The organism is Corynebacterium sp. KPL2838, from assembly GCF_040225455.1.
GTDB lineage: Bacteria > Actinomycetota > Actinomycetes > Mycobacteriales > Mycobacteriaceae > Corynebacterium > Corynebacterium rhinophilum.
This window is the reverse complement of the sequence record NZ_JBEHFT010000012.1, coordinates 1-57,671: the sequence shown is the minus strand read 5'-3', so window position 1 is coordinate 57,671 and position 57,671 is coordinate 1. Positions and strand designations below refer to the sequence as shown.

The following is a 57,671-nucleotide window of genomic DNA, read 5'->3' as shown; positions in this document are numbered from 1 at the left end:
AAATCGCGTCCGCATCCTTAATTGCATTGCGGAAATCGGTGTACGCTTCCGGCGTGGGTTTATCCGCCACGCCAGGATCGTCGTAGTCGAAATCATAGAGCGGGAGGTCACGCAGGTCGTAGCGCTGGCACTCAACGTGCTCGGGGACCAGTTCCATGGCATGGTTGGCGATCTTTTTCGCAATGCTTTCCCGCCGCAGGCTGCCGACGAGTACAAGAAGTTTCATGATATGTGTCCTTTCGTGTGGAGACTTAGTGGTTTTAGAAATCCCAGTCGGCATCGGAGGTCTCTACAGCTTTGCCGATGATATAAGAGGACCCCGAACCCGAAAAGAAATCGTGGTTTTCATCCGAACCTGGCGTGAGTGCCGCGAGGATTTTTGGGTTGACCTGACATTCCTCGTACGGGAAGAGGTTGGGATAGCCCAAATTCATCAAGGCTTTATTGGCGTTGTAGCGCACGAACGTCGCGACATCATCCATAAGCCCGTACGGTTCATAGAGCTCGCCGGAATAGCGCATCTCCAGGTCATAGAGCTCGCGCACCAAGTCAAAGGTAAATTCCCGCATGTCCTCGCGGCGAGCTTCCGTGGCGTGATCCAATCCCCGCTGGAACTTATATCCGGAGTAGTAGCCGTGGACCGCCTTATCCCGCAGGATGAGCCTGATCATGTCTGCCGTATTGGTCAGCTTTCCGTGCACGCTAAAGTGCAGCGGAAGATAGAAGCCGGCGTAAAGCAGCAAGGAGGACAAGAGGGTCGAGGCAACCTTGCGCTTTAGTGGGTCATCGCCATAGTAATGCACCATGACACTGGTCGCGCGCTGTTGCAGCACTGGGTTATCCACGGCCCACGCATAGGATTTCTCAATCTCTTCGGTGCTGGCCAGGGTAGAAAAGATTGAGGAATAGCTCCGCGCGTGTACCGCCTGCATGAAGGCGATATTGGTATAAACGGCCTCCTCATGCTCAGTCCGGGCATCTTGAATCTGGCTGATTTCTCCCACGGTGGCCTGCACGGTATCCAGTAGCGTCAGGCCGGTAAAAACGCGAATGGTGAGATCGCGTTCGGCTGGATCCATGCGCGACCAGTCATTGCGGTCATTGGAGAGCGGGACCTTTTCCGGCAACCAGAAATTCGAGGTCAGGCGGTTCCACACCTCCAGGTCCTTGTCATCCCAGATGCGATTCCAATTCACCGGGCGTAACGGGGTGGAAGCATCGTGGCGAAAATGCGGCGGGGTTTGGGATCGCTCAATGAGCTCTTGATATTTCATCGGTATTTTCTCTTTTCTTTGTCTTGGCGGCCCTAGCCGTCAGGCAATGGACGCGTGTGCGGCGGGGTAGAGGTGGTGCGCAAAGAAGTCCTGCAACCCCTCCCGTACGCGGGCAACATCACGGTCGGTGCCGAGCAGCTCAAAGCGGTAGAGCTCAGGCACGCCGCACTTTCGGGCTATCTGTGGCCCGGCGCAGCAATACGCCTCACCAAAATTGGTATTTCCAGAGGTGATGACGCCGCGCAGGAGTGCGCGGTTTTCCGGAACGTTGAGGAATTGGCGCACCTGCACCGGAATTGCCGCCTTGATATTGCCGCCACCGTAGGTCGGGACGATGAGCACAAAAGGCTCGGTGACATAGAGCATTCCTTCACGCTTCGGACGCAGAGGGATGCGTGCCGCTGGAAAGCCCAGCTTGTGGACGAATCGGTGGGTATTTTCACTGACCGAGGAAAAATACACAAGATTAGCGGCGGTTTTATTGCCGCAGGGTGGCGTCGAGGCTGTAGTCATCTCGCTCCTTAGTGGCTGCGCCGAGGCGCACTTTCTGCTTCAACTACAGATCTAACGTACTTTTAACTACGCCGCAACTAACCACCGTTGACATGCGCAAATACTCCCCTTCTTTCAGAAAAGAAGGGGAGAGGGGGAGGAGAGTTACATGCGCACCCACACGGCGCGGGCCGCATGGGAGCTCAAAGAAAACGCCGCGGAATGCTCATCTTGGGCATTCTCGTTCTGGTTGCCCTCTACGCGCACTGCCATCCCGCCGGAATAAGGTTGGCTATCCCGCACGCTCACGACAGCGCCGATGGTCAGGTTATTCTCGCTGAAAAAGCGCAGCAGATCGGCGTCTGCATCACTTATGCGATCGACTATGCCGGCCTCACCCGGTTCCAGATCGCTGAGTTTGCGCAGATCCCCTGGCTCGGACGCGGGGCTCGCGGCATAGTCCGCGGGATAGTCACCCGTGGCGCTGGGGATGGGGTCTCCATGCGGATCGCGGCTCGGAAAACCCAGTTCAGCGTCTATGCGCTCCAGAAAGAAATCGGAGACGCAGTGCTCCAATTGCTCAGCCTCCGCGTGGACCTGGTCCCAGCGGTAGTGCAGGGATTCCACCAGGAAAGTTTCAATAAGGCGGTGCCGCCGCACCATGGCGAGGGCAAAGGCACGCCCCTCGGTGCTCAGCCCGATGGCACCATAAGGCGTATGGGTGACGAGACCCTTTTTCTCTAGCCGCCGCACCGCATCCGACGCGCTGGAGAGCCGAACGCCTATGTGCTGGGCTAGCCTCTTTACCGTTACGGGATCGTCGTGCCATTCGCCCAGCTTAAACAGGGCCTTGAGGTAGTCCTGATTGGATGGCGAAAGGCCCGAGACGTCCACGCTCATTGGTTATTTAACCACCAGGTTCACCATCCGGCCGGGAACGTAGATCTTCTTCACCACGTTATTGCCGGAGATGAGGTCAGCTACCTTGGCATCAGCAAAAGCGGCCGCAAATACGGTGTCTTGGTCAGCATCGGCAGCAACGTTGATGCGGGACTTGACCTTGCCGTTGATCTGCACTGGCACCTGGATCTCATCATCTACCAGGTATTTCTCCTCAAAAGAGGGGAGTGGCTCGTAGGTGATGGTCTCATCGTGGCCAAAGCGCTGCCACAGTTCCTCCGCAATGTGCGGGGCGATGGGGGAGACCAGCTGGGCGATGGGCTCCACCGCCGCGCGCGGTGCCTCGGTGCGGTAGGTCTTGGTCAGGTAGTTGACGTACTCGATGAGCTTAGCCACGACCGTGTTCAGGCGCAGGTTCTCATAATCATCGCGCACGCCCGCGATGGTGCGGTGCAGCTGCTTCAGGTCATCCTGGGTGAGCTCGGCATCGGTAGTTGTCACTTCACCGGTGTCCTCATTGATGGCCAGGCGCCACAGGCGCTGCAGGAAGCGCTGCGAACCGACGACGTCCTTGGTCGCCCACGGGCGGGAGGTATCCAGCGGGCCCATGGACATCTCGTACACGCGCAGGGTATCGGCGCCGAAGTCGCGGCAGATATCGTCCGGGGCCACGGCGTTTTTCAGGGACTTGCCCATCTTGCCGTATTCCTGGTTGACCTCTTCGCCGTTGTAGTAGAACTTGCCGTCCTTTTCCTCTACCTCTGCGGCAGGGACATAAACGCCGCGGGAATCGGTATAGGCGTAGGCCTGAATATAGCCCTGGTTGTACAGGCGGCGATACGGCTCCTGCGAGCTGACAAAGCCCAGGTCAAAGAGCACCTTGTGCCAGAAGCGGGCGTAGAGCAGGTGCAGCACGGCGTGCTCGACGCCGCCGACGTACAGATCCACACCACCCGGATCGTTTTCACCGTGCTCATCCGGGCGCGGGCCGGTCCAGTAGCGCTCATTTTCAATATCGCAGAAGGCCTCGCTATTGCGGGGATCGATATAGCGTAGCTGGTACCAGGAGGAACCTGCCCACTGGGGCATAACGTTGGTATCGCGGTAATAGGTCTGCGGGCCATCGCCCAAATCCAGCTCTACCTCTACCCAATCGCGGACCTTGGCCAGCGGCGGCTGCGGCTCCGAGTCCTTATCGTCAGGATCGAAGGAGGCCGGTTTGTAGTCTTCCACCTCGGGCAGCTCCACCGGCAGCATCGACTCTGGCAGCGGGTGGGCCATGCCGTCCTTGTCGTAGACGATGGGGAAGGGCTCGCCCCAGTAGCGCTGGCGGGCGAAGAGCCAGTCGCGCAGCTTGTACTGAATCTTGCCGCGGCCAGAGCCATCCTTTTCCAGCCATTCGATGGCCTGGGAGATGGCCTCCGCCTTATTCAGGCCATTGAGGTCCAGGCCCTTATCGTTGGCGGAGTTTACCAACGCGCCGTCCTCGGTCCAGGCTTCTTCCTCGATATTGCCGCCGGAGACGACCTCCGTAATCGGCAGGCCAAAGGCTTGGGCAAACTCATAGTCGCGCGTATCGTGCGCGGGAACGGCCATGATGGCGCCGGTACCGTAACCGGTCAGTACGTAGTCCGCGATGAAGATCGGGATGCGCTTGCCGGAGACCGGGTTGGTGGCATAGGTGCCCAAGAATACGCCGGTCTTTTCCTTGTTTTCCTGGCGCTCCAGGTCCGACTTCGCTGCGATATCCGCGCGGTAGGACTCGACGGCTTCCTTCGGGTCATCGTTGCTGTAGGTCCAGCGCTCGTCCACGTCATCGTCGTAAGGAATGGGGGACAAGAGGGCATCGACAAGCTCATGCTCCGGTGCCAAGACCACGTATTCCGCGCCAAAGAGCGTGTCTGGCCGCGTGGTAAACACGTCGATGCCATAGCCTTCCGCGGGGAAAGTTACCTCCGCGCCGCGAGAGCGACCAATCCAGTTGCGCTGCATGGACTTGACCTTCTCCGGCCAATCCAGCAGCTCCAAATCATCGAGCAAGCGATCCGAATACGCGGTAATGCGCATCATCCACTGGGACAGGTTCTTGCGAAAGACCGGGAAGTTGCCGCGCTCGGACTTGCCTTCCGCGGTGACCTCCTCGTTGGCCAAGACGGTACCCAGGCCCGGGCACCAGTTCACCGTGGAGTTGGACAGGTAGACCAGGCGGAACTCATCGACGGCCTGGGCCTTCTCCTGCGGGGACAAATCCTCGTAGTAGCGCCCGTCCTTGGTGGTGCGCTTATTGGCCTCCAATTCCTTGATGAGCTCAGCAATGGGGCGAGCCTTTTGCTGCTCTTCATCGAACCAGGAGTTATAAATCTGCAGGAAGATCCACTGGGTCCACTTAAAGAACTCAGGATCCGTGGATTCCACCGAGCGGCGCGGATCGTGACCCAAGCCCAGCATGCCCAGCTGGCGGCGCATGTTGTCGATATTGGCCATCGTGGTGGTCCGCGGGTGCGTACCGGTCTGAATGGCGTACTGCTCGGCCGGCAAGCCGAAGGCATCATAGCCCATGGTGTGCAGCACATTCTTGCCCAGCATGCGGTTATAGCGGGCATAGGTATCGGTGGCGATATAACCAAACGGGTGCCCCACGTGCAGGCCCGCACCGGAAGGGTAGGGGAACATGTCCTGCACGTTGAGCTTTTCCTTGGGCAGCTCGCCCGCACCCGTAGCTAGCGAACCGACTGGGTTCGGCGCGTTAAAGGTCTCGTGGTCCTTCCAATACTGCTGCCAAGTCTTTTCGATCTGGTTCGCCAGCTCAGGGGTGTAGCGGTACGACGTGGAATCGCTCGGTTTAGTCATAAACACACAGTGTAATAGCCCCAATCCGGCGCAGGGTAGGCAGAGGTGGGTTTTGCTTCACTAATTCGGCGCCGTACCGGTAGCCAGGCGAAATTCCTTGACACGACTCCTGCGGTGAGTGCGGGAGAGTGGGGCAAAGAGTAAGGCGCGCTACGGGATGTTCCGGCAGTGTTTAGGAACTATTAACGCGCAGTTCCTTTCGTGGTTGAATCGCGCCTTTATCTTCAACTCAAGGCTTTGCACCCAGCCATGTCTGGGTGATTTCTCTCTTGTTTGCAGGGCCACCATCTCTTCGTCTCTCACCTCCATAAAGGACAATTCATGCGCACTTCTCTCCGCATTGGCGCCGCTGCCGTAGCCGCGACCGTAGCTACTGCTGGCGCAATTGCTCCAGCCACCGCCACCGAATCCCAGGGCCCAAAGAACATCATCTACATGATTGGTGATGGCATGGGCTACGGCCACGTGGCCTTCAACAACCTCTACGAAACCGGCCAGTCCAAGTACCTGGTCGATGGCGCATTTAGCGCCGAAGGACCAGAAGAACTCGATGGCGAATCCGTGCAGCGCTTCGAAGACTTCAACCGCCTGTCCATGACCACCTATCCCAATAACTCTTCCTACGACCCACAACAGGCGTGGGCTAGCCACGAGTACGTGGATAAGGGATACACCGATTCTTCTGCTGCCGGTACCGCCATGTCCACCGGTGTGAAGACCGATAACGGCAAGCTGGGCGTTAATGATTACGGCCACGAGCAGGAAAACACCTCCGAGCGCGCCAAGAAGGCCGGAAAGTCCGCCGGTGTGGTCTCCTCCGTGCCGTTTAGTCACGCCACTCCAGCTGCCTGGGCCGCGCACAATATCTCCCGCAATAACTACATTGAGATTGCGGATGAGATGTTCAACTCTGATCTCGATGTCATCATGGGTGCCGGCCACCCGTTCTACGACGATGACAATAAGAAGAAGGATGAGGCCAAGTACAAGTACCTGTCTGAAGAGGTCTACAACAAGCTATCGTCCGGCGAGTCCGACTGGAACTACGCCGAAACCAAGGAGCAATTTGAGGCGTTGGCCCAAGGCGATGTCGCGGCGGGGGAGAAGTACTTCGGCCTGGCCCCTGTGGCCTCTACCTTGCAGCAGGCACGCTCCGGCGAGTCCGCGGAACCTTTTGACATTCCCTTCAACGAAGTCGTGGATCTTCCCACCATGACCACCGGCGCCCTCAACGCACTGGGCCAAAATGACGAGGGCTTCCACGTCATGATTGAAGGCGGTGCCATCGACTGGAGCGGCCACGGCAACGAATCCGCCCGCGATATCGAAGAGGTACAGGACTTCAATAAGTCCGTCGATGCCGCCATCGACTGGGTAGAAGAAAACTCCTCCTGGGACGAGACCCTGTTGGTCGTTACCGCTGACCACGAAACTGGATACCTCTCCGGTGCCAACGAGCGCTCTGAGGGTAAGTTCAACTCCATGAATGGTGGCGGTGGCAACACCCTGCCCTCTGGCCACCAGTGGTACTCCACGCAGCACACCAACCAGGTCGTCCCATTCTTCTTCAAGGGTGCTGGCTCTGAGGCCCTTCGCGCGAAGGCCACCCACACCGACCCCGTGCGCGGTGACTACATCGATAACACCACCTTGGCCAAGCTCACCTTGAATGAATGGTGGATAAAGCATGATGACCAGGGCGGAAACGAGCAGGCAGACGATTCTGCATCCGATCAGCCCGGTAATAACGCCGGTACCGATGACGGCTCTTCCAAGAGCGGGCTGCTCGCTGGCATCGCGGGTGCCGGTATCGCCTCTCTAGCCATCGGGGCCATTGCCTTCTTGGCGCAGCAGCTGGGCATCATCACCATCAACCCGAATGCGTGGCGGAACTTCTTCCACTAACCCGCGCTATTAGTCGCGCGCAAAGGCTTTCATCACTCTCAGTGGTGAAAGCCTTCTTTTTGCCCTCTGCCTGCAGAATCCACATCTTTTCAAAAATGATCTAGGCTGGTGTAAATGAGCCAGGAGAAGTTTCGTAGCCAGCTATCATCTTTTCTAGACGCGGCGGTTTTTCAAGGGGTCCCGCATCTTCGCCTCTCGCCGGATACCGATACTTTAGAGCTTTACCTGCCAGCCGTAAGCGCGGCCTATGAACCGGAAGACCCCCAATGGACCGTGACCACGCAGTTGCTGGATGGCACGGAGGTCACCCGCAAGTTTTATTACGTCGCCGGTGAGGAACCTGGCCTGTGGGTTTCCATGCCGCAGCCCTTTACCCACCTTGCCGTAACGTTTGCGGAGCAAACGCTGGAGTTTGCGGGTATTGCCAATGGCGGCCTGCTGCTCGATTCCGCGCACCGGCCCGTCGATAGCACGCAGCCCATCCCGCAGGGCGCGTATATCTTCATCGCACCGACCGGTACGCAGTTAACTCCTGTCCCGGATAGTCAGCCGCGCCCGCACGGCGCGTGGGAAGGCTGGTCCATCTTTGAGGTAGCGACAGAAGATTCCTTCTCCATTGCTGTGCCGCGCCAGGACAAGACCACCAGCACCGTCGCGGAGAGCGCGGATTTTTCCTGGGATATGGCGGTCAAGTCCTTGCCCAACGCGCGCGGGCTGGACGGCGAGCTGGTGTACACGAAATCCCCACGCCTCTTGGTCAATACCCCACTGCACCTACAACTGACCTATGTCCCCATCGGTGGGGAAGAGGAAGAAATCTTAGAAGATGAGCTGCCGGAGGGAATCCATGAGGTTCTACCCGGTGACGTCTTCGAAGACCCCTGGGTGGGCCGGTACCGCTTTAGCCTGTACAAGGGCGAGGAGCTTGTCGATGTCCACTATCTCAACTTTGCCGAAACCCTCCACATGCGCTCCAAGAATGAGGGACCCCGCGGCACCAACTTCCGCTTCATTGATGCGCTGGGGAACCTCTCACCGTTTAGCTATGCGCTTGCCTCGTCTCCCGATAAGCCCATTCAGATGGAAAAGGGCCAGCGCGTATTTGGCGAAGACGAATCGGTGCGCGAGGAAACCATCAGCAGTGAGGCCGGCTACGAGCTGACCTTTGAGGTCATCCCGGCCACCATCCGCACGCGCGTAAAGCGCACCGCGGCCGAGCCCGTGGATTATATGGATAAGCAGGTCATCCTGGCGGATCAGCTGGATGCGGATGCACTCTTTACGGTGCACTCGCCGGAGCCACTGCCGCTGGCGAAATTCGTGGTCATTGATAAGAATCAGAAGATCCGGGATCTCGTTATCGCCAATGGTTCGACGGAGGCGACGACCACGCTCTCCGTCCCGAATCGCGCCCTCAAGGCCGCGCTGACCAAGAAGTCCTCGCTGGAGCTCTACCTCCTGTGGTCCACGCTGTCTTATGAGGAGTACCTAGAGGGCCTGCCGGATAAGGAGCGCGCGGCGCACCTCAAGCGCAGCATGGATCGCCGCGTGATGGAGTACGAGGCAACCGCGGCAAGCGATTTGATTTATGCCGCCATCGCCACGGTGCGCAAGGCACCGCTGGTGGCCCGCGCCACCATCGAAGACGGTATCTTGGTGCCCGAGCAAACCTACGAGGAAGAAGTGGAGCTTTTGGCGTGGGCGTGGCCGCTCGGCAATCCCGCCAGCGAGCCGCTGCCCTTGGAGCCGGTAGAGGAGGGCTTCGAACTACCGGAGGAATTGCACGAGGCTGGCGATCTCATCGTGGACTTCCGCGAGGATGAGCCTGCAAGCGATCTCGCCGCCCCGCAGTACCCACCGGCAAGCTCTCTTATCATCTTCCACGACGGCGAGAGTGAGAATACCGCCGGCACGTGGGAAAACTATGCCGCCCTGCGGCGCCTCGCCCCCAAGGCCAAGGAAACCTTCGCGGGTGTTATCCAGGACATTGAGGCCGATCCGCGCGCCAGCCTCGATGCGCTTATGCAGGTGGACTTCGAGCGTGGCCAGCGCATGCGCGCATTGGTGCGCACGGGCCTGATTACCCGTTCCTTTAACCGCGATGGGGCAGAGGCTGCGGATCCTTCTTCCGTGCTTGCTGCGCTTGCCGATGCCAACCAGGCCCACGTGGAACAGTCCGGCTCGCCCTCGCTCTGGCGGACTGCCACCACGGGAGTAGACGATGTCACCCGCCCCATGCTGCTCATGAGCGCCACCGGCGAGGCCCCAACGCCCGCCACGGACAGTGCGCAGCTATGCGATGACGCCCACCGTATCGCCGCGCTGCGGGAATGCTTTGCCAATGACTTGGCGCTGACCCGCCTAGGAACCATGTCCAACCTGCGCACTACCGCCCTGCAATTGCGGGTGACGCTACAGCAGTTGGACGTTGATAAGTCGGTATTGCACACGCTGCTCGCCCTGGATGCCTTTGGGGATGGAAACACGGATCTCGGTAGCTCCGCTTGGATGCCATTTATTTCCTATGTTTTTGCCATTGCCGCACGTGGGGTGGCCAATGGGAAGCTGACGGATGCGGCCGTGGCCTCCGCGCTGGATAACGCCCTCCCGCAGCTCGCGGAGGCGGTTTCGCTGGCCCCAGAGCTGTTTTACCGGGATATTCTCACTGCGGAGGCTCTTACCCGCGACTACAGTGACTGATATGCAGGTTATTTCCACCAACGTCGCCGTACGCAGGCCGGATCCGAGCGGGAGGCATGAGTTTTCGGGCATCGACAAGCGCCCGCAAGACTTTATCGATGTTTCCGCACCTGGCCCCAATTACGGCGATGGCTCTGGCGTGCGCGGCGATTCTATCGGCGATAGCGAGCACCACGGTGGAAGTGACAAAGCGGTCTATGCCTATGCCCGCGAGGAGCTAGATTATTGGGAGGATTCGCTGGGCCGCACGCTGAATTCAGGGGCCTTTGGGGAAAACCTCACTACGCGCGGCATTGATCTCTCCGCGCTGCTTATCAACCAACGCCTCCACATCGGCACGACTACGCTCGAGGTCTCCGTACCCCGCCAGCCATGCGCAACCTTTTCCGGCTGGGTGCAGGAGAAGGGCTGGCTCAAGCGGTGGACCGCGCGCGGCGATTGCGGCGTGTACTTCCGCGTCATTTCGCCCGGGCGCATTTCTACTGGGGATGCCATCACCTGCGGCCCCGCTCCCGCGCACGATATCACCATGCGCATGGCGTTTGCGGCCAAGATGGGGGACCGGGCGATGGCCCGGCGCGTGGTCGATGCCGAGTGCTTGCCGCCCCAGCACGCAAAAAAGCTCCGGGTATAAACCCGGAGCCAAATACCTGTGCCGCTTTAGGCCGTCTGCGTGCCCTCTGCGGCGCTGATAACGGGCGCCTTCGCCTTGGGGTAGCGGCCGTGCACCATGTAGTAGTACACCGCCGCGACGACGATGAGGCCGGCGAGGATGAGGTACATCGTATCGAAGCCAGTGGCACTCACGATGGGGCCAAGCCCGAAGGGGGCGAGGCCGATGCCGAAGTCCATCAAGAGGAACATCGTGGAGATGCCCGCGCCTATTTGGGCAGCCGATACAGAGCGCACCGAGATGGCCTGGCAGGCGGGGCTTAGCGTGCCGTATCCCATGCCCGTAAATGCACCCGCGACCACGAGCATGACGTCATTGCTGGGAAAGCCCATGATGATAAGGGCGATGGCGAAGGACACCAGGCCCAGGTACATAACCGAATTGTCGCCTTTGTGGTCCTGGATGCGCCCCAAGAAGAAGCGCATGATGAGCATGACTACGGCGTAGCCGATGAAAAAGAGGCCGGCGCCGGTGGCCAGGTCCTCTTCGCGCGCATAGGCGTTGAGATAGGTGACCACGCCGGAGTAGGCGATGCCCACCAGGAGCATGAAAATACCAATGGGCACCACGTTGGGGTGCACGGCATTGCGCAGCTTGAAAGCGGGCTTTTCTTCATCGAGCTCCGCCGGGTAGCGCAATACGAGCGCCAGCACGAGGGAGACGATATTGGAACCCAGGGCGACCGCGAAGAGGGTGTTGTAGCCAATATTATTGGCCAAGAACAAGCCCACTGCCGGGCCAAAGGCGGTGGCAAGTGTAGTGCCGAGGGCGAAGTAGCCGGTGCCCTCCGCGCGGCGCTGTTGGGGGATGACGGACTGCGCAACGGCCATGAGCGCCGTAGAGGTCAACGCATAGCCTGCGCCGTGAAGCAGCCGCACGAGGATGAGGACGGCCACGTTATGGACCACGAAATAGCCCACCGTCACGATACTGACAAAAGCCAGCGAGGTCAGGGCGGCGCGCTTTTGCCCCACGCGGTCCACCAACCAGCCAGAGAAGATGCGCATGAACGTCGCACCCAAAACAAAGGCGCTAGAGGCAAAGCCGCTGACGGTATCGGAGGCCCCGAAGCTTTCGACGGCATACAGGGCCATGGTCGTTACCGTTAAGTAGAAGACAAGAAACTGGCCAAAATTAGCCACCCACGCCAACAGGAACGTGGGTGTAACCAATGGCGGCTGAGCCGCTGAATTCGTTGTTGACAAGACTCACTCCAATTAAAAATAAAAAATCCTCCCAACCGCGCACGGCCCCAAAAGGGCCGCGTGCGGGGAGAAGGAAAGCAATCACAATTATGCGGGGAGTGAGTATACGCCGCTGGCACTTAAATGTTTAATCAAACACGGTTATAAGCGCGCTCTAAACAGTGATTGCGTTGCCGATTGAAGGCCTAAGCGTTGGCATAAGGGTCGCGGATGCCCAGGTACTGCACGGAGGTGTATTCCTCGATACCTTCCGCGCCACCCTCGCGGCCCATTCCGGATTGCTTGACGCCACCGAAGGGGGCAGCGGCGTTAGAGATAACGCCGGCGTTGAAGCCCATCAGGCCGAACTCTAGGCCATCGGCGATGCGCCACAGGCGGTCGGAATTCTCGGTAAAGACGTAAGACGCCAAACCGTACTCGGTATCGTTGGCGATCTCGAGCGCCTCTTCCTCGGTGCTGAAGGTGATAATCGGGGCGACTGGGCCGAAGATCTCTTCCTGGGCGACGCGTGTTTCACGTGAAACATTGGTAATCACCGTTGGCTCGTAGAAGTAGCCGGCGCCATCCCCGCGCTTACCGCCGGTGGCGATGGTAGCGCCCTTTTCTGCAGCATCGTCCACCAGTGCCGCAATGCTCTCCAAAGCCTTGGACTCGACGAGCGGACCGCAGGTAACACCTTCGTCCATGCCATTGCCCAAATTGAGCTTCTCGAATTCCGCAACGAGCTTCTCGGAGAACTCCTCGGTAACAGACTCGTGGACCAAGAAGCGGTTAGCCGCGGTGCAGGCCTCGCCAATATTGCGCATCTTGGCGCCCATCGCACCCTGGACTGCTTGGTCAATATCTGCGTCCTCAAAGACAATGAATGGGGCATTGCCGCCCAGTTCCATGGAGGTACGCAGCACATTATCGGCCGCGCCCTTCAAAAGGGTCCGACCCACTGGGGTAGAACCAGTGAAGGAAAGCTTGCGCAAGCGGTCATCGGCAAGCAATGGCTCCGAAATTGCAGATGCAGACTTACCGGCAACGACGTTAAGCACGCCCTTTGGAAGCCCAGCATCGATCATGGTCTGCGCAAAGTACTGCGCAGTCAGGGGAGTCAGCTTGGCCGGCTTGAGCACCATCGTGCAGCCTGCTGCCACCGCGGGAGCCACCTTGCGGGTAGCCATGGCCAACGGGAAGTTCCACGGGGTGATCAAGAGGCAGGGGCCCACCGGCTTGCGGCGAGTGATCATCCGCAGCGTGCCTTCTGGAACGGTCGCGGCGCGACCGTAATCGCGCACCGTTTCCTCACTGAACCAACGCAGGAACTCGCCGCCATAAGTGACCTCACCCTTAGCTTCCGCGAAGGGCTTACCCATCTCTAGTGTCATCAGTGCTGCGAATTCATCCGCCCGCTCCTGTACTAGATCGAATGCTCGGCGCAGAATCTCCGCGCGCTCGCGCGGTGTGGTGCGTGCCCATTCATCCTGCACGGCACAGGCAGCGTCGAGGGCAGCAATCGCATCATCCGAGTTTGCGGAAGACAGCGTCGCCAGCGTCTCGCCCGTCGCTGGGTTTTCTACGTCAAAAGTCTCACCGGAGGTGGAATCGCGCCACTCACCACCGATAAGCAATTGGGTGGGAACCTTTGCAATTACCTCTTCGATATTAATACTCACTTATCGTCACCTTTCTTGAAGATATAGACCTGCACCACATTACCCTTAACGGACACGAAGACCACTTATTAGATACCGATTGAATATTTTTCACTTGTTTCTTCCGCGCTATAGAAATTTAGGCTAGGCTAGTGCCCATGAAGAAAATGACTACTCGTTGGTGGTGGCGCGCGTAACTCGCGGGCCTTTCTTCGCAACCCATTTTTAGGCTCGCATTCTGCGGGCCTTTCGGCGTTTTCAGTGCCTTTGCTCGCGGATACCTCGGGTCCCTCGCACTCTGTTCCTCAGTTACTCCTGAAAGGGCACTGCAATGACATACACCGCCACCCGCGATATTGCCTATTGCCGGGATGCCTCAGCGCTATTTCATAGCTTGGCGCGATCGAGCGATTCCTTATTATTGGAAAGCGCTGATATTGAAACCAAGAAGAGCCTCACGTGCTTGGCCGTGCTTGATGCCGCGGCAAAAGTCACCTGCACCGGCCAGCGGGTTCGCGTCCTGGCGCTCAGCCCAGCGGGGGAGCAGCTCATCACCATGCTGCAATCGCGCTTTACAGACCGGATTGTTTCACGTGAAACCACGGAAATTGTTTTTGAGTTCTCGCCCTCCAACGAGTCCGATGAACGGCAACGGCTCCTAGATGAATCGACGGCGGATATCCTCCGCGCGCTGCAGCGCGATGATTCCTATTCCTCGCCCCTATTGCCCTTCGTCGCCGGCGGGTTTGCCTATGACTATTTGGCCACTTTTGAAAACTTACCTGAGGTAGGCGAGGGGCCCAATAAGTTTCCCGATTATGAATTCCTCGTCGCCCAAACCGTCCTCGCGGTGGATCACCTCACGCAGACGGCGCACGTAGAGGGCTGGGATATCGACCGAGCCCGCTTGGAAGACACGCTCGATGCACTCACCGGCACAGCCGTAGCCGAGATAAAGAATCCAGAGCCCAGCCAGCCCGCGGGCACCTTGACGGCGACCGCGGATATTGATGATGCCGCGTTTTGCGAACAGGTAACGCGGCTCAAGGACAACATTGACTCAGGCGATATTTACCAGGTCGTCCCCGCCCGTACCTTCACGGTAGATTGTCCCGATGCTTTCGCGGCCTACCGCCAGCTCCGGGAGGCCAATCCTTCGCCGTATATGTTCTATCTCCGGGGAGAGGATTATGAGCTTTTCGGCGCATCGCCGGAGTCCAATTTGAAGTTTGATCCAAAGACGCGGCAGGTGGAGCTCTATCCCATTGCCGGAACCAGGCCCCGCGGGCTCAACCCGGACGGCACCATCAACGATGAATTAGATATCCGCAACGAACTCGAGATGCGCACGGATACCAAGGAGCTAGCTGAGCACACCATGCTGGTAGATCTCGCGCGCAATGATCTCGCCCGCGTAGCAGAATCCGGCACGCGGCGGGTAGCAGACTTGCTCCAAGTAGACCGCTACTCGCGGGTCATGCACTTGGTCTCCCGCGTGACCGCCACCTTGCACAAAGACTTCGATGCCCTCGATGCCTACCGCGCCTGCATGAACATGGGAACGTTGACCGGCGCGCCCAAGCTACGCGCCAGCGAGCTCATCCGCCAAGCCGAACACAAACGCCGTGGCTCCTACGGCGGCGCAGTGGGGTACCTGCGCGGCGACGGCGCCATGGATACCTGCATTGTCATTCGCTCCGCCTTCGTGCACCGCGGTACGGCTGCTGTTCAAGCCGGTGCCGGGGTGGTGCACGATTCCGTCCCGCAATCCGAAGCCGATGAAACCCTGCACAAGGCCTATGCCGTTCTCCACGCCATTGTCCTCGCGCACAACGCCACCCTGGAGGTACAGCGATGAATTCGCCGCATGTGGTTCTGCTCGATAACCACGATTCCTTTGTCTATAACCTCGTCGACGCCCTCGCCGGCTACCGCACCACCGTCTACCGCAACAGCGTGTCCGTCGCGGAGGTGCTCGCAGCCGAGCCCGAAATTATTGTGCTTTCCCCGGGCCCTGGGCATCCGCGCGATGCTGGCTGCATGATGGAGCTTATCGATGCCACCTTGGGCACCATCCCCATCCTCGGCGTCTGCCTAGGTTTCCAGGCGCTACTGGAATACCACGGGGGCGGGGTAGGGCCCTGCGGGCCGGTGCACGGTAAGTCCATGCCCATGACGCTTACCGATGCCGGCACCGCCCACCCAGTCTTCGCCGGCCTAGCCACCGATGCCGACCCCGCCCAGCCCGGCGTCCCCGGTACCCAGGTCCCGGTGGCGCGGTATCACTCCTTGGGGTGCACGCAGGTGCCGGCCGGCATGCGGGTGCTCGCGGAGACGAAGGCGGGTATCGGCACCATCGCGATGGCGGCCGAAACGGACGATGGCATGGCGCTGGGGATGCAATTCCACCCAGAGTCGATTCTTTCTCCTCGTGGCCCAGACATGCTGAACCGTTGCATTCACCGACTATCTACTCATCCCACCATGGAGCTGAAGCACTAATGACCAACCAAAGCCCATTGAAAACACTGCAAGCCTTCTTGGATAATCCCGCGCCCACCGTGGAGGAGGCCACCGAGGTCTTCACCCCAGTTGCCGTGGGCGATTACGACGATATTCAAATCTCCGCGCTGCTTACACATATCCGCACCCGCGGCGAGACCCTCGCGGATATTACGGGCGCCGCCAAGGCGTTCCTGAAAGTTGGCCACCCATTTCCCATTACCGGAAAGGGACTCATGGACTCCGCGGGGACGGGCGGCGATGGCGCGAATACCATCAATATCACGACAGCCGCCTCCTTAGTCGCCGCCGCTGGGGGAGTGAGGATGGTCAAGCACGGCAATCGATCCGTCTCCTCCAAGTCCGGTTCTGCCGACGTGCTTGAGGCACTGAATATTCCGCTGGACCTCGACGTGGATCGCGCCGTGCGGCAGTTCGAAGCCTCCAACTTCACCTTCCTCTTTGCTCCGGCCTACAACCCGGCCGTAGCCCACGTGCAACCGGTGCGCAAGGCGCTCGGGGTCTCCACCATTTTCAATACCTTGGGGCCCTTGCTCTCCCCGGGCCGCCCCGAGCTTCAGATCATGGGCATCGCCAACCCAGCACAAGGCCCCATGATCGCGGAAGTTTTCCGGGAGCTGGGGCGTACACGGGCGCTCGTCGTCCACGGTGCGGGTACCGATGAAATCGCTACCCACGGCACCACACAGGTCTGGGAACTAAAGGACGGCGAAATTTCGCACTATGAGCTAACGCCGGAGGCGCTGGGCATCGCCAAGCATGAGCTCAGTGAGCTCGCCGGCGGCGACGGACAAGATAATGCCGAGCACGTGCGCGCCATCTTTAATGGCTCGGGTAAGCCGGCGCACTATGATGCGGTCGCGGCATCGGCTGGAGCGATGTTTTATCTGGTTGGCACCGCGGCAACGATTGCGGAGGGCGTCGCGCACGCCAAGGGGCTCATCGATAGCGGGGACGTGGACCGCTGGCTGCGCACCCACGAGGAAGCCGAATACTAAAGAAACCACACTAGGGATAAGAAATGACAGAAGAGAAACTGCCGACGGTGCTCGAGGGGATTGTGGCTCAGCGCCGCACACACCTTGCCGGCATTCGCGAACGCATCGCGCACGTAGACGTAGACAGGCTTGAGCCGTCCCGTTGTTCGCTTTTTGCCGCGCTCAATGGCACTAACCGCTTCATCATGGAGTGCAAGTCTGCGTCGCCATCCCTCGGAATGATTCGCGAGGATTACCGCCCCGGCGATATCGCGCGCATCTATTCCCGCTATGCGGATGCAATTTCCGTACTGTGCGAGCCCGAGCGGTTCGGCGGGGATTACGATCACCTCCAGACCGTGGCCCAGTCCACGCACCTGCCGGTATTGTGCAAGGATTTCATCGTCGATCCGATTCAGGTTTATGCCGCGCGCTACTACGGCGCGGATGCAATTTTGCTCATGATGTCCATCGTGGATGATGAGACCTTTGCGCAGCTGAAGGCTTTGGCAGATAAGTTAGGTCTCGACGTTCTCACTGAAGCCATCACCAAGGAAGAGGTGGACCGCGCCCTGTCCTTCGGGGTGGAGATCATCGGTATTAATAACCGCAACCTCCATGACTTGAGCATCGATCTCTCCCGCACCGAGCAACTCGCCGGGTACGTGCCTGACAATAAAGTCGTCGTTTCCGAATCCGGCATTCGCGATAACCACACCGTCCGACGTTTAGGCGCCCACGCCAACGCCTTCCTCGTCGGCTCCCAACTGACCTCCCACAAGGACATCGACCGCGCCGCCCGGGATCTGCTCTTCGGTGCGAATAAGGTCTGCGGACTCACCGCCGCCTCCACCGCCCAAGCCGCCCGCGCCTCCGGTGCCCGCTACGGAGGGCTCATCTTCGCCCCAGATTCCCCGCGAAATGTTTCACGTGAAACCGCCGAGGAAATCATCGCCGCCGAACCCGACTTGGATTTCGTAGCAGTGAGCCGCAGCGACGACCCCGCCGAATTGCGAGAGATAGCGGCAACCCGTGGGCTGTCCGGAATTCAGTTGCACGCCCCATTCCAAGGCAGCGTGGATGGAGAGCTAGCTTTCATCGACCGTACCCGCGCGGCCCTCGCGGACACCGACGCAGAATTAGTCTGGCGGGCCATCGATATGACCAACCCCCAGTGGGTAGAAATGGCGTCGCAACTCGCCGGACGGGTTGACCGCCTTGTGCTCGACTCGGGTAGGGGAGGGACCGGACGCAGCTTTGATTGGTCAGAAATCCCGGACGACATCAAAGCCCACAGCTTGTTGGCCGGTGGCCTCAACCTCGACAACCTGGATGGCGCGCTCCAAGTGGGAACAGCGGGGCTCGACCTGAACTCGGGATTAGAAACACACCCCGGGGACAAAGACGCCGCCCTGATTTCTCAAGCCTTCCGCACCATCCGATTATTCAATGAACCTGACAAGAAAGATTAACCATGCCCGATTCACGTGAAACACTCCTTCCCGCATACTTCGGGGAATTCGGCGGACAATACGTTCCGGAATCCCTCATCCCCGCATTGGATCAATTGGAGCAGGCTTTTGTCGATGCCCAGAATGATCCCAGCTTCCGCGAAGAACTCGCCGGATTGCTGCGCGATTACCTAGGCCGTCCGACCCCCGTCACCGAGGTTAAGAAGCTCGGCGGCAATGCGCGGATTTTCTTGAAGCGCGAGGACCTCGTCCACGGCGGGGCCCATAAGACGAACCAGGTGCTTGGCCAAGCCCTTTTGGCTAAGCGCATGGGCAAGAAGCGAATCATCGCCGAGACCGGCGCGGGCCAGCACGGCACGGCGACCGCTTTGGCCTGTGCGCTGCTCGATCTCGAGTGTGTGGTCTACATGGGCGCCAAGGATGTCCAGCGCCAGCAACCCAACGTCTTCCGCATGGAACTCATGGGCGCAAAGGTCATCCCCGTCGATACCGGCTCCGGGACGTTGAAGGATGCCGTCAACGAGGCGCTGCGCGATTGGACCGCTACTTTCCATGAATCGCACTACCTACTCGGCACCGCCGCCGGCCCACACCCATTTCCCACGATTGTGCGTGAATTCCACCGCGTCATCTCCACCGAGGCCAAGGCGCAGCTCCTCGAGAAGACGGGCAGCCTGCCCGATCTCGTCGTCGCCTGTGTGGGCGGCGGTTCCAACGCAATCGGCATGTTCGCAGATTTCATCGACGAAGAAGAAGTGGAATTGGTAGGTGCTGAGCCAGGCGGCGCGGGCCTCGATTCCGGGGAACACGGTGCCACCATTAACAACGGCACCGTGGGCATCCTCCACGGCGCGCGCAGTTACCTCATGCGCAATTCTGACGGCCAGGTGGAAGAATCCTATTCCATTTCCGCCGGCTTGGATTACCCCGGCGTGGGCCCACAGCACGCGCACCTGCACGCCACCGGTCGCGCTAAATATGTGGGGATCACAGATGCAGAGGCTCTACAGGCCTTCCAACTGTTGTCCAAAAAGGAGGGCATCATTCCCGCCCTCGAATCCTCCCACGCCCTGGCCTATGCACTGAAGCGCAAGGACGAGGACATCACCATCCTCGTATCACTTTCCGGCAGGGGCGATAAGGACATCGACCATGTCCGCCACACCCTGGATTCCCAGCCCGAACTGCAACTCAAGGAGAACTAATCATGGGCAGCCGTTACGATAAACTTTTTGCCGCGTTGAGTGAGAAGAAGGAAGGCGCGTTTGTACCTTTCATCATGCTGGACGATCCAACTCCTGAGGCTAGCCTGGATATCATCCGCACCGCAGTCGTCGCCGGGGCGGACGCCCTGGAGCTCGGCGTCCCCTTCTCCGATCCAGTGGCGGATGGCCCAACCATCCAGGCCTCCCATATCCGCGCCCTCGATGGGGGAGCAACCCTTGATAGTGCTTTGGAACAGGTGCGGACGATTCGCACGGAGTTCCCTGATCTGCCCATCGGCATGTTGATCTATGGCAACGTTGCCTTCGCCCGCGGGGTGGAGCAATTCTATGCGGAGTTCGCGGAAGCTGGTGCCGATAGCATTTTGCTTCCCGATGTCCCCGTGCGCGAAGGCGCCCCTTTCATCGCCGCGGCAAAGGAAGCTGAAATCGACCCCATCTTCATCGCACCCGCGCGGGCCGCTGAACGCACGCTTGCCGGCGTCGCCAAGCATTCACAGGGATATATTTACGCGATCTCCCGCGATGGCGTGACGGGAACCGAGAAAGAATCTGAGACCACTGGCCTCGATGAGGTGGTTGCCAGCATTCAGCGCTTCGATGGTCCACCGGTGCTGCTCGGTTTCGGTATTTCGTCGCCACAGCACGTCGCCGATGCCATCGCTGCAAACGCTGCAGGCGCCATTACCGGCTCCGCCATTACCAAGATTATCGACCGCCATGTTTCACGTGAAACCAATGCCGCCGGGACGATCAATGATGCGAATGCCTTGCATGCGGAGCTGACCGAATTCATCGCCGGGATGAAGGAAGCGACCAAGAAATAGGGCGCGTCCGAACGGTGGCGCCCCAAAAAGCCCCCTGGCTTCCTCCCAAATTTGTTGGGTGGGGAAGCCAGGGGGCTCAATTGTTTCACGTGAAACTAGGCCGCAGTCTCTGCCTCTTCTTCATTGAGAGTATCGACCTTATCGCGGGCAAACTTATCAACGACCATCGCGATGGCTCCATCGCCGGTGACGTTCGCTGCGGTGCCGACGGAGTCAATCGCAATATAGGCCGCGATCATCAACGCCACCATTCCGTCATCAAAGCCCATCATGTCCGCCAGCAGACCAACGGCTACCATAACGGCACCACCCGGCACGCCTGGTGCGGCGATCATCATGATTCCCAACAGGAAGATAAAGCCTAGGCCGGTACCAGTGCTGATATCCATATTGGCCATAAAGACGATGGCGAATGCGTAAAGCGTCAGCTTCATCATAGAGCCGGACAGGTGGATCGTCGCGCACAGCGGGATCACGAAGCTCGCAACCGGCTTCGAAATGCCGTTGCGCAAGCTGGACTCCAGGGAGACCGGAATGGTTGCCGCAGAAGAAGACGTGCCCAATGCCGTGAAGTAAGCCGGAAGCATATTCCGCAGCGCCTTAAAAGGGTTCTTCCCTGCGATTGCACCGGCAACCACGTACTGGAGCACGAGGTACACCAACGTCATAACCACTGCCAGGATCAGTACCTTCGCAAAGGCAGAGAGGACATCTCCAATATTGCCATTCATACCCAGGCCAAGGAACATGCCGAAAATGTAGAACGGCAAAATAGGAATGACGAATCCCCAAATGACCTTAACCACCACATTTTCCAGTTCCTTGGTGACGGTATAGAGCGTATCGGACTTCACCGTCGTCATAGCGACACCAATGCAGAAGGAGAGCAATAGCGCCGTCATCACCTCAAACGGTGGTGCCATCTCCACCTCGAAATAAGGGGAGAGGGAGCCTTCGTCAACGTCCGACACGTTGGTTACTAGGGTTTGGCCCGCCAACATCGAGGGATAGAGCCACTGTGCCAAGCCATAGGCAATCAACCCCGCAAGAATGGTGGAGCCATAGGCGATGCCCGCTGTAACCCCCAACCATTTTCCAGCGCCCTTGCCTAGACCGGCGATTGCCGGAGCGACGAGGGCAAAAATCAAGACAGGAATGAAGAAATTGAGGAAGTTACCAAATAGCCCGTTAAACGTGGCAAAGGCTCGACCGAACCATTCGGGCGCAAAAAGGCTAACGACGATGCCAAGCACGATGGCGAGAACGATGCGGAAAAGGAGAGAGTCCGCTATTTTCTTGAGATTCATGCAATCACAATCAGGTTAGGTGTTCCCAGTCCGAGAACGCACGTGGGTGCGGTCCAGCGGAAGGAGAGACAACGTGGTGCAGGTGCAAAACCGAGCGAATATCTATCGATCGATCCAAATTGAATATTACCCGAGCCGCCTTATATTTAAGACACAAGCCCCGTAGCTTAATTTCCAATATGGCATTGCAGGATTAAACTAAGGATATGGTCGCAGTGGGAATCATATTTTTAGTCCTTGCCGTTTTCCTTATCGCGGTGGGCGCACTCGCCGCCACCAAGCGGTTGCCCGGCAATAAATACATCGGCTTGCGTTTACAAGAAATCCGAAAGTCGCGAGAAGCGTGGGATAATGCCCACGCGGTCGCCGGTCCCTTCTGGGCCCTAGGCGGAGTATCGCTACTTTTCGGTGGCGTCGTAGCTTTCCGCGCGGAGGGTTGGATGTGGCTCATTCCGGTGACCACTTTCGTCATCGCGATCCTCGCGCTTTCCGTCGGTTCGAACCTTGGATCGCGCGCGGCATTTCTTTATGAGCAAGCGCATGCGGATGACGATGGTTGTGGCGATAGCTGCAACTGCGGCTCCGGCGGCTGCGGTGGGGAGGAGGCCTCCACTGACTCCGTCACCCAACCGGAGGTTGATCTGGGCGCACTCCGCCAGGCCGCCCGGCATTCTGATAATTAAATAATTAGCTTTCGCGTTCCTTCTCTCCCTCCCTTTCCTGTCCGGCAATCGCCACACACAGAGACAGGGGAGGGAGATTGTTTATGACACAGTGACGTTATTACTCTAAGTGGAGGAATCATCACATTTTCGTCACAACTAAATTAAAAGGGTCATGCGGTGATGTACCTATATTGGTCTTTAGCTATAGTGGACCCACTCCACTAAATGCAATTCCTGTGGAAATTCATAGAACTCGCATAAAGGTTCCGCACAGTGCCACTCAGCCGCTACACCTAATACAGGCAAGGGTAGACAATGGGAGGCATGAAGAAAACTACAGCTCTCGCCGCAATCGCCGTCTCCACTTTTAGCATCGGTTCTTATGTCGCCGATTCCCACCGCCTCGATCCCGAGTCACAAGTCGCAGGAGGGGAGGGGCCACACCCCATCGTTAATGATTTGGGTTTAGATTCCGGCACCTATGAACTCACGCCCACCGAGTCTGGTTCCGTCGCCACCTGGAACGGTAACTTTTCCTAATTGTATGTTTCACGTGAAACCTGCACCTGATACTTCCTCGTTATGATTTCCGCACAAGTATTACTACCCGCCGACGAAATAATATTCCGACCTTAAACCATTCAGGATAGAGTAGGGGCTATGGCTATTTGTTCGCGTCGCATGTTTTTGCTCGGATCCGCTACAACTTTCGCAGGTGCGTACCTCGCGGCCTGCGGCTCAGAACCGTCCGCGGAGATCGCGGCTACGGACATTCCCGTAGGCTCCGGAATCATCGTCGATGGGGTTATCTTCACACAGCCGCAAGAGGGGGAGTTTAAGGCCTACTCCCAAACCTGCCCGCACCAACAAAACCCCATTACAGAAATCGACGGTATGACTGCCACCTGCACTGCGCATCATACGTCCTATAACCTGCAAGACGGTTCGGTCATCGAAGGGCCCGGCCGAGACCCACTCAAAGAGTTTGAGGTAAGCCAAGAGGGCGCAAAGGTCACTACCGCGTAAATACCCGCGGATGCCTCACCTTCTACCCGCATGGTTTCACGTGAAACTATGCGGCTTAAAGGGTACACGGGAGAAAATTATCTCCACAACCTTTCGTGGAACCACGCGCGACGGTTTACACTTTTGGTCATGCTGCACAGACTCAAAAAGCCGGATCCGCTCATCGTCCTCATTCTTATTGCCGTGGCAATCGCGATCATTGCACCGGCCCGCGGCACCTTCGCTGACGTCTTTGGCAGTCTGACGAATGTGGCGATCGCACTGTTATTTTTTCTCTATGGCGCGCGGTTATCCACCCAAGAAGCTTTAAATGGGCTCAAGCACTGGCGGCTCCACCTCACCATTCTCGCGTTCACCTTCGTTATTTATCCCCTCATTGGCTTGGCACTGCAGCCGCTCACTGGATTCATTACGGACGATATGTACATGGGGATCCTATTCCTCACGCTAGTCCCGTCCAGCGTGCAGTCCTCAGTGGCGTTTACCTCCATTGCCAAGGGAAACGTATCTGGGGCCATTGTCTCCGCCTCAACCTCCAACTTGGCCGGCGTCCTTATCACACCAGTCCTAGTCATGCTTCTCATGGGTACCGGTTCCGGGCTGCATATCGATACCTCCGTCTTTGGGGAAATCTCCCTCCTACTCCTCGCTCCATTCGTGCTGGGCCAATTAACCCGACGTTGGATAGCGGACCTCGCACAAAGCAAGGCTACAAAGGTGGTGGACCGCGGCTCCATTGCCATGGTGGTCTATTCGGCCTTTTCTAAGGGCGTGGTCGATGGAATTTGCTCCTCCATTTCTGTTTGGGAGATTGTCTTCCTCGTCGTATTCGCTGCGGCATTCGTCATTTTCATGTTGTGGCTGACGCGGTTTATCTCTGGAAAACTGGGGTTTTCTCGCGCCGATACCATAGCGATCCAGTTCTGCGGATCCAAGAAGTCCTTGGCCACTGGTCTTCCCATGGCCTCTGTCATCTTTGCCTCCGGATCGACATCGCTCGGGCTCTTGATTCTCCCACTCATGATTTACCACCAGGTGCAGCTGATGATCTGTTCATTGTTGGCATCCCGGTACGCCCAGCAGGACGAAGAACAACTACACTAGGTGGCCATGGCTAACTACCTTTATGTACGCACCGAACTCTCCGTCCCGGGAGTGGGCTCAGCGGTCCACCTCGCAGAATTAGAAGAACACGATGCCCAGCGCTGCCGCATGCACCGCATGATCGCTCTGGACCCCGCGGACTCCGTCGTCGGGGTAGCGACCCCAAATAGTTCCACGGGAAACGTGGACAAGCCGCAAGAAATGGTTCCGCACCCCGATACCTACGATGAGTTCCCGGATATTAGCGCCCGCTACATGGACCAAGAACAGTTTGAGGCGCTCTGGACGGAAGCTACCACCAAGTTTGGCCTTTAGCTAAGCGCGGGCTAAAGCACCACGTTCACCAGCAGCATGTAGAAAGCGGTACCGCCGAAGATGGATAATCCGGAATCCCGCTTCCACCTGTGCAGCCCGACGGTGACCAACACGCCCAGCAACACTGGCCATAAACCGCCGGTGTCGTCCGCCTGTCCGGCAACGGCATAGACCACCAAGATGGTCATAACGCCCACGGGCATCATCATGCCCAGCAGCGAAAAGAACTCGCTATCCTTCATCCATTTCTTTGCGGAGAAGGGAAGCTCCCGCAATAAAACGGTCACGATGCCTACGGGGATAAGGACTGCGGCAATCGCACCTAAGCTGACTCCAGCTGGCATTTAGTTCTCCTCCTTCGCGGTCGTGGAGGCAAGCGGCTGCAGCCGCCAGGTGAGCGCGTTATCAACGCGAGGCGATAGGTAGCGAATGATGAGCAATAAGAAAAAAGCGCTCAAGGAGACCATCAGCAACTGCCCCGGGGTAATGAAGGCAGCGAGAATGCCCAAGACCGCGGCTGATAGCGGGAGCGACAGATCCTGATTATTGCGGAAAGAGTCCATCGCTAGAACGACGAATAGGGCGACGAGGGCGAATTCCATTCCCTCAACGGAGGAGGGGATTACCTGGCCGGCGAGCGCACCAACGAGTCCGCCACCCACCCACAGAATTTGGCAAAAGATTTGAATACTCAAAATGCGGATGCCGGTAGGCCGCTCCTCGCGCGGCAGCGCCGAGACGATGGCATACGTTTCATCCGTGAGGGCATAGGTGGAATAGGCCTTGCCCACGGGGGAATTAATCCGCTTGCGGGGAAACGTTAGCCCGTAGAAGATATGGCGGAAATTCACCATAAACCCGGTAAGGAGCGAGGAGAGCGCGGAGACTCCGCCGGTAACCATGGAAATGGCGAGAAACTCCATAGAACCGGCGTAGATGACGATGGAAAATATGGGCGTCCACCACCAGCTAAAGCCGGATTGGACCATCAAGAGGCCAAAAGCCAAGCCCAATGGAATTAGCCCGAGAGCCGCCGCCCACGTGTCTTTAATGCCCTTGTGGATTTCCTCGCGCATACGGGTTAGTGTAACCGATCACTTCCTGGCCCCTAGGAATTAATTATCATCCACATTTACGGGATAGGTGGAATACAACGGCAGGGGCATAGGCTGGCGTTTCATGACATCGGCCCATAAATCGGCCTGGCCAGGGGCCACCACGTCCTGCGCTAGGGCCGGTGCCACGAACCATTCACCGGCCTCGATTTCTTCCTCCAGCTGCCCGGGGCCCCACTCGGCATAACCGGCAAACATGCGCATGCCGGTAACCAGCGGCTCGATATCTTCCGGGTTGGAGCGCAGATCCACGTGCGCTAGGCGCGGTGCAAGGCGGCTGAGTTGTTCCTCTTTATCTGGGTCCACGCCTTGCTTAGTCTGCGCCAAGCCCACGACGGATTGTTGGTTGAGCGGGCCACCGATATACAGCGCCTGCGGTTTAGCGACGACGGGCATCCATTCTGGGAGCACGTTAAAAATGGCCACCTCTGAGCGCTTAGTAAGGTCCACGCCGAAGGTCATCATGTCATTGTGCTCAACCAGCAGGATGACGGAGCGGGCAAATTCCGGGGACAGCATCCCCGGTGCGGACACGAGTAGTTGCCCTGGGGCGGGTTCGTTGCGCTCGAGGGCGTTAAATAATCTATCGGCAAACATCACTGTTTAGACTCCCACCACTGGCGCAACTTCGCAATAGCTTCTTCCCGCTCGAGGGGGCCGTACTCCAAGCGCATTTCCTTCAAATAGGACCAGGCCTGACCCACTTCGGGCCCAGGGGAGAGGCCCAAAATCTCCATGATCTCGTTGCCATCTAGATCCGGGCGCACCCGTGCGAGGTCTTCCTTGCGGCCGATCTCCGCAATTCGCTCCTCCAGCTGGTCATAGGTGCGCTGCAAGCGGCGCGCCTTTTTCGCATTGCGGGTAGTGCAATCGGCACGCACCAGCTTGTGCAGGAGGGGGAGAAGATCACCCGCGTCGTTAACATAGCGCCGCACGGCAGAATCGGTCCATTGATTTTCCCCAAAGCCGTGGAAGCGCATGTGCAGGTAGACCAACTGACCAATATCTTCCGTCGTGGCCTTGGGGTATTTCAGCTTCCGCAGCCGCTTCCGCGTGAGCTTGGCGCCCACCACTTCGTGGTGGTGGAAAGAAACCTTGCCGTCGGTGTTATCGAAGGTATCGGGCTTGCCGATGTCGTGCAGCAATGCCGCCCACCGCAATACTAGGTCGGGGCCGTTTTCTTCTTGATCCATCGCCTGGCGCAGTACCTTCAACGAATGCGCATATACGTCCTTGTGCTGTGCGTGCTCGTCCGTGGTCATGCGCAGGGCAGGGATCTCCGGGAAGATATAGTCCGCAATCCCGGTATTGACCAACAGGTCGATGCCATCCCACGGCGCTTTGCCGCACATGAGCTTATCCAGCTCCACTTGAACGCGCTCTACCGTAATGCGCTGGATCTCTGCCGCCATATCGCGCATGGCAGCAACCACGCGGTCTGCCACGTGAAACTCTAATTGGGACGCAAAACGCGCGGCACGCAGCATCCGCAGTGGATCATCGTGGAAGGAGATTTCTGGTTTATCCGGGGTGTCGAGCACCTTATTGGCCACATCGTGAAGGCCGCCGAGAGGATCGTGGAACTCAAAGGTGGCATCGGCAAGCAGCTCAATAGCCATGGCATTGACCTTGAAATCGCGCCGGACCAAATCGCCTTCCAGGCTATCGCCGTAGATGACCTCGGGGTTGCGGGACTGCCCATCATAGGAATCAGAGCGGAAGGTGGTGATTTCTATCTGTTGGCCCTTGTACACGGCGGATACGGTGCCATAGGCAATGCCGGTATCCCATACCGTTTCGGCCCACTCATCCAGGATTTCCTTGACCACCTCTGGGCGCGCTGGGGTGGTGAAGTCCAGATCATTGCCCAAGCGGCCGAGGAGGGCATCGCGCACCGAACCGCCCACAAGGTAGAGGGCATGTCCACGCGCGCTGAATTTCTCCACCAGCCCGCTCAATAAGCCACTGAGCGAGTTCACGGTAGACTCCGCGCGCGCAAGAACGCCGATTAACTGAGTGTCCTGAAAATTCACGGGTGAGAGTCTACTACGATTGGCAGGGATGACTAACCAAGAACAAGGCTCCGCGCAAGGCCCCTCCAAAGGAGGCGGCCGTAGCCGTAACCGGCGCCGGCGCCGGCGGCGGCCGGATAACCGCACGCGCCGCACTAACCAGCAGCGCAGGCAGCAACGCGGTGGCAATAATCACGGCACCTCCACCGTCATGGAGACCCGCGATGAGACATCTGCGGGCGGGCTCGTAATCTCTGGGCTCGCCGAGTGCGTCGATGGCAACGGTAAAGCGGACCTGTCCCGCGTCTACGTAGCGCTGATTGGGCGCTTAGACCGCCGCGGCCGTTTATTGTGGTCCATGCCCAAGGGGCACGTGGAAAATGACGAGGCCAAGGAGGTCACCGCAGAGCGAGAGGTATGGGAAGAAACCGGTATTTCCGGCGAGGTTTTCGCTGACCTCGGCGTGATCGATTATTGGTTCGTCTCTGATGGCGTCCGCATTCACAAGACGGTGCACCACCACCTGCTGCGCTTTGTGGACGGCATCATGAATGATGAGGATCCAGAGGTCACCGAGGTGTCCTGGATTCCCGTTTCTGAACTCATCGAGCACTTGGCGTACGCGGACGAACGCAAGCTCGCGCGCATCGCGCACGATCTCCTCCCAGATCTCGCACGAAAGGAAGCCGACGCAGGGAAAGCGACCCCACGCTAATGCACAAGCGCCTCAAATCACTTGCCGCGGCTGGCGGTTGCGCGGTACTTGCCGGTTGGGGATTGTTCTTACCAAGCGCGGCGGCCCAAATGGACTCTGTTCCGGACGAGCAGATGGATATCCAAGCCTGGTTGGGCGCGCGCGGGCCGGAGCGCGCCGATCTGGATCTTATCGATGCCCAGCCCTTTACCGTAGGCACTGACATGCGGCTGCGCTTCCGCGTGCATAACCCCACCGATCAGCCCTTGGAAGATCTGCAAGTAACGAGCCGCCGCGGCGATAGCGTTGCTGATGCAGCAGAAGCGCGTACGGAAATGGCCACCGGTGATTTTCCTTATTATGGCTCTGGCATGACCACCGCACCGCTGCAGCCAGGTGAAACACGGGAAATAAGCTTTACCGTGCCCAGTGGCTTAGATGCCGAGCGCACCTTGGCAATCAATGAACCGGGCGCCTATCCGCTGCTATTTACCTTGACCGGCACTCTCGAGGGCGATGCGGTGAGCCTAGCGGAAGAGCGATTTGTGGCCCAATTCTCCGGAGAAGGGCCGACTGGTGTCGCGGCGGCCGCGGCACCGGAAGAAGCGGCACCAGAAGAAGAACACGACGATGCCGAGGAGTCCCAACCGCACGATCTCACGGTGGTTTATCCCATCAGCGCGAACCTGGACATCCTCCCCGGCGGGCTTGGGGGAGAAGAGCTCATCTTGTCCTCCGATGAGTTAGGGCACGAACTGCGCGAAGGCGGCCGCCTCGATACGTTGGTTTCTACCTACGAGGATCATGACCTGCAGGGGGCCGGCTGTGTGGCCATCGACCCCGCGCTGCTCGATACCGTCAACCGCATGTCGCAAGGCTATACGGTCAATTCCACGCGCCCCGCGCAAGGCGATCGCCCCAAGCGCCTGCGCGATTCTTGGTCGCGGAGCAGTGACGATGACAAAGGAGAGCCAGGCGAAGCTAAAAATGATGCCGCGCGGTGGCTAGAGCGCCTGCGCGAGTTGGATTGTTTCATCGCCATGCCCTGGGCCAATGCGAATGCCTCTGCGGTGGCTAGGGCCAATAATCCTGCCCTTCTCTTTGAAGGTTTACAGCGCGGAAACCAGACCATCGAGCGCATCCTGGGCAAAGCGCCGGCCAGCAATATCCTGGCGGTAGGTTCCGGTTATATTGACCAAAAATTGCCGGTGCCATCCCTAGTTGCGGATAATTCGAACTGGTCCGGCGAGGCCGCGACTTTCGATGCCTCCCTTGGCGCCCTGCTATCCCAAACCGGCTCCAAGCCACAGACGGTTGGTTATTCCAACCCGGAGCTGCGCTATGACTACTCCAAAGATTCTGCTTTGTCTCGCGCCATCACGGGCGGGGCGGCCCTCAGCCTTGCGGGCGGGGAAGATACCGTGGCCAAGCTTCCCAACTACCTTGACCCAAGCGCGGCCGAGCATGCACTCGCCGCCGCGGAAGACCTGCTCAAGTCCGGCCACTCCCGCCCCCGCGGGATCAGCTCGGTGGAATTGCAACAAGGCGATCCCAACGCTCCTACCGGTAGTCCCTTTATCGATCCGGCGGTCTTTTCGGAGCCGGAATTGGCCCGCGTTGAGCAACAGGCGCGCTATACCGATGAGCTGATGAATATCGTGGTCGATGACCCTGATATCACCATGACGCGCTCTGAATTCGTGCTGCCGCTGCGCCGCGATCTCCTCAACTCGTTATCGCTTAATAATCGCGATAGCTTGGGCACCCACGCCGCGGCGCGCGAGTCCTTTTCCCGCACCATGGAGATGCACTCCAATACGCTGCGGGATCTGCGCGATTCTGTCTCCCTCATCCCCCCGGGAAATGTTTATACCCGCGTATCTGAGTCATCTCCGCTACTCATCGTGGCCGAAAATGGCCTGCCGTTGCCGGTGGAGGCAAAGCTGCAATACGATGCCCCCGATGGCGCGCGGCTCAACACACCCAAAAGCGTCCGTATTCCCGCTAAGGGCTCTATTACTGTATCCATGACCGCTGATATGCCGAAGGACGCGGATCGCACGGACATTGGGCTGTGGCTGGCCACTCCTAAAGATCAGACCATTTCGCAGCCCATCACTATCTCCGTGCAGACACGTGCCGGTATCGTAACCTTATACGCTGCCGGCATAGCCGGCGCTCTCGTGCTGGTTTTGGCTACGCTCTTTCGGCTTGGCCGTCACCGACGCAAAAATCACAAGGCTGAAAAGTAAAAGTTGAAGTTGTATCCTCTATGACCGAAAAAGATGGCCGCCAGGCCCACCACGCGGAGAAGGCACCTGCGGGCGCGGTAGACCCCACGGATACCGCCCCCAATGCGGAAGAGAACCGTGTCCCGGTTACCGCCGGCGCGCGCGGCCGCATCGTGCGCGCCTCTCCACCCGCACCGGTACCAGAAAAGCGGCCCAAGCCCTCAGTGCAGAACACGACTGTTCCCCCTGAGGAAGATAAGTCCGCGCTGACTGGCCGCAATGCGGAGATCGAGGCCTCCAATCAGGACGTGATCCGCGCGACGGGAACGATGGCCATTGCCACGCTGCTCTCGCGCATCACCGGCTTCCTGCGGCAGATGCTTATTGGCGCCACCCTTGGTGCCACGGTGGGAACGGCCTTCAGTAGCGCCAACCAGATCCCCAACCTGGTCACCGAAATCGTGCTGGGCGCGGTGCTGACCTCACTGGTGGTTCCGGTCTTGGTGCGCGCGGAGAAGGAAGACTCGGACCGCGGGGAAACCTTCGTCCGAAGACTTTTTACCCTGGCGTTTTCCATCCTGGGCATCGTTACCATCCTCTCCGTTATCTTCGCGCCATTATTAACGAGGATGATGCTGCCTGAAGATTCCAAGGCCAATGCCGTCCAGGCAACATCATTGGCCTTCTTGCTCTTGCCGCAGATCCTTTTCTACGGCCTTTTCGCCCTCTTCCAGGCGGTCTTAAATACCAAGAATATCTTCGGCCCTGGCGCCTGGGCACCGGTGATCAATAACATCATCTCCATCAGCGTCTTGCTGGCTTATCGCTTTTTGCCGGGCCGCCTCGACCCGCACGAACCTACGCCGGTGGCGGATCCACACATCATGCTGCTGGGTCTGGGCACCACCACTGCAGTGATTGTGCAGTGCTTGATCCTTGTTCCATACCTGAAAAAGGCCGGCATCAACCTGCGCCCGAAGTGGGGCCTCGATGCCCGCATCAAACAATTCGGCGGCATGGCGCTGGCCATTATTACCTACGTGGCCATCTCCCAGCTGGGTTATGTGGTCACCTCCCGCGTGGCGGCGTATGCCGATGCCGGTGCGCCGCTGGTGTACCAGAACGCGTGGCTGATGCTGCAGGTGCCCTATGGCGTTATCGGCGTGACCTTGTTGACCGCCATCATGCCGCGGCTTTCGCGCAATGCCGCCGATGGCGATGTCGATGCCGTGGTACGCGACCTCACCTTGGGTACCAAGCTGACCTTCGTTGCGCTTATCCCCATCGTCATTTTCATGACGGGCTTCGGCGTGCCCATTGCTCGCGCCCTGTTCCAGTACGGCGCCTACGGCGCGGATAGCGCAGAGCAGCTCGGCCTCACCATCAGTTTTTCTGCCTTTACCTTGATCCCCTATGCGCTGGTGCTGCTGCACCTGCGCGTTTTCTACGCTAGGGAAGAGGCGTGGACGCCCACCTTCATCATTGCCGGCATCACGCTGACTAAGGTCGTGCTGACCTTGCTGGCGCCGTTGATGACCAGCAACCCGGACCGAGTGGTTATCCTCCTCGGTACCGCCAACGGCTTTGGCTTTGTCTCCGGTGCGGTCATCGGCGGCTTCCTGCTCAAGCGCAAGCTGGGCAGCCTGGGAGGCAAGGCCGTAACCCAAACGGTCCTTTGGTCCGCCGGCGCCGGCGCGGTCGGCCTGGTTGTGTCGTGGGCGCTGTACTGGCTCATGCAGTTGGTCTTGCCGGAGCAATTGCCTTCGATCGTCTCGCTGGTCAAGATCGTGGTGCTGGGCATCGTCTTTGTGATTATCACCGGGCTCGTGCTGTCCAAGTCCTCCCTGCCCGAGGTGCAGAACCTGGCCCGCGCCCTCCAGCGCATCCCGGGAATGTCCCGGTTCATCACGGTGGACAGTTCCAAGGCCATCGAGGTCGAGGAACCGGACCTGCAGGAAATCCAGCCGGTCTATACGCAGGATTCCTTCAATGCCACCTTGGTGCCGCCGCCGATGTCCGCCGGTATCGTCCGCGGCCCGCGCTTGGTCCCAGGCGCCCCTGTCTCGGACGGCCGCTTCCGCCTCCTGCAGGATCACGGCGCTGTATCCGGCGCTCGGTTCTGGCAGGCCCGCGAACAAACCACCGGCCGCCTCGTGGCGCTGACGTTCGTCGATACCAATACCCAGGCGCCCATCGCACCATCGACGCCCACGGTCTCTGCCCGCCGCTCCGCCGAAATCTCCCGCAATACGCGGCGTTTGGCCGAGCTCAACCTGGAGACCATGGCGGATAATATCGAGATTTTGTCCTACCGCACCGGCTGCCTGGTGGTGGCGGACTGGTTTGAGGGCACCTCCCTCAAGCAGGTGGCAGAGGCAGATAACCTCGACCCCAATTCCGTCGCCCGCGCTACCGCGCCGCTGTTTGCCGATGCCGCCACGGCCCACGACGCCGGCCTTATCCTCGGCGTGGAGCACCGCGACCGCTTCCGCGTATCCACCTCCGGCATCGTCAAGGTTGCCTTCCCCGCGGTGCTGGACGGGACGTCTGCAGAAAGCGACCGCGAGGCCCTCAGCTCCGCGCTAAGCATGCTGGTCGAATCCACCGAACCATCGCCGAAGAAGCTGCGCGATATTTCCGATGACGCCAATCTCACCGCCGACGAGGCCGCAGAGCGACTCGAAGCAGCACGGCTGGCCTTCGATGCCGCGGATGCAGAAACCCGCGAAGAAAAGTTGGAAAAGCTGCAGGAGGCGGAGGGGCTGACCTCGGCGGGCATCGCCAAGCGCCTGCGTGAATTCGCCCCAGAAGAACAGGAAGAAAAGACGGAGGCCCTCCCCGTGGTCGTTGAAGATGAACCCTCGCAGGAAGAGGATCCGAAGCAAGAACCAGGCTTTGGTGGCCGCGGTTACTCGGGTTCCGGCGTCGTGGTCATCGGCATTTTCGCCACCATCTTCGTCGTGGGCATGGCAGCGCTGACGACGTGGGTCATGTCCCTGCTCAGCGATGTAGAAAAGTCCGGTTCGGTTACTGAAACCGTGCAAGGCTCCACGATGATCCCGGATACCCCGCCGGTGCACCTCAAGGAATCTTCCGCCATCACGGTTCCAGATGGCGAGGATAACGAGCAGCTTATCGATGGCAAGACGATCACCACCTGGTCCACGAAGGAATCCGGTTCTGGGGCCTTGGTCACCCTGGATAACCCGGCCCATCTTTCGGTCATGACTGTGACCCACACCAGGTCCAATGGTGCGCACTACGAAATCTACGGCGTCAATAAAGACGATTTCGATCCAAAGCACCCGCAGCTGGCTTCTCTTCCCCAATTGGCGGAGGGCAAGTTTAAGCACGCAAGCGAGGACTTGGAGCTGAAGGAAACGCCCCAACAATACGATGCCGCGCTGATAGTAATCACGGAACTGCCTAAGTCGAAGGAGGTTACACTGGGGGAGGTCCAGCTTGTAGGCCACCCTTAATGCCAAGGTCAGCGAGTTGGAACGGAAATTTTTACTTCAAGGCTTGACTAAACTGTCTAATCGAGTATCGTGGTTGGTGTTATATCAACAACAACGTTAGGAGAATTAATCATGTCCCTCGCAGCAGGTACCTACACCATCGATAAAGAGCACACCGTCATCGGCTTCGTTACCAAGCACGCCATGGTTACCAAGGTGCGCGGCAACTTCGGTGAATTCGAAGGCACCATCAATGTCGCCGAGAACATCGCCGAGTCAACCGCAGAGGCCACCATCAAGGCTGCTTCTATCTCCACCGGTAACGAGGACCGCGATGGTCACGTAAAGAACGAAGACTTCTTCAACGTGGAGGAGTACCCAGAGCTTTCCTTCACCACCACCAACGTCAACGTTGATGAGGACGGCAACGGCACCGTCACCGGTGACCTCACCATCAAGGGCACCACCAAGTCTGTCGACCTCAAGGTTGAAGAGGTCGCTACCGCTGAGGACCCATTCGGCAACTTCCGTCTGGGCTTCGAGGCACAGACCAAGATCAACCGCAAGGACTTCGGCATCGACTTCAACGCTCCGCTCAAGACCGGCGGCGTCCTCGTTTCTGAAGACATCAAGATCGAGCTCGAGGTTTCTGCCATCAAGCAGTAATCGCACTTCTTTGAAAACCTTGGGTTCTCACAGCCCCCTGGTTACCAACAGCTAAAGCCCGCGCCGCGTACCCACTCGGCCGCGGGCTTTAGTCATATTCCCTGCCCAAGGCTTTCAATCTTGGGCCCCAGCCCAACAGCTTCCCGGCTCGCTCGAAACAACTGCAAACAACTTGTGCTAACTGGAGATAAGTTGCGCCCACGCTAGCCTGGCACCGCGCCCATACCAGAGCATCGGTGTACTACCACCGGGGCTACTGCAGGAAAACTCACCCTTCCTTTGCTCCTAGGATGCAATAATGATGGTGTACGCCTCACTGAAGTACGTGGATTTAATGTATGAATCTGCGCCTACCCGAATGATCGGGCAGATCGTGATTGCCCAAACACGAACACTGGTTTCCTTTCGAGTGTTGAAGGCGTGACATAGCTGGACGTGGTTTCCTCCCCAGGAATCACAGACAGAAATGCCGGGACGAGATGCAAGGAGAACACCATGAAAACGGCCACTACTTCACGAGGCATCACCTACGCATCGCTGGGGATATTGGCGGTCTCCTCGTGCCTGTGGGCTATGTACATGCAAGACAATGCATTTGTAATTATTGGCCTGCTTTTTGGAACGGCGGTCACCGCTTGGCAGATTCATCACTATAAGGCGACGATTCCACTTGCCGTAAATTCCATTGCGATAGCCGCCGGGATTGTGTCAGCTGTGAGCTTTGCAGTCCGAGAGAACATTTCAAGTTCCGCAATGGCATCCTTTAGCTTTGCCACTGCTGGCGTACTGATCGCATACGTAGCATTCGCCGCTGTAGCGATTATCAAATCTCAGCAGAAGTGAATGCTGAGCCCAGCATCGCCACACTCCGCTTATCAAATCCAATACCTTGTTACATCTCCCGCTGCGGTAACTATAGTTTCTAACTATGACGACACAACGCGATAAAACCCAGCACGAGCTACTCCAAGAGCGCGCCGCAGCAGTAGACCTGTGGGCATACCACCTGCACCTGGACTTATCTCAGGTGAAGGAAAGCCCCACGTTCGGCGCGACGAGCCGCATTAAGCTCACCACCACCGAGCCCGAGCTTTTCGTGGACTACCTGGGAGAATCGGTAGAACAGGTAACGGTTAACGGTCAGGCGCAGGACGTCGATTTTGATGGCAGCCTTATCCGCCTCCACGGGCTACCGGTGGGGGAGGAGCTGACGATTGAGGTCACTGGCGCCTCGCGCTACTCGCGCACGGGCCAGGGTTTGCACCGCATGCACGACCAGGCCGATGACGCGACCTATCTGTACTCGCACCTCGAGCCTTCCGATGCCCGCCGCATCTTTCCCTGCTTTGAGCAGCCCGACCTCAAGGCGCCGTTCCACGTCGCCATGACCGCGCCGAAGGACTGGCAGATCCTTTCCAACCAGCCGGAGGCAGAGCGCGAGGAACAGGGGGACAATACTACGGTTCGCTTTGCGCCCACCCCGCCGCTTTCGACGTACCTCACCTCTTTTGCCGCTGGGCCGTATAAGTATCAAGAACGCACCTGGAACTCGCCGGATGGCGATCACTCCGCGCAGCTGCGCGCCTTTGCCCGCGCCTCCATGTTTGAGTATTTGGACGAGGAAATCCTGGAGCTTACCGCGCAGGGCATGGACTATTTCCACGAGAACTTCGGCTTTGCCTACCCTTGGGGCAAGTACGATTCCATCTTCGTGCCGGAATATAACCTCGGCGCCATGGAGAACCCGGGCTTGGTGACCTTCACGGAAAGCTATATCTTCCGCTCTAAGGCCACGCGCAGCCAGAAGGCCGCTCGCGCAAATACCATCCTGCACGAGATGTCCCACATGTGGTTCGGCGATCTTGTCACCCCGCAGTGGTGGGACGATCTCTGGCTCAAGGAGTCCTTTGCCGAGTTCATGGGCGCCGATGCCTCCGTGCACGCCACGGCCTACGAAGAGGCGTGGTTCAACTTCGCTGGCGAGCGCAAAAACTGGGCCTACCTGCAGGATCAGCTTCCCACCACGCACCCCATCAAGGCCGATATCCCAGACGTGGATGCCGCGCGCCAGAATTTCGATGGCATTACCTATGCCAAGGGCGCGGCGGTACTCAAGCAGCTCGTGCACTACGTGGGCCGCGATAACTTTTATGCGGGGGCGCGGGATTACTTCCAGGAGCATGCGTTTGCCGCGGCCACCTTCGATGACCTGCTCACGGCCCTGAAAAAGCACACTGACCGCGATCTCGATTCCTGGTCAAAGGTTTGGCTGCGCACCTGGGGTCCAGATACCCTCACCCCGGAGCTGCACACGGAGGGCGAGAAGATTACCGAGCTCGCGGTGAGCGCCGAGGCCGAGGATACGACCCGCCCGCACCGCCTGAGCGTGGCGCTTTTTGATGCCCGCCTGAACAAGTACCGCGAGTTCGACATCGACCTTCCCGCCGGTGGTCACCGCACCATCGTGGATGAGGCAGCGGGTGAGAAGGCCCCGGCTCTGCTGCTGGTTAACGATGCCGACCACACCTACACCAAGGTCCGCTTCGACGATGCTTCGCTTGTCACCATCGGCGATCACCTGTCCGAGGTCCAGGATGGGCTCAGCCGCGCAGTCATCTGGACCTCGCTGTGGAACCTCACCAGGGACGGGGAGTGGACTGCGGAGGAGTACGTGGGGGTCGTCGCCAAGCACTCGCCCGCAGAGACCAATGCCACGCTGCTAACCACCGCCTACGGCAATGCGCACTTTGCCATCCAGCACTATGTGGCCGAAGACCGCCGCGAGCAGGTGCGCGCCGAATTCGCCGATGCGCTGTGGGATCAGCTCGGCGCTGCGGATCCGGGCTCCGATGCGCAGCTCATTCTGGCCCGCACCGCCATTGCCGCACTGGCCGCAACCCCGGAGGCCTCCGGCACCGAGCGCCTGCGTGACCTGCTTGTTGGCTCGGTGGAGGGCCTGCGCCTCGACCCGCAGATCCGCTGGTCCATCCTGCGCGCCTTGGCCGCCCGCGACGCCGTCGCACTAGCTGAGCTGGAGGCAGAAAAGCAGCGGGATAATACGCTGACCGGTGCCGCCGAATTCTTGGGCGCTAGCCACGCCTTCCCCACGCCGGAGACCAAGCGGGCCGCCTTCGATAGCGCGCTGACGCCAGGGGAGTATTCCAATGCGGAGGTCGATGCCCTGCTAGCAGGCTTCAACGCCCCGCGCTCGGCAAAACTGCAGGAAGAATTCGCCGAAGAGTTCTTCCGCCGCGTCGAAGATATTTGGGATAACCACCCGATTGAGATAGCCAACCGGCTGATCCGCGGCCTTTACCCGGAATCTTCCACGGCGGAGTCCGCCACTACGGATCTCCTCCACAAGGATCTGCCGGGTGCGCTGCGCCGCGTGCTTCTGGAGTGCCGCGACCACCTGCGCCGCACCCTGCGCGTGCGCGCCCAACAGTAGGCGGTCAATAGACTGTACCGCCGCCGGTTCGCACCGGCGTTCTCCTCGGGTCACAATTGCTTTAACACTTGTTGATCCGGGGGGAATCTACAGATGCCATTAAGTCCTGACCACAGCGACGAAGAATTAGTTGATGCTTTTATCGAGGGGGATAATAAAGCCTTTTCCGCCATCGTGGAACGCCACCGCAAGCGGCTGACCACCGTGGCACGGCGGTATACAAGGAATGAGTACGATGCGCAGGATGTCGTGCAAGAAGCCTTCCTGCGCGCTAGCTGCAATCTCCATAACTACCGGCGGGAATCGGCCTTAAGCACGTGGCTGCACCGCCTGGTTAAAAACACCGGCTACGACTATTTAAATCACCGAGCTAATAGGGAAAACGCCTCGCTCGATAGCGATGATTTTGCCGATGATCGCAATCCATTGCTGGCGCATAACCCATCTGAAAACCTGGCGGAACAGCTCGTCGTCCGCGAGGCCATGGAGCTTTTAAGGCAAGATCAGCGCGAAGCCCTCATGCTTACCGATGTCGCCGGGTTCCGCGTCAACGAAGTCGCCACCGCCCAGGGCGTAAAGCCTGGCACCGTTAAATCTCGCCGGGCACGCGCGCGGGAGGTCTTACGCGAAGCCATCGGTTAACTACATCTCGATATCGCATCATTCTTGCATCAATTTCGCAGCCGCTAGCCTTTGCAATATGAATGATTCGCAATCAGGCGGGTAGACTCTTGACGTTACGCAAAATGACACTGTGATTTTAGGGAGTTAGCAATGACCGTCCACGATGTTGCCATCGTAGGTTCCGGACCTGCCGGTTATACCGCCGCGCTTTATGCCGCTCGTGCTGAACTCAGCCCCATTGTATTCGAGGGATTTGAATACGGTGGCGAATTAATGAACACCACCGAGGTGGAGAACTACCCAGGCTTCCAAAAGGGCATCATGGGCCCAGAGCTCATGGAAGAAATGCGCGCACAGTCAATCCGCTTTGGTGCGGATCTGCGCATGGAAGTCGTCGACTCCGTCGAGTTGGAGGGCGATATTAAAAAGCTCCACGTGGGCGACGAGGTTTTTGAAGCCCGCACGGTAATCCTCGCCACCGGCGCCGCACCACGCCACCTTGGCATTCCCGGCGAAGAAGAGCTCTCCGGCCGCGGTGTTTCTACCTGCGCTACGTGCGATGGCTTCTTCTTCAAGGGCCACAATATCGCCGTCATCGGCGGCGGCGATTCCGCTATGGAGGAAGCTACCTTCCTGACCAAGTTCGCGGAGTCTGTCACCATTGTGAACCGCTCCGAAAACTTCCGCGCCTCCAAGATCATGTTGGACCGCGCCCAGGACAACGAGCAGATTAAGTGGGAAACCAATAAGGTTGTCGAGCGCGTGCTTGAAGATGACGGCAAGGTCGGCGGCCTAGAGCTCAAGGACGTTGAGACTGGGGAAACCTCCACCTTGGACGTGACTGCCATGTTCGTTGCCATTGGCCACGATCCGCGTTCGTCCTTCCTCAACGGCCAGGTCAAGGTCAATGACAATGGTTACGTTGAGGTTGACCAGCCCTCTACTAAGACCTCTCTGCCTGGCGTTTTCGCTTGCGGTGACTTGGTAGATGACCATTATCAGCAGGCCATCACCGCTGCAGGTTCTGGCTGCCGCGCTGCCATGGATGCGGAACAATTCTTGGCTGCAAACCGTTAGATTCAGTATGAGTAACGTCAAAAAGGTAACCACTGAAACATTCCGTTCTGATGTCATCGAGGCGGATAAACCCGTCGTCGTGGACTTCTGGGCGGAATGGTGCGGGCCATGCAAGAAGCTGTCTCCGATCTTGGAAGAGGTAGCAGATGAGCTCGACGGTGAAGTCACCATCGCCCAGGTCAACGTCGATGAAGAACGAAACCTCGGCGCCATGTTCCAAATCATGTCCATTCCAAATGTATTGATTTTCAACAATGGCGAAAAGGTCGACGAGTTTGTGGGCCTGCGTTCTAAAGATGACATCGTGGCGCAAGTGAAAAAGCAGCTATAGCTGTTACTCTTGTTACTAAAGTTACCGAGTAGGAAATCTGCCATGCGGCCTAAAGTCCTAGGCCGTGGAAGGGGTGAAAGGCGTGAATCGCGTTCTTCGGGTTGGTGATTCAAGTGTGCGCGTAGCTGAAGCTCGCGCCACCTTGGCTCGCCTTGGCCTCTTATCAGATTTCACGGGCGAACTATCTGCTTGGAAAAAGCAGAAGTACTCCGAGACTGATAAGACCTTTGATGCCGATCTCGCTGAAGTGCTCAAGGCATTCCAGCAATCGCGCGGCATCCTCCCAACGGGAGAGATCGACGATCTGACCCTGCGCGAATTGCGCCAAGCCTCTTATACCCTGGGCAGCCGCGTATTGAGCTATGAACCCACCAACCCATTGGTGGGCGATGACATTTCGCAATTGCAGCAACAACTGCAAGAGCTCGGTTTCTATCAAGATCGCGTCGATGGTCATTTTGGCCGCAATACCCACGCTGCCTTAACCGAATACCAGCACAATTGCGGGCTGCAGGAAGATGGCGTGTGTGGACCGGCTACCATTCGCGCACTCAGCTTGCTTGGCCGCCGCATCACCGGCGGTTCGGCGCACAATATTTTGGAGCGCGAGCGTGTGCGCAATGCTGGTCCAAAGTTGGCGGGCAAGCGCGTGGTCATTGACCCTGCACTAAGTGGCCGGGACTCCGGCTTCACGGTCAAGGGCCGTTTTGGTGATATTTCTGAGCAAGAAATCCTCTGGGATCTCACCCAACGCATCGAAGGCCGCATGATCGCCGCCGGCATGGAAACCATTATTTCGCGCCCCCGCACCGATGATGCGGACGTGCAATCCCGTGCCGAGCTGGCCAATGCCTTCGATGCCGATATGGTCATCTCTTTGGCGTGCGATTCTTATCCCAACGAGAAGGCCCACGGCGTAGCCACGTTCTACTTTGGTTCCGAATCCGGAAACTCTTCACTCATTGGTGAAACCCTTTCTGGCTTCATCCAGCGTGAAATCGTGGCCCGCACCGATCTGCAGGACTGTTCTAACCACGGCCGCACCTGGGATCTTTTGCGCCTGACGCAGATGCCGGTTGTTCAGATCTTTTTGGGTTACCTCACCAATCCTGAGGACATCAAAATCCTGACCAACCCGAAACGCCGTGACGATATTGCAGAAGCAATCGTTATCGCCGTCAAGCGCATGTACCTCATGGAGCAAGACACCGCCATAACCGGTACCTACAAGTTCTCCGAGCTTCTTCAAGCAGAGCAGGCTTAGCCTGCACAAGCTGAAGCGCACAGAGCGGACCTAATCGCTGGCTACCGCGCAAGATTAACTGCGTTATCTTGTACCAATAGCATTCATTCGATTAGTATCAGTCCAAGCTATTGATATCTACTAATTGAATGGATTCCTATAATGGGCAGCTCAACCTCCGCCCCAATTTCCAGAAAAGAAACGCGCCGCGTAGTAGCTGCCACCACAATCGGAACCGCGATTGAATGGTATGACTACTTTCTCTATGCCGCCGTCGCCGGCCTAGTATTTAACCAAGTAATGTTCGGCCCCTTAGAAGGTGGGGTAGCCAGCATCGTTTCCTTCGCCTCCGTGGGCCTATCCTTCCTTTTTCGCCCACTTGGCGCCTTCCTAGCGGGCCATTTTGGTGACCGTCTTGGCCGCCGCCTCGTCCTCATGGTCACCCTTTTTGCCATGGGTGGGGCCACCACGTTAATTGGCCTCCTGCCTACCTACGATACGGCGGGGGTATGGGCTCCTATCCTGTTGATTTTCCTCCGCATCATTCAAGGCATCTCTGCTGGAGGAGAGTGGGGTTCCGCGGTACTGCTTGCAGTTGAACACGCGCCCAACGATAAGCGCGGCCTCTTCGGCGCTGGGCCACAGATCGGAGTCCCCATCGGCCTGCTGATGTCCTCTGGCGTTCTGTCCATCATGAATATCATCGCCCCAGGGGATGCCTTCCTTGAATGGGGTTGGCGCGTGCCGTTCTTGCTTTCCTTCGTCCTAGTCATCATTGGCTATGCCATCCGCATCGGCGTGGATGAGTCACCGGTCTTTCAAGAGATCTCAGATAATAAGAAACGCGAGGCGGCAAACCCCATTGGTATCTTGTTCAAGCGGTATTTCCCGCTTGTCCTCGTCGCGGCCCTAGTTTTTGCAGGTAACGGCACCGTGGGCTATATGACCACCGGTGGTTATATCCAAAATTACGCCACAAACCCCGAGGGCCCGGTCTCACTTGCGCGTGGCGATGTCCTCAATGCCGTCACACTGTCCGCCTTTACGTGGCTCATCTTTACGCTCTTCGCTGGCTGGTTATCGGATTATATCGGGCGCCGCACGACGTATCTCGTCGGATTTGTCATTCAAGCGATCGGCGCTGCGGCCCTTTTCCCGCTGGTTAATACGGCGTCCCTGGGATTGCTTTATTCCGCCCTCATCTTCCTGACGGTCGGGCTCGGCTTAACCTACGGAGCGCAATCTGCCATGTATACAGAGCTTTTCCCAGCATCCATTCGCGCTTCGGGCGTATCGATTACCTATGCCATCGGCTCCGTTCTCGGCGGTGCCTTCGCCCCGATGATCGCGGCTTCGTTGGTAGAAGCAACGGGCACGACCTTTGCGGTATCCGTCTATCTTGTCTCTGCAAGCATCGTCGGATTTATTGCAGCCCTGCTCCTGCGCGAGCGCAAGGGCATTCCGCTGGGCGCCGAACATGAGGAAGAACAAGCCAAGGGCCACTTCATCTTTTCTAAAAAATAGTGCCCTCGCTCTAAAGAGGAGGGCACTAACTTTGCGAATGTGGCAGGCACCTGGGGAACCTGCCACAAGAGCAGGTTATTTATCCCGCTCCATCAGCGCCATGATGCGCTCGAAATCTTCCTGGTCGCCGAATTCTACGACCATTTTGCCCTTGCGCTTGCCCATGGTCACGGTGACCTTAGTATCGAAGCGATCCGAAAGGCGCTCAGCCGAGTCGGTGAAAAATTGCGGCTGTGGTACTTGGGACTTCTTCTTATTCTCTGCGGGTTTCCCGTCGCGCTTATATAGCGTCACGGCTTCCTCGGTGGCACGCACGGACAGGCCCTCCGAAATTACCCGGTCCGCGATGTAGTCCATCGCTTCCTTATCGTCGAGGCCCAAGATAGCGCGGGCGTGACCGGCCGAGAGGGTGCCTGCGGCAACTCGCTTCTGCACGTCTACCGGCAACCGCAGCAGGCGGAGCATATTGGTCACCTGTGGGCGCGAGCGGCCAATGCGATCCGCTAATTCGTTCTGGGTTACTCCGAACTCTTCCAAGAGCTGCTGATAAGCGTGTGCCTCTTCCAAAGGGTTGAGTTGGACGCGGTGGATGTTTTCCAGCAGGGCATCGCGCAGCAGGTTGTCATCTTTGGTGTCGCGGACGATGGCCGGGATGTTGGCCAAGCCAGCCTTGGAGGAAGCTCGCCAACGACGCTCACCCATGATGAGCTCGAATCCGCCCTCCTCGGAGGGGCGGACGACGACCGGCTGCAGGAGGCCGAACTCGCGGATGGAGTGAACCAGCTCGCTGAGCTCATCCTCATCAAAAACGGTGCGCGGCTGCTTGGGGTTGGGGACGATTTCCCCCACGGAAATCTCGCGGTAAGTCGCACCGATTGCCGCCGGCGTAGCTTGCCGTTTCTTGGAGGACTTGGACCCAGAGCCCTGTTGGATGGTGGGAGCACCCTTTACGCGCTTCTCGCCGCGTGCCTTGCGCTCACTACTTCCCGTGGAATTTCCCAAGATAATATCTGCGGCGGAATCACCCAGCCGTGGTTTGCGGGTGGGTGCGTCGGGGCCGGACGGGATGAGAGCGGCTAGGCCTTTGCCTAGGCCACCTTGCTTTTGTTCTGCCATGAAATCCTATCCTTCCAATTCCGCATAAATTTCGGGGCTCACGCCAATCGCTCCCGTGGTGGGATGCGGGCGATAATCACCACGCCTGTTGAGCTCGCGAGCCGCGGCGAGGTACGCCCGTGCACCGGTGGACGAAGGGGCATAATCAATCACCGTGGTCCCGTAACCAGGCGCCTCTGAGACGCGCACTGAACGCGGGATGACATTGCCCATGACAACGGCGCCAAATTGCTCGCGGACGTTTTCGGCCACATCCTCGGCCAAACGTGTACGTGCATCATACATGGTAAGGAGCACCGCAGAGATATGCAGATCTTCATTGAGGTGCTCGCGAATCATGGTGATATTGCCCAGTAACTGGCCCACGCCCTCCAGTGCGTAGTACTCACACTGGATAGGGATAATGACTTCTTCCGCACACGTCATGGCATTGATCGTCAGCAAACCCAAAGATGGCGGGCAATCAATAAAGACGTATTCAAAGCCGTGTTCTTCTAGGAACCCGTTATGGAGGGCATCGTAAAGCCGAAACTCGCGGCGCACGAGAGACACCATCTCAATTTCCGCACCGGCAAGATCGATGGTCGCGGGGATGCAATAAAGGTTGGAGTTATGCGGGGAAGCCTGCATGGCCTTTTCCGCAGTGCAATCACCCAAGAGCAATTCATAGCTGGAATCGGTTCCTGAGCTATGTTCCGCGCCCATGGCGGTCGATGCGTTTCCCTGGGGGTCAAGGTCAATGACCAATACCTTCTTGCCTTCAGTAGCAAGGGCTGCGGCCAAGTTGGCGGCGGAGGTGGTTTTACCTACGCCGCCCTTCTGGTTAGCAATAGTGATAAGGCGCGGATTAGTCATGCCGTCTACTTTAGTTCACGCGCGGGACACGGATAATCGTGGTTCCATGAACGGTCGTGACCTCGGCTTTTCCGCCGCCGGCCTTCTTAATATCCGCGGCATCGCGCTCCAGCTCTTCGTGTACAGAAGAGCCCTTCAGCGCGATCATTTCCCCGCCTTTGCGTACTAGGGGAAGAGACCACTTTGCCAGCTTTCCCAGGGGAGCAACTGCACGGGAGGTCACCACGTCCGCGCCGGCCACTGCCTTTTTAATGGGTCCTTCTTCGGCGCGCCCGCGCAGCACGGTGACGTTATCTAAGCCCAGCTTTTCGGTGATCTCATTGAGGTAGTTATAGCGCTTCAAAAGCGGCTCAATGAGCGTGATGTGCAGATCGGGACGAGCGATGGCCAGCGGGATGCCGGGCAATCCGGCACCAGAGCCGACATCGATAACCGTGGCGCCTTCCGGAATGACTTGTTCAATAACGGCGCAGTTTAAAATGTGGCGCTCCCACAGCCGCGGTACCTCGCGCGGGCCGATAAAACCACGAGTGGACCCGTCTGTAGCGAGCGAATCGTGGTATTCCTGCGCGAGCGGCAGGCGGGAGCCAAATACTGCAGACGGGTCCATCTCGGACACTATGAGAATCTCCTCAGTAGCTGTTTAGTTGTCGTTCTTCCGCTGTTTCTTGGTGCGGTTGTCTTTCTTACGAGCGCCAGGCTTTGGAGCGGTAGTGCGCTTAGCTTCAATCTTAGCGGCCTCTTCCTCTTCTTCTTCGCGGTCCATCTTGCCGTAGATGATGCGGGTCTGGAAGAAGGTCCACACGGTGTTGGACAGCATGTAGAACAACAAACCGATGGGCCAGATGAAGCCGGAGAAGATCAGCATTGCGGGCATGACCCACAGCATCATCTTGGACATCATGGCCATCTGCTGCTGCATCATTTCCGCATTCTGGCCCTGCGGGGCGGAAGTTTTGCCCTGGGCGCGGCGCTTTTCTTGGCGGTTCAGGCTCATGCGCGCGTTGAAGTGCATCAGCACCACAATGACGGCAATCATCGGCACAATGATGAACGCCGCCTGGGTGGTGGTGGTAACGCCTTCCACCAAGGGCGAGTTCAGGCGGAGGTTCGTAACCAGCGGAACGCCAAAGATCTTGGCGTCCAAGAACTGCTGAACGAGCTCCGGCTTGAAGATGTAGTTCGCGGTATTGGCGTTGGCCTCAATGGACATCGGCTCGCCGCTGGGGTGTCCAATGCCGCCGGCTACAGAAACCGTGCGGTCGAACGAGCGCAGCACGTGGAAAAGACCAATGAACATTGGAATCTGTACCAAGACCGGAAGGCAGCCGGCCATCGGGCGAACGCCAGATTCCTTATAGACCTTTTGCATTTCCTGCGCAGCCCGAGCCTGATCCTTGCCGTACTTCGCGCGGATTTCCTGCACCTTAGGCTGGATTTCCTGCATCTTGCGCGAAGAGCGAATCTGGCTCACGGTGGGCTTGACCATGAGCGTCTTCAGCGTCCAGGTCAGCAGCACGATGGCCAAAATCCACGTAATGCCCCACGCGGGATCCATTACGAGGGATAGCAGCCAGTGCCAGAACCATAAAACGGCCGAAATTGGCCAGTAAATGAAATTAAGCACGAGTGTTTAATCCTCAGTTGTTGTTGGTGACCGGTCCCGGGACTGGATCGAATCCGCCCGGATGCCAGGGCCCACATTTGCACACCCTAGCCATTGCCATCGCCGTACCTTTAAGCGCGCCGTGTCTGGACAACGCCTCTAAGGCATAAGCACTGCATGTCGGTTCGAACCGACAGGTTGATACCATCTTAAGGCCCGAGACATGCTTTTGGTAGAAACGAACCGCTTTAACCAGCGGTGCAGCCAGTCCGGAGGCTGCGGGAATTTCTTCCCCACGGGTATTTAAATATCCCATTGTTTGCGCAGCGCCTTAGTAATATCTTTTTCTAATTGCTCACTGGTAGCGGTCGCACTTGCAGGTAGCGCACGAATCACTACATCCACGCCCGCTGGGAGCTTGGGGATGAGCGTCATGCACACATGGCGAAGCCGCCGGGAGGTGCGGTGGCGTACCACTGCATTCCCGACGGCTTTAGAAACAATGAGGCCGAATCGCGGCCCGGTGGCCGCGATCTCGGCCGGATTGCCCATGGTGCCATTGGAATTCGCACTCATGGTGTCGCGCGCATGCACGACGACGGTGCGAGTGCCCTGCCGGCGACTGCCCTTCATCGTCCGCCGAAATTGCGGCGGCGATGTGAGCTTGTGGTGGGCTGGCAGCATGACTTATGCGGACAGCTTTGCGCGGCCCTTCTTGCGGCGAGCGGCCACAATTGCACGACCGGAGCGGGTGCTCATGCGAGTACGGAAACCGTGCTTACGTGCACGGCGACGGTTGTTCGGCTGGAACGTGCGCTTACCCTTTGCCACGTCAATTCTCCTTGAAGTTGTACGTGGACATACTGCCGCCACAAAACGGCAGCACATCCACTGATGAATGGATTCCATGAACCTGACGCGTCACTGTTATCTAAACGCTCGGCGAGCTCTGGTAGCCCAGCCAATGCGAAGTGACGCTGTCCTGTTCACGCGCAACTCTCTGTTGCAATAGACCATGCCAGATTACGTGATTTAAACCGCTGGAAACAAATCGACACTCGGGTACACCCGAAATTACATAAGTGTTTTTTCCTGCAGCTAGAAGGCCAGTTTTGGCGCTCATCCTGCGGCTAATCCAGCGCGCCGCGATGGTCCATAGCCGCTTGCATTTTAAGTATAAATCTTCCGTTAGACACACCCGCCTTCGCGGCGGTAGAACTAAGTAATCGAATTTCACAGCTAGCAAACCGTTGTGGATAACTCTAAATAACCACTTGAGAGTTTTAGTGTTTACGCAGTACAACGCTATAAAGTGGTCTATCACAAGTTATCCACAGCCATGCACTAAGCTGTGAATAACTATTTCTTCCACACCTGTGGATAACTTTGTGGAGATCGAGGTGACTCGATAAAAACCACTGTGAAAACCGCGGTGGAATCCACCGTGGAATTTGTTATTTACTGTCCACCCGTCCCCGAGAGAATTATTGAAGGTAGCCCGTTGTGACTGAACCACAAGCGAACCTAGAAGCTGTCTGGCGCGCGATCGTCGATGATCTGCTCGCGCAATCCGAGCAACCCAACTCTGAGGTCCCGAGCTTTTCGCATACACAACGCCTTTACCTGCAGTTGGTTCGCCCGATCATGATGGTGGAAGGCTACACGCTTGTCGCAGCGGAAAATGTCAACGCCAAAGAAGTTGTAGAAAATGAGCTCGGCGGATACATCTCCAAGGCCCTTACCCGCCACCTTGGTCGCCCGTGTTCTTTCGCCGTCACCTTGGCTACCCCACAGGAGCCACAACCGCCGGCTAACCCGTCGAATTCGGGGCCGGCACCGGGAGGGGCATCGGCAAGTACGCAGACCCCTTCCTCCCAGCCCAACCCGCAGGCACAATACATGCCGCCGGCACAGAATGATTCTTCTTCCGCGCAAAATTACGTCTCTCGCCCCCAGCAAACGGATGCGTCGGCAGCCCGCGGAAACCACAACCCCACCGCAGGTCAGACCCCGCCTAATTGGCGGTCCAGCCATGCCCCGGCAAGCCTGGATGAATTGGCGGAGCACTACACCAGCCAGCAGGACTATAACCGCCAGCAACCAGAGTTCGGCGGATCTGCGAATGCCGCGCGCATTCCGCGGGAGGCCCCGGCGCACGATCCCAATCGGGAGACCTCGCTGAACCCGAAGCACACTTTTGAAAGCTTCGTCATCGGTTCATCGAATCGTTTTGCCAATGGCGCGGCGGTGGCGGTGGCGGAAAATCCCGCCCGCGCCTATAACCCATTGTTTATTTGGGGTGGTTCTGGTCTGGGTAAAACGCACCTTTTGCATGCCGCCGGCAACTACGCACAGGTGCTGCACCCAGGGCTGCGTGTGAAATACGTGTCCTCGGAAGAATTTACGAATGATTATATTAATTCCTTGCGCGATGACCGCCAGGAATCCTTCAAGCGGCGCTACCGCAACCTCGATATTTTGATGGTGGATGATATCCAGTTCTTAGAGGGCAAGGAATCCACGCAGGAGGAGTTCTTCCACACCTTCAATGCGCTGCACCAGGCCAATAAACAGATCATTTTGTCCTCGGACCGCCCACCAAAACAGCTCACCACGCTGGAGGATCGCCTGCGCACCCGCTTTGAGGGTGGGTTGATTACGGATATTCAACCGCCCGATCTGGAAACCCGCATTGCCATTTTGATGAAGAAGGCCGCCGCCGATGGCACTGAAGTGGATCGTTCCGTCCTGGAACTCATTGCCTCGCGCTTCGAATCCTCCATCCGCGAGCTTGAGGGCGCGCTCATTCGCGTATCCGCCTACTCGTCCTTAGTCAATGAGCCGATCAACGTGGAAATGGCAGAAATTGCGTTGCGCGATCTTGCGCCGGATTCTGCTGATCGGCAAATTACCGCAGCCTCCATCATGGAAGTCACCGCGGAATACTTCGATATTGATGTTGAAACCCTGCGCGGTGCCGGCAAGAAGCGCGCGGTGGCCCACGCCCGCCAGCTGGCCATGTACCTCTGCCGCGAATTGACCGAGCTTTCGCTGCCCAAGATTGGCGAGCAATTCGGCGGCAAGGACCACACCACGGTGATCTATGCCGATCGCAAGATCCGCAAAGAGATGACGGAAAAGCGCAATACCTACGACGAGATTCAGTCCCTGACCCAGCGCATCAAGAATCGCGGTCGCGGCTAGAGAAAAACACAACCACCCGGTGGCGTCTTCCTTGAATAACAGGAAGGCGCCATTTTTGTAAGCAGGCGGTGCGCTTGCCGATGCCCCCACCTGCCACATCCATCTACCAGCGCTTTTGTCCCAGTAAGGGTCATATAAACAGCTATCCACAGAGTTATCCACACCTGTGTAATTTCACGGATGTAATTTGTAGATTTTGCTCACAGTTTTAAATTCCACAGGCCCTATCCAGCACAGACGCCCCTGTGATCAGCACTGTGTGCAGATCCGTGGATAACTACTAAAGACTGTGGATAAAACGATGACCCGCATATTTATCCACACTCCGGGCCAGTTGATCACAGCAAGATCACAAGAATTGGCACACCCCGGATCGCCGCGCTGAACTTGTCATTTACCCCGTTGATCACAGATCCCACAGCGCTTATTACTACTACTAAATTATTTCTCTGATCTTGTAAGTAGAAAGGGGATGTGTGAAATTGTGCCCGGTCCCGAGCGCGCGGCGTTGGCTCGGACGGGCGGAGGGAAAATTACAAGGTTCACCGGATGCGGTAAGTTGGAAGCCAGCTTTTGAAAGTTACACATTCCTACCCCGCCAAAGAGGAGCTCTTCGCACCATGGATGAAGCCGTGTCATTTCGCGTTGCCAAAGATGACCTTGCCAACGCCGTAGCGTGGGTTGCCCGCAGCCTGCCTTCCAAGGTCACCCAGCCAGTGCTGCGCGCGATGCTCATCACCGCTGATGACAACGGCTTAGAGTTCACCGGCTTTGATTACGAGGTTTCTACCCGGGTGCGCATCGCGGGCATGGTGGACGAGCCCGGCCAGATTGCCGTTGCCGGTAAATTGCTCTCCGATATCGTGGCTACCTTGCCCAATAAGGAAGTGGAGATCTCCCAGGTAGATTCCAAGGCTTTGGTTGCTTGTGGTTCCTCCCGCTTTGAGCTACCTCTCATCCCGCTCGATGATTACCCGCAATTGCCGGTCCTGCCTGAGGTCACCGGAACGATCCAACCGCAGCTATTCGCAGAGGCGATCCAGCAGGTTGCGGCCGCGGCCGGCAAGGATGACACCCTGCCCATGCTCACTGGCGTGCACATGGATATCCACGGCAAGGATATTGAGATGACGGCTACGGACCGTTTCCGTTTGGCCATGCGCACCCTGGAGTGGGAGCCGGCGGCTGAGGACGTTGAGGCTAAGCTCCTGGTTCCGGCAAAGACCCTGCAAGATACCGGGCGCAGCCTGGATCCACATTTGAATATTCCCATTGAGATCGCGGTGGGCTCCGGCGATAATATCGGCGCCGATGGCCTATTTGGCCTGCATGCGGATAACCGCGAAACCACCACGCGCATGCTGGATGCGGATTTCCCAAACGTCCAGCCCTTGCTTCCCAAGTCCCACACGAATATTGCCTCGGTTGAGGTGGCGCCGCTGCAAGAAGCCATTCGCCGCGTTTCCTTGTTGACGGACCGCAATGCGCAGATCCGCATGGAATTTGCCGATGGCCAGGTCACCCTGTCCGCCGGCGCCGATGCCGGTAATGCCACCGAGACGCTGCCGTGTGCATTCCACGGCCGCGATGAATTCTTGATCGCCTTCAACCCGGGCTATTTGAAGGATGGCCTTGCTGTCATCAACACCGATCGCGTGGTCTTCGGGTTCACGGAGCCTTCCCGCCCCGCCATCATGATCCCGGAGCCAGAAGAGCTGCCGGAAGCAGATGAGGATGGCAATTTCCCCACGCCGCAGACCAACTTCACTTACCTCTTAATGCCGGTGCGCCTGCCAGGTTAATGTTTATAAGGGATCTCGATGTTCGGGATTTTCGCTCATGGCCCGAACTAAAACTTGAGCTGGGCCCGGGGATCACTCTGTTCGTGGGCCGCAATGGCTTTGGCAAGACCAATATCGTGGAAGCCGTGGGCTATACCGCTCACCTGTCTTCCCACCGCGTCTCCCATGATTCGCCGCTGGTGCGCCAGGGTGCGCAGAGCGCGCGGGTGTCCCTTACTGCCGTCAACCAGGGGCGTGAATTAACCACCCACTTGCTGGTCAAACCACATGCCGCCAATCAGGCGCAGATTAACCGCACTAGGCTGCGCAGCCCGCGCGAGTTACTCGGCGTGGTGAAAACGGTGCTGTTTTCCCCTGAGGATTTGGCCTTGGTGCGCGGTGAGCCCGCGGGGCGCCGCGCGTATCTCGATAGCATCATCGCCTCGCGGACCCCGCGCCTAGCTGGGGTTAAGGCGGATTATGACAAGGTATTAAAGCAGCGCAATGCGTTGTTGAAGTCGGCATCAGCAAGCTTGCGGCGCGGCTACGGCGATAGCGACGGCGCATCGGCGCTATCGACGCTGGATACGTGGGATGCCCAGCTCGCGCGCTTAGGCGCACAGGTCATTGCGGCGCGCCTTGCGCTTGTCGATGCCCTCTTGGACCACATTCCCGCCGCCTATGCCGGCCTCGCACCGGAGTCGCGGCCTGCGCACGTGGAGTATAAATCCACCATCGATACCTCTGACCGCGAGGTGCTGGAGGCGGTCATGCTGACCGAGTTGGCTAATGCCCGGCAGCGCGAGATCGAGCGCGGGATCTCTTTGGTGGGCCCGCACCGCGATGATCTCGTGCTCCACCTGGGGGATCAGCCGGCCAAGGGTTTTGCCAGCCACGGCGAAACCTGGTCTTATGCCATCGCCCTGCGCCTAGCGGAGTTTGAGCTACTGCGCGAGGATGGGGGATCCGATCCGGTCCTCATCTTGGATGATGTCTTTGCCGAGCTCGATGCCAAGCGCCGCACCCAGCTGGTTCACCTGGCCGCCACGGCAGAGCAGGTGCTAATTACCGCCGCGGTGGATGAGGACTTACCGGATAACCTGGAGCCCATTGTGCGTTACCGGGTAGGAGTGGAAGATACGGACAAGGGGCGCATTTCCACCCTGCACACGGAAGAAACCGCGGGAGAGGATAGCGAGGAAGAGGCATGAGTGAGGAAGAAGGGGAAACCGGCACGCAGCGCACGGATCCCGTCACCCAATACTTCCGGTTGGTGCGCTCTACCTCGAAGAATCCGCCAAAGCTTACGCGCCCGGTGCCGAAGATGCCGGTGCCCTCCTTGGAGGATGCCCAACAGCAGAACTATCGCGGCTACCAGGTAGGCAGGCCTACCGGTGCCGATGGCAGGAGGCCGCGGCGAAAGATCGACGTGCCGAGCCTGGGCGCACAGATTAAAAAGGAGATTTCCCACCGCGGCTGGGAGCATGAATTAGCGCACGGCTGGGTGATGGGAAATTGGGAAAACCTGGTGGGCGAGCGCATCGCTGCCCATACGCAGCCGCAAAAAATCAAGGACAAGATCGTCTATATTTCCTGCGATAACTCCACTTGGGCCACGGAACTGCGCTACCTGCAGCGGGAAATCCTGCGCAAAATTGCGGACCGGCTCGGCCCCGATGTCATCGCTGAACTGCGGATCCATGGCCCGCGGCAGCAGCGCAATTACGAGGGTCGGCAGTGGGTGAAACCGCAGGGATCGCAAGATACCTACGGCTGATAAGTGGCTGATAGGCGCAGGTTAGCTCTGCCGTTTAAAAGATAAATAACCACAGAGCGCGCCACATAGCTACCTCTGGCCGGTGTGGGGTGTCATTCAGTAGGGGGTATGCGTGTAGAATAGTGAAAGTCTTAGAATTAGCTATAGCCAAAAGGAGAGCACGAATCCGTGGCTGAAGAACACGCATATGATGCTGGATCAATTACGATCCTGGAAGGTCTAGAGGCCGTCCGCAAGCGCCCCGGTATGTACATCGGTTCTACCGGATCGCGCGGTTTGCACCACCTTATCTGGGAGATCGTCGATAACTCCGTCGATGAGGCCATGGCAGGCTTCGCGGACAAAGTTACCGTCAAGCTTTTGGAAGACGGCGGCGTCGAGGTCATCGATAATGGCCGCGGTATCCCGGTGGAGATGCACGCCTCCGGTGCGCCGACCGTCCAGGTGGTCATGACGCAGCTACACGCCGGCGGTAAATTCGACTCCGATTCCTATGCCGTTTCCGGCGGCTTGCACGGCGTCGGCATTTCCGTGGTCAACGCCCTATCCACCCGCGTGGAGGCGGAGATCAAGCGTGAGGGCAAGCACTGGTACCAAAACTTCCAGAACGCCATTCCGGATGACCTTGTAGAAGGCGGTAACGCCCGCGGCACCGGTACCAAGATTCGCTTCTGGGCGGACCCGGAGATCTTTGAAACCACCGAGTTCGATTACGACACCATTGCGCGCCGCCTGCAGGAGATGGCCTTCCTGAACAAGGGCTTGACCATCGAGCTTATCGATGAACGCGTGACCGAAGAGCAGATCGAGCTCGAGGAAATCGCCGATGCGGAATCCGGTGAGGCGAGCGCGGACGAGACATCCTTTGATGATGTGCCCGATGCCGGCGATACCTTTAACGAGGAAGCCGACTCCAAGAACGTCACCAAGGCCGATAAGAAGCGCCGCAAGAAGATCACCTTCCACTACCCGGAGGGCCTGACGGACTACGTAAAATTCCTCAATAAGTCCAAGAGCGCCATTCACCCCACCATCGTGTCCTTCGAGGCTAAAGGCGAGGACCACGAGGTCGAGGTGGCCTTGCAGTGGAACCAGGGCTACAAGCAGTCCGTGCACACCTTTGCCAATACCATCAATACCCACGAGGGCGGCACGCACGAAGAGGGCTTCCGCGCAGCTTTGACCTCCTTGATGAACCGCTATGCCAAGGAGCACAAGCTCATCAAGGACAAGGACGGCAACCTTTCTGGCGATGACTGCCGCGAAGGCTTGGCCGCCGTCATTTCGGTCAAGGTGGGCGACCCGCAGTTCGAGGGCCAGACCAAGACCAAGCTGGGCAACTCCGAGATCAAGGGCTTTGTGCAGCGCTCGGTTAACGAGTACGTCAATGACTGGTTTGATGCCAACCCGGCAGAGGCAAAGGCCATTATCAATAAGGCCGTCTCCTCGGCGCATGCCCGCATGGCAGCGCGCAAGGCGCGCGAGATGGTGCGCCGCAAGTCCGCCACCGACTTGGGCGGACTGCCCGGCAAGCTTGCGGATTGCCGCTCTAAGGATCCGCGGAGTTCGGAGCTTTATATCGTGGAGGGTGACTCTGCGGGCGGTTCCGCGAAGGCCGGCCGTGACTCCATGTTCCAGGCCATCTTGCCCCTGCGCGGCAAGATCCTGAACGTGGAAAAGGCCCGCATGGATAAGGTCCTAAAGAACGCCGAGGTCCAGGCCATCATCACCGCGCTGGGCACAGGCATCCACGAGGAATTCGATATCAAGAAGCTGCGGTACGACAAGATCGTGCTGATGGCCGATGCCGACGTGGACGGCCAGCACATCGCCACGCTGCTGTTGACCCTGCTCTTCCGCTTTATGCCGCAGTTGGTTGAGGATGGCCACGTGTACTTGGCTAACCCGCCGCTCTACAAGCTGAAGTGGTCCAAGGGCACGCCTGGCTACGCCTTCTCTGATGACGAGCGCGATAAGCTGCTGGCGGAAGGCCTGGAGCAAAACCGCAAGATCAACAAGGATGACGGCATCCAGCGCTACAAGGGCTTGGGCGAGATGAACGCCTCCGAGCTCTGGGAGACCACCCTGGATCCCTCCACGCGCCTGTTGCGCCGCGTGGACCTGGAAGACGCACAGCGCGCTGATGAGTTGTTCTCCATCCTCATGGGTGATGACGTGGCCGCCCGCCGCTCCTTCATTACCCGCCGCGCGAAGGATGTCCGCTTCCTGGATATCTAAATCGCTGGCCTAGCCCTGTGCGTGCAGTGCCTAGAGCAATAGAGCCCACCGTGAATAATTCCACGGTGGGCTCTAACAATGAGGTGAGGAGCTTTAGCTGCTGGAAGAGCGCTGATCAGCAAACCCAAAGCTCAAGGACACTAGGCAGACGGCGATGATGACGCCAAAGCCGGTCATGATGGATACGGGCCAATCTCCGGAGGTGCTTTGGAGCATGGCAAAGACGATGGCGGTAATGATGGCCAAGCCAATGGCGGTGCCGATGCGCTGGCCGGTTTGCAGGACCGCGCCGGAGGAACCGGCGTAGTTATCTGGGACCTGCGCCAAGGTCAGGGTTTGGTTAGGTGATACCACGGCACCCTGGCCAAGCCCGATAAATGCCAAGGAGAGGATGAGCCACCATTCGTTCATTCCCCAATGCGTGGTGCCCCAAATAAAGACGACGGTTGTGAAGAGGCCGAAGATAGTGGTCAGCATGCCGATGATGACCACTATGCGCCCGTACCGCGAGATCTTGCGGCCCGCGATGGTAGCGGTAATGGAGTTGAGGAGCGCGGACGGAATACCCACCGAGCCGGCTGCCAGGGCGGAGTAGCCCAGTCCATTTTGGAAGTACAACGCAACGAGCACCCAGATGCTGGTAATGCCCATAAACCACAACGTGGCGATGATGGTGCCATTGCGGAAGCTCGAGGTGGCAAAGATATTGAGATCCACCATCGGCGGGTGGCCAGTGGCCTTGTGGTGGCGCTCCCACAGCACCCACACGCCAATGAGCACGGCACCTGCAAGGAGCAGCCACCACACGGCCAGGGAACCGGTGGAGTCCATGAAAGGAAAGAGGATGCACCATACCGCGGCACCGAGAATGAGCGCGCCGATGGGATCCAGGGTGGCCAGCGCCTTAAAGATGCCCAGCTTATTGCCCGCGGCATCGCAGACGCGGGAAAACAGCGGGCGTGGGAACCACATGAGGCCTAAGATGATGGCCAGCAGGCCGATAGGCGCATTGACCAGCATGGTCAGCCGCCACCCGTGGTCAGGGCCGCCGATCTTGATGAGGAAGCCACCCAGTACCGGGCCGATAGCCACCGCGATTCCCACGGTGGCGCCAAAGTATCCAAAGGCGCGGCCGCGCTCTTCCCCGCGGAAGTATTGCTGAATCATTCCCACTCCCTGAGGGTTCAGCAATCCGGCGCCAACACCCTGCACAAAACGCGCGATATTCAGAGAATGCGCATTCGGCGCGAAACCCGCGACGGCGGCGCTGATGGTGTAGACGGCGATGCCGAGGAGGAAGATGCCCCCGCGTCCCACGAGATCGCCGGCGCGCCCGGCGGCGACGAGGACCACGCCGAAGGTAAGCGCATAACCAGATAGGACCCATTGCACATCTGAATCCGTGGCACCAAGCCCAGACTGAATCGACGGCAGCGCCACGTTCACGATGGACACGCTAATTAGTGACATGAACACCGTGACCAGCACAATAATAAGAACCCGCCAGCGGGCGGGGTCTGAACTGGCCCCCGAAAGTTGGACTGGTTTAATTCTAGGCGATGAGGGGTTCAAGGGTCTGATTCCGATATTGCA

49 protein-coding genes and 1 pseudogene (1 of these 50 running past the window's edge) are annotated in these 57,671 nt (G+C 58.3%); 30 read left to right on the top strand and 20 right to left on the bottom strand.

Annotated elements, in window-relative coordinates; translation table 11 throughout:
- The 5 genes from ABRP98_RS05910 to leuS all read right to left on the bottom strand — a co-directional run.
- Positions 1-226 carry the 5' end (the start) of an NADPH-dependent FMN reductase gene (locus tag ABRP98_RS05910; RefSeq protein ID WP_349858011.1) on the bottom strand. The gene continues 341 nt to the left of window position 1, outside the view, so only the first 226 of its 567 coding nucleotides appear in the window; it begins with the start codon at positions 224-226; the stop codon falls past the left edge of the window.
- Positions 227-260: 34 nt separating this feature from the next.
- A complete protein-coding gene (gene nrdF, locus ABRP98_RS05905; RefSeq protein ID WP_284770817.1) occupies positions 261-1,274 on the bottom strand; it encodes a class 1b ribonucleoside-diphosphate reductase subunit beta in 1,014 nt (337 codons plus the stop codon).
- A gap of 39 nt (positions 1,275-1,313) precedes the next feature.
- The gene (gene nrdI, locus ABRP98_RS05900) at positions 1,314-1,787 is read right to left on the bottom strand and encodes a class Ib ribonucleoside-diphosphate reductase assembly flavoprotein NrdI (protein ID WP_284609522.1); all 474 of its coding nucleotides are present in this window, start codon (positions 1,785-1,787) and stop codon (positions 1,314-1,316) included.
- A gap of 144 nt (positions 1,788-1,931) precedes the next feature.
- On the bottom strand, positions 1,932-2,666 hold the full coding sequence (locus ABRP98_RS05895; RefSeq protein ID WP_349858010.1) for a metal-dependent transcriptional regulator: 735 nt from the start codon (positions 2,664-2,666) through the stop codon (positions 1,932-1,934).
- Positions 2,667-2,669: 3 nt separating this feature from the next.
- Entirely contained in the window at positions 2,670-5,516 is a 2,847-nt protein-coding gene (gene leuS / locus ABRP98_RS05890) for a leucine--tRNA ligase (RefSeq protein WP_349858009.1), read from the bottom strand.
- Between the two features lie 321 nt (positions 5,517-5,837).
- On the opposite strand from leuS, the gene ABRP98_RS05885 reads away from it, so the two are divergent.
- The 3 genes from ABRP98_RS05885 (at position 5,838) to ABRP98_RS05875 (ending at position 10,755) form a co-directional block, all read left to right on the top strand.
- On the top strand, positions 5,838-7,421 hold the full coding sequence (locus ABRP98_RS05885) for an alkaline phosphatase (protein WP_349858008.1): 1,584 nt from the start codon (positions 5,838-5,840) through the stop codon (positions 7,419-7,421).
- Between the two features lie 114 nt (positions 7,422-7,535).
- On the top strand, positions 7,536-10,121 hold the full coding sequence (locus tag ABRP98_RS05880) for a hypothetical protein (protein ID WP_349858007.1): 2,586 nt from the start codon (positions 7,536-7,538) through the stop codon (positions 10,119-10,121).
- Between the two features lies 1 nt (position 10,122).
- On the top strand, positions 10,123-10,755 hold the full coding sequence (locus ABRP98_RS05875) for an MOSC domain-containing protein (RefSeq protein WP_284770811.1): 633 nt from the start codon (positions 10,123-10,125) through the stop codon (positions 10,753-10,755).
- Between the two features lie 26 nt (positions 10,756-10,781).
- On the opposite strand, the gene ABRP98_RS05870 is transcribed toward ABRP98_RS05875, so the two are convergent.
- Entirely contained in the window at positions 10,782-11,945 is a 1,164-nt protein-coding gene (locus ABRP98_RS05870) for an MFS transporter (RefSeq protein ID WP_349858039.1), read from the bottom strand.
- A 239-nt stretch (positions 11,946-12,184) separates the two neighbouring features.
- A complete protein-coding gene (locus ABRP98_RS05865) occupies positions 12,185-13,660 on the bottom strand; it encodes an NAD-dependent succinate-semialdehyde dehydrogenase (protein WP_349858006.1) in 1,476 nt (491 codons plus the stop codon).
- A 310-nt stretch (positions 13,661-13,970) separates the two neighbouring features.
- On the opposite strand from ABRP98_RS05865, the gene ABRP98_RS05860 reads away from it, so the two are divergent.
- From ABRP98_RS05860 to trpA, 6 genes are read left to right on the top strand one after another with little or no spacing between them, the layout of a single operon-like run.
- Positions 13,971-15,497: an anthranilate synthase component 1 gene (locus ABRP98_RS05860; protein ID WP_349858005.1), complete on the top strand. Its 1,527-nt coding sequence runs from the start codon at positions 13,971-13,973 to the stop codon at positions 15,495-15,497.
- A complete protein-coding gene (locus tag ABRP98_RS05855) occupies positions 15,494-16,141 on the top strand; it encodes an anthranilate synthase component II (protein WP_349858004.1) in 648 nt (215 codons plus the stop codon). The genes ABRP98_RS05860 and ABRP98_RS05855 overlap by 4 nt, the downstream gene beginning before the upstream one ends.
- Entirely contained in the window at positions 16,141-17,160 is a 1,020-nt protein-coding gene (gene trpD / locus ABRP98_RS05850; RefSeq protein WP_349858003.1) for an anthranilate phosphoribosyltransferase, read from the top strand. Before ABRP98_RS05855 ends, trpD begins: the two co-directional genes overlap by 1 nt.
- A gap of 23 nt (positions 17,161-17,183) precedes the next feature.
- On the top strand, positions 17,184-18,611 hold the full coding sequence (gene trpCF / locus ABRP98_RS05845) for a bifunctional indole-3-glycerol-phosphate synthase TrpC/phosphoribosylanthranilate isomerase TrpF (RefSeq protein ID WP_349858002.1): 1,428 nt from the start codon (positions 17,184-17,186) through the stop codon (positions 18,609-18,611).
- Between the two features lie 2 nt (positions 18,612-18,613).
- Positions 18,614-19,816, top strand: a complete 1,203-nt coding sequence (gene trpB / locus ABRP98_RS05840) for a tryptophan synthase subunit beta (protein ID WP_284783135.1) — start codon at positions 18,614-18,616, stop codon at positions 19,814-19,816.
- 2 nt (positions 19,817-19,818) lie between these two features.
- On the top strand, positions 19,819-20,661 hold the full coding sequence (trpA, locus tag ABRP98_RS05835) for a tryptophan synthase subunit alpha (RefSeq protein ID WP_349858000.1): 843 nt from the start codon (positions 19,819-19,821) through the stop codon (positions 20,659-20,661).
- Between the two features lie 95 nt (positions 20,662-20,756).
- Here trpA and ABRP98_RS05830 read toward each other — a convergent pair whose 3' ends face one another.
- Positions 20,757-21,968: a dicarboxylate/amino acid:cation symporter gene (locus ABRP98_RS05830; protein ID WP_284770803.1), complete on the bottom strand. Its 1,212-nt coding sequence runs from the start codon at positions 21,966-21,968 to the stop codon at positions 20,757-20,759.
- Between the two features lie 206 nt (positions 21,969-22,174).
- Here ABRP98_RS05830 and ABRP98_RS05825 point away from each other — a divergent pair, with 206 nt between their 5' ends.
- The 5 genes from ABRP98_RS05825 (at position 22,175) to ABRP98_RS05805 (ending at position 25,078) form a co-directional block, all read left to right on the top strand.
- The gene (locus ABRP98_RS05825) at positions 22,175-22,651 is read left to right on the top strand and encodes an SdpI family protein (protein WP_296089115.1); all 477 of its coding nucleotides are present in this window, start codon (positions 22,175-22,177) and stop codon (positions 22,649-22,651) included.
- A 306-nt stretch (positions 22,652-22,957) separates the two neighbouring features.
- On the top strand, positions 22,958-23,173 hold the full coding sequence (locus ABRP98_RS05820) for a catechol 1,2-dioxygenase (protein ID WP_284853906.1): 216 nt from the start codon (positions 22,958-22,960) through the stop codon (positions 23,171-23,173).
- A 120-nt stretch (positions 23,174-23,293) separates the two neighbouring features.
- Positions 23,294-23,659, top strand: coding sequence for a Rieske (2Fe-2S) protein (locus ABRP98_RS05815; protein ID WP_349836821.1), 366 nt, complete (start codon positions 23,294-23,296; stop codon positions 23,657-23,659).
- Positions 23,660-23,788: 129 nt separating this feature from the next.
- Positions 23,789-24,763 (top strand): bile acid:sodium symporter family protein, encoded by a 975-nt coding sequence (locus ABRP98_RS05810; RefSeq protein ID WP_349857998.1) that lies wholly within the window; start codon positions 23,789-23,791, stop codon positions 24,761-24,763.
- A 6-nt stretch (positions 24,764-24,769) separates the two neighbouring features.
- Positions 24,770-25,078: a hypothetical protein gene (locus ABRP98_RS05805; RefSeq protein ID WP_349839153.1), complete on the top strand. Its 309-nt coding sequence runs from the start codon at positions 24,770-24,772 to the stop codon at positions 25,076-25,078.
- 11 nt (positions 25,079-25,089) lie between these two features.
- On the opposite strand, the gene ABRP98_RS05800 is transcribed toward ABRP98_RS05805, so the two are convergent.
- Genes ABRP98_RS05800 through ABRP98_RS05785 form a run of 4 tightly spaced genes read right to left on the bottom strand, consistent with a single transcriptional unit; the run spans position 25,090 to position 28,226 of the window.
- A complete protein-coding gene (locus tag ABRP98_RS05800; protein ID WP_349836826.1) occupies positions 25,090-25,422 on the bottom strand; it encodes a branched-chain amino acid transporter permease in 333 nt (110 codons plus the stop codon).
- On the bottom strand, positions 25,423-26,154 hold the full coding sequence (locus ABRP98_RS05795; protein WP_349857996.1) for an AzlC family ABC transporter permease: 732 nt from the start codon (positions 26,152-26,154) through the stop codon (positions 25,423-25,425).
- 39 nt (positions 26,155-26,193) lie between these two features.
- Positions 26,194-26,790, bottom strand: a complete 597-nt coding sequence (locus tag ABRP98_RS05790) for a YqgE/AlgH family protein (protein ID WP_349836827.1) — start codon at positions 26,788-26,790, stop codon at positions 26,194-26,196.
- Positions 26,790-28,226 (bottom strand): CCA tRNA nucleotidyltransferase, encoded by a 1,437-nt coding sequence (locus ABRP98_RS05785; RefSeq protein ID WP_349857994.1) that lies wholly within the window; start codon positions 28,224-28,226, stop codon positions 26,790-26,792. Before ABRP98_RS05785 ends, ABRP98_RS05790 begins: the two co-directional genes overlap by 1 nt.
- A gap of 31 nt (positions 28,227-28,257) precedes the next feature.
- Here ABRP98_RS05785 and ABRP98_RS05780 point away from each other — a divergent pair.
- From ABRP98_RS05780 to ABRP98_RS05730, 11 genes and pseudogenes are all read left to right on the top strand, one after another.
- A pseudogene (locus tag ABRP98_RS05780) lies at positions 28,258-28,920 on the top strand (NUDIX hydrolase); the annotation flags it as partial.
- Positions 28,920-31,151, top strand: coding sequence for a DUF6049 family protein (locus ABRP98_RS05775; RefSeq protein ID WP_349857992.1), 2,232 nt, complete (start codon positions 28,920-28,922; stop codon positions 31,149-31,151). The pseudogene ABRP98_RS05780 and the gene ABRP98_RS05775, both read left to right, overlap by 1 nt.
- 20 nt (positions 31,152-31,171) lie before the next feature.
- Positions 31,172-34,609, top strand: coding sequence for a murein biosynthesis integral membrane protein MurJ (murJ, locus tag ABRP98_RS05770; protein WP_349857991.1), 3,438 nt, complete (start codon positions 31,172-31,174; stop codon positions 34,607-34,609).
- A 111-nt stretch (positions 34,610-34,720) separates the two neighbouring features.
- Complete coding sequence (locus ABRP98_RS05765; protein WP_349857990.1) at positions 34,721-35,254, top strand: YceI family protein; 534 nt, start codon at positions 34,721-34,723, stop codon at positions 35,252-35,254.
- A gap of 495 nt (positions 35,255-35,749) precedes the next feature.
- Entirely contained in the window at positions 35,750-36,097 is a 348-nt protein-coding gene (locus tag ABRP98_RS05760) for a hypothetical protein (RefSeq protein ID WP_349839884.1), read from the top strand.
- Between the two features lie 85 nt (positions 36,098-36,182).
- Complete coding sequence (gene pepN / locus ABRP98_RS05755; RefSeq protein ID WP_349857989.1) at positions 36,183-38,702, top strand: aminopeptidase N; 2,520 nt, start codon at positions 36,183-36,185, stop codon at positions 38,700-38,702.
- Between the two features lie 93 nt (positions 38,703-38,795).
- Positions 38,796-39,344, top strand: a complete 549-nt coding sequence (locus tag ABRP98_RS05750) for an RNA polymerase sigma factor (protein ID WP_005275963.1) — start codon at positions 38,796-38,798, stop codon at positions 39,342-39,344.
- 132 nt (positions 39,345-39,476) lie between these two features.
- Positions 39,477-40,403: a thioredoxin-disulfide reductase gene (gene trxB, locus ABRP98_RS05745; protein ID WP_349857987.1), complete on the top strand. Its 927-nt coding sequence runs from the start codon at positions 39,477-39,479 to the stop codon at positions 40,401-40,403.
- Positions 40,404-40,410: 7 nt separating this feature from the next.
- On the top strand, positions 40,411-40,734 hold the full coding sequence (gene trxA / locus ABRP98_RS05740; protein ID WP_005280453.1) for a thioredoxin: 324 nt from the start codon (positions 40,411-40,413) through the stop codon (positions 40,732-40,734).
- 82 nt (positions 40,735-40,816) lie between these two features.
- Positions 40,817-41,998 (top strand): N-acetylmuramoyl-L-alanine amidase, encoded by a 1,182-nt coding sequence (locus tag ABRP98_RS05735; RefSeq protein ID WP_349857985.1) that lies wholly within the window; start codon positions 40,817-40,819, stop codon positions 41,996-41,998.
- Positions 41,999-42,139: 141 nt separating this feature from the next.
- The gene (locus ABRP98_RS05730; protein WP_284770787.1) at positions 42,140-43,501 is read left to right on the top strand and encodes an MFS transporter; all 1,362 of its coding nucleotides are present in this window, start codon (positions 42,140-42,142) and stop codon (positions 43,499-43,501) included.
- Positions 43,502-43,576: 75 nt separating this feature from the next.
- On the opposite strand, the gene ABRP98_RS05725 is transcribed toward ABRP98_RS05730, so the two are convergent.
- From ABRP98_RS05725 to rpmH, 7 genes are read right to left on the bottom strand one after another with little or no spacing between them, the layout of a single operon-like run.
- On the bottom strand, positions 43,577-44,617 hold the full coding sequence (locus tag ABRP98_RS05725) for a ParB/RepB/Spo0J family partition protein (protein ID WP_349857984.1): 1,041 nt from the start codon (positions 44,615-44,617) through the stop codon (positions 43,577-43,579).
- A gap of 6 nt (positions 44,618-44,623) precedes the next feature.
- The gene (locus ABRP98_RS05720) at positions 44,624-45,472 is read right to left on the bottom strand and encodes a ParA family protein (RefSeq protein ID WP_284783121.1); all 849 of its coding nucleotides are present in this window, start codon (positions 45,470-45,472) and stop codon (positions 44,624-44,626) included.
- A gap of 10 nt (positions 45,473-45,482) precedes the next feature.
- A complete protein-coding gene (gene rsmG, locus ABRP98_RS05715) occupies positions 45,483-46,082 on the bottom strand; it encodes a 16S rRNA (guanine(527)-N(7))-methyltransferase RsmG (RefSeq protein WP_349858037.1) in 600 nt (199 codons plus the stop codon).
- Between the two features lie 33 nt (positions 46,083-46,115).
- Positions 46,116-47,099, bottom strand: coding sequence for a membrane protein insertase YidC (gene yidC / locus ABRP98_RS05710; RefSeq protein WP_349857982.1), 984 nt, complete (start codon positions 47,097-47,099; stop codon positions 46,116-46,118).
- Between the two features lie 13 nt (positions 47,100-47,112).
- Entirely contained in the window at positions 47,113-47,394 is a 282-nt protein-coding gene (gene yidD / locus ABRP98_RS05705; RefSeq protein ID WP_284785356.1) for a membrane protein insertion efficiency factor YidD, read from the bottom strand.
- Positions 47,382-47,762 carry a ribonuclease P protein component gene (gene rnpA, locus ABRP98_RS05700; protein WP_034653281.1) on the bottom strand — a complete coding sequence of 127 codons (381 nt, stop codon included), beginning with the start codon at positions 47,760-47,762 and terminating at the stop codon, positions 47,382-47,384. Before rnpA ends, yidD begins: the two co-directional genes overlap by 13 nt.
- A gap of 3 nt (positions 47,763-47,765) precedes the next feature.
- Positions 47,766-47,909 carry a 50S ribosomal protein L34 gene (rpmH, locus tag ABRP98_RS05695; protein WP_005275994.1) on the bottom strand — a complete coding sequence of 48 codons (144 nt, stop codon included), beginning with the start codon at positions 47,907-47,909 and terminating at the stop codon, positions 47,766-47,768.
- Positions 47,910-48,581: 672 nt separating this feature from the next.
- Between rpmH and dnaA the strand changes: the two genes are divergently transcribed.
- The 5 genes from dnaA to gyrB all read left to right on the top strand — a co-directional run bounded on the left by dnaA (position 48,582) and on the right by gyrB (position 56,078).
- On the top strand, positions 48,582-50,282 hold the full coding sequence (gene dnaA, locus ABRP98_RS05690; RefSeq protein ID WP_349857979.1) for a chromosomal replication initiator protein DnaA: 1,701 nt from the start codon (positions 48,582-48,584) through the stop codon (positions 50,280-50,282).
- A gap of 620 nt (positions 50,283-50,902) precedes the next feature.
- Positions 50,903-52,084: a DNA polymerase III subunit beta gene (gene dnaN / locus ABRP98_RS05685; protein ID WP_284770783.1), complete on the top strand. Its 1,182-nt coding sequence runs from the start codon at positions 50,903-50,905 to the stop codon at positions 52,082-52,084.
- Positions 52,084-53,274, top strand: a complete 1,191-nt coding sequence (recF, locus tag ABRP98_RS05680) for a DNA replication/repair protein RecF (protein ID WP_349857978.1) — start codon at positions 52,084-52,086, stop codon at positions 53,272-53,274. The genes dnaN and recF overlap by 1 nt, the downstream gene beginning before the upstream one ends.
- Complete coding sequence (locus ABRP98_RS05675) at positions 53,271-53,840, top strand: DciA family protein (RefSeq protein WP_023024611.1); 570 nt, start codon at positions 53,271-53,273, stop codon at positions 53,838-53,840. Before recF ends, ABRP98_RS05675 begins: the two co-directional genes overlap by 4 nt.
- 168 nt (positions 53,841-54,008) lie before the next feature.
- The gene (gyrB, locus tag ABRP98_RS05670) at positions 54,009-56,078 is read left to right on the top strand and encodes a DNA topoisomerase (ATP-hydrolyzing) subunit B (protein ID WP_005280472.1); all 2,070 of its coding nucleotides are present in this window, start codon (positions 54,009-54,011) and stop codon (positions 56,076-56,078) included.
- A 93-nt stretch (positions 56,079-56,171) separates the two neighbouring features.
- Here gyrB and ABRP98_RS05665 read toward each other — a convergent pair whose 3' ends face one another.
- Positions 56,172-57,650, bottom strand: a complete 1,479-nt coding sequence (locus ABRP98_RS05665; RefSeq protein ID WP_349858035.1) for an MFS transporter — start codon at positions 57,648-57,650, stop codon at positions 56,172-56,174.
- Between the last annotated feature and the right edge of the window lie 21 nt (positions 57,651-57,671).

Bases quoted from the DNA above. Each gene is read 5' to 3' on its own strand.
- nrdF (WP_284770817.1), bottom strand. From the start codon at position 1,274: ATGAAATATCAAGAGCTCATTGAGCGATCCCAAACCCCGCCGCATTTT.
- nrdI (WP_284609522.1), bottom strand. From the start codon at position 1,787: ATGACTACAGCCTCGACGCCACCCTGCGGCAATAAAACCGCCGCTAAT.
- ABRP98_RS05895 (WP_349858010.1), bottom strand. From the start codon at position 2,666: ATGAGCGTGGACGTCTCGGGCCTTTCGCCATCCAATCAGGACTACCTC.
- leuS (WP_349858009.1), bottom strand. From the start codon at position 5,516: ATGACTAAACCGAGCGATTCCACGTCGTACCGCTACACCCCTGAGCTG.
- ABRP98_RS05885 (WP_349858008.1), top strand. From the start codon at position 5,838: ATGCGCACTTCTCTCCGCATTGGCGCCGCTGCCGTAGCCGCGACCGTA.
- ABRP98_RS05880 (WP_349858007.1), top strand. From the start codon at position 7,536: ATGAGCCAGGAGAAGTTTCGTAGCCAGCTATCATCTTTTCTAGACGCG.
- ABRP98_RS05875 (WP_284770811.1), top strand. From the start codon at position 10,123: ATGCAGGTTATTTCCACCAACGTCGCCGTACGCAGGCCGGATCCGAGC.
- ABRP98_RS05860 (WP_349858005.1), top strand. From the start codon at position 13,971: ATGACATACACCGCCACCCGCGATATTGCCTATTGCCGGGATGCCTCA.
- ABRP98_RS05855 (WP_349858004.1), top strand. From the start codon at position 15,494: ATGAATTCGCCGCATGTGGTTCTGCTCGATAACCACGATTCCTTTGTC.
- trpD (WP_349858003.1), top strand. From the start codon at position 16,141: ATGACCAACCAAAGCCCATTGAAAACACTGCAAGCCTTCTTGGATAAT.
- trpCF (WP_349858002.1), top strand. From the start codon at position 17,184: ATGACAGAAGAGAAACTGCCGACGGTGCTCGAGGGGATTGTGGCTCAG.
- trpB (WP_284783135.1), top strand. From the start codon at position 18,614: ATGCCCGATTCACGTGAAACACTCCTTCCCGCATACTTCGGGGAATTC.
- trpA (WP_349858000.1), top strand. From the start codon at position 19,819: ATGGGCAGCCGTTACGATAAACTTTTTGCCGCGTTGAGTGAGAAGAAG.
- ABRP98_RS05830 (WP_284770803.1), bottom strand. From the start codon at position 21,968: ATGAATCTCAAGAAAATAGCGGACTCTCTCCTTTTCCGCATCGTTCTC.
- ABRP98_RS05825 (WP_296089115.1), top strand. From the start codon at position 22,175: ATGGTCGCAGTGGGAATCATATTTTTAGTCCTTGCCGTTTTCCTTATC.
- ABRP98_RS05820 (WP_284853906.1), top strand. From the start codon at position 22,958: ATGAAGAAAACTACAGCTCTCGCCGCAATCGCCGTCTCCACTTTTAGC.
- ABRP98_RS05815 (WP_349836821.1), top strand. From the start codon at position 23,294: ATGGCTATTTGTTCGCGTCGCATGTTTTTGCTCGGATCCGCTACAACT.
- ABRP98_RS05810 (WP_349857998.1), top strand. From the start codon at position 23,789: ATGCTGCACAGACTCAAAAAGCCGGATCCGCTCATCGTCCTCATTCTT.
- ABRP98_RS05805 (WP_349839153.1), top strand. From the start codon at position 24,770: ATGGCTAACTACCTTTATGTACGCACCGAACTCTCCGTCCCGGGAGTG.
- ABRP98_RS05800 (WP_349836826.1), bottom strand. From the start codon at position 25,422: ATGCCAGCTGGAGTCAGCTTAGGTGCGATTGCCGCAGTCCTTATCCCC.
- ABRP98_RS05795 (WP_349857996.1), bottom strand. From the start codon at position 26,154: ATGCGCGAGGAAATCCACAAGGGCATTAAAGACACGTGGGCGGCGGCT.
- ABRP98_RS05790 (WP_349836827.1), bottom strand. From the start codon at position 26,790: ATGTTTGCCGATAGATTATTTAACGCCCTCGAGCGCAACGAACCCGCC.
- ABRP98_RS05775 (WP_349857992.1), top strand. From the start codon at position 28,920: ATGCACAAGCGCCTCAAATCACTTGCCGCGGCTGGCGGTTGCGCGGTA.
- murJ (WP_349857991.1), top strand. From the start codon at position 31,172: ATGACCGAAAAAGATGGCCGCCAGGCCCACCACGCGGAGAAGGCACCT.
- ABRP98_RS05765 (WP_349857990.1), top strand. From the start codon at position 34,721: ATGTCCCTCGCAGCAGGTACCTACACCATCGATAAAGAGCACACCGTC.
- ABRP98_RS05760 (WP_349839884.1), top strand. From the start codon at position 35,750: ATGAAAACGGCCACTACTTCACGAGGCATCACCTACGCATCGCTGGGG.
- pepN (WP_349857989.1), top strand. From the start codon at position 36,183: ATGACGACACAACGCGATAAAACCCAGCACGAGCTACTCCAAGAGCGC.
- ABRP98_RS05750 (WP_005275963.1), top strand. From the start codon at position 38,796: ATGCCATTAAGTCCTGACCACAGCGACGAAGAATTAGTTGATGCTTTT.
- trxB (WP_349857987.1), top strand. From the start codon at position 39,477: ATGACCGTCCACGATGTTGCCATCGTAGGTTCCGGACCTGCCGGTTAT.
- trxA (WP_005280453.1), top strand. From the start codon at position 40,411: ATGAGTAACGTCAAAAAGGTAACCACTGAAACATTCCGTTCTGATGTC.
- ABRP98_RS05730 (WP_284770787.1), top strand. From the start codon at position 42,140: ATGGGCAGCTCAACCTCCGCCCCAATTTCCAGAAAAGAAACGCGCCGC.
- ABRP98_RS05725 (WP_349857984.1), bottom strand. From the start codon at position 44,617: ATGGCAGAACAAAAGCAAGGTGGCCTAGGCAAAGGCCTAGCCGCTCTC.
- ABRP98_RS05720 (WP_284783121.1), bottom strand. From the start codon at position 45,472: ATGACTAATCCGCGCCTTATCACTATTGCTAACCAGAAGGGCGGCGTA.
- rsmG (WP_349858037.1), bottom strand. From the start codon at position 46,082: ATGGACCCGTCTGCAGTATTTGGCTCCCGCCTGCCGCTCGCGCAGGAA.
- yidD (WP_284785356.1), bottom strand. From the start codon at position 47,394: ATGGGATATTTAAATACCCGTGGGGAAGAAATTCCCGCAGCCTCCGGA.
- rnpA (WP_034653281.1), bottom strand. From the start codon at position 47,762: ATGCTGCCAGCCCACCACAAGCTCACATCGCCGCCGCAATTTCGGCGG.
- dnaN (WP_284770783.1), top strand. From the start codon at position 50,903: ATGGATGAAGCCGTGTCATTTCGCGTTGCCAAAGATGACCTTGCCAAC.
- recF (WP_349857978.1), top strand. From the start codon at position 52,084: ATGTTTATAAGGGATCTCGATGTTCGGGATTTTCGCTCATGGCCCGAA.
- ABRP98_RS05675 (WP_023024611.1), top strand. From the start codon at position 53,271: ATGAGTGAGGAAGAAGGGGAAACCGGCACGCAGCGCACGGATCCCGTC.